Below are 50,941 nucleotides of genomic sequence, written 5' to 3' on the forward strand. Positions count from 1 at the left end.
AGTTCTTTTAGTTTTTGATTTCATAACACTCTCCAATTTTGGGGGTGGAAAGTGTCAACCTTATTTAGGACGGCACAGTAGATACAAAAAAGGCTTGGTTTTCACCAAGCCTTTTTCTGTTCAGTCATAGTAATACATCAAAGAATTACTTAGTACCGAAGATCTTATCACCAGCATCGCCTAGACCCGGAACGATGTAGCCTTTGTCATTAAGCTTCTCATCGATTGCCGCAGTGTATAGCTCAACATCTGGGTGTGCTTTTTCTAGCGCTTCAATACCTTCTGGTGCAGCAACAAGTACCAGCACTTTGATTTGGTTACAACCTTTCTCTTTTAGGAGATCGATCGTAGCAATCATAGAACCACCTGTTGCAAGCATTGGGTCAACAACAAGCGCAATACGCTCCTCGATGTTTGAAGCAAGCTTGTTGAAGTAAGGAACTGGCTCAAGCGTTTCTTCATCACGGTAAATACCCACAACACTGATACGTGCGCTTGGCATGTGCTCAAGAACTCCATCCATCATGCCTAGACCTGCACGTAGGATTGGCACTACGGTTACTTTTTTACCTTTAATCTGGTCTACTTCTACCGGACCGTTCCAACCATCAATGGTCACTTTTTCTGTTTCAAAGTCTGACGTTGCTTCGTAAGTAAGTAGGCTACCGACCTCAGTCGCTAACTCACGAAAACGTTTTGTGCTGATGTCACCTTCTCTCATTAGACCAATTTTATGTTTTACTAGAGGGTGCTTTACTTCAACAACTTTCATGTCCATCTCCGGCTATAGTTGGCAATATTTAAACAAACCTTCAGATTATACATGATTTTCACAGGGATATCAGGATAAATCACTAAAGAAAAAAACAGACGCAAACGTTTGCTATCTATGTTTAAGCACTGTTAGAATAGCGCCGTTTTCATATCCAACTTAATACCGAGGACTTCCCTGTGAGTGGTAACAACTCTTCTCTTAGCTATAAAGACGCTGGTGTAGATATTGATGCAGGCAACGCGCTTGTGGATCGTATTAAGGGTGCGGTAAAACGTACTCGTCGCCCTGAAGTTATGGGTGGTATCGGTGGTTTTGGCGCGCTATGCGAATTGCCAACTAAATACAAACAACCTGTACTGGTTTCTGGTACTGATGGCGTTGGCACAAAACTTCGCCTAGCACTGGATATGAACAAGCACGACACGATTGGCATCGACCTAGTGGCAATGTGTGTAAATGATCTTATCGTGCAAGGCGCAGAGCCACTGTTTTTCCTAGATTACTACGCAACAGGCAAACTAGACGTTGATACCGCAGCGGATGTTGTTTCAGGTATCGCAGAAGGGTGTGTTCAAGCAGGTTGTGCCCTAATTGGTGGCGAAACTGCGGAGATGCCTGGCATGTATGAAGGCGAAGACTACGACGTAGCTGGTTTCTGTGTTGGCGTAGTAGAAAAAGAAGACGTGATTGACGGCACGAAAGTCGCTGCTGGTGATGCACTTATCGCTGTTGGTTCAAGCGGCCCACACTCAAACGGTTACTCCCTTATCCGTAAGATCCTAGAAGTATCTGGTGCAGATAAGAGCGAAGAGCTAGCAGGCCGCACTATTGGTGAGCACCTACTAGAACCAACAAAAATTTACATCAAGTCAGCACTTAAGATGATTGAGAAACACGACATCCATGCGATTTCTCATATCACTGGTGGTGGTTTCTGGGAAAACATCCCACGCGTACTGCCTGAAGGCACGAAAGCAGTTATCGATGGTAACAGTTGGGAATGGCCAGTTATCTTCAAGTGGCTACAAGAGAAAGGCAACGTCGACACACACGAAATGTACCGCACATTCAACTGTGGTGTAGGTCTAATCGTCGCACTACCGAAAGACCAGGCAGATGCAGCAGTTGCTCTTCTTAAAGAAGAAGGCGAAAACGCGTGGGTGATTGGTCAAATCGCACAAGCAGACGCGAACGAAGAGCAAGTTGAAATCCAATAATTTGCAAATCGAGCTCAAAAGATAAGAAGAATGAGGACACTAGATGACTAGGTCCTCATTTTGCTATCTAGAACACTAAAAACCATTCTATTAGTAGGTAGTTTAGAAGCTACATAACTCCAACCTACAATACCAAGGCGCTCTCGACATCATGAAAAACCATACCCTAAAAAACATTGTGGTCCTCATCTCGGGTAACGGAAGTAACCTGCAAGCTATCTTGGAAGCTTGCGAAGACAGCATGCCAAACGCACGAGTGGCAGCCGTGTTCTCTAACAAAGCAGATGCTTTTGGTTTAGAACGTGCAAAAAAGTTTGATGTGGACGGTCACTTTGTCGACCCTAAAGCATTCAGCTCGCGTGAAAGCTTTGATGCAGAGCTAATGAGTCAAATAGATGAATACCAACCAGACGTGATTATTCTTGCTGGTTACATGCGCATTCTGAGCAGCGCATTTGTTTCTCATTACATGGGTAAGATGATCAATATCCACCCTTCTCTTCTACCAAAATATCCTGGGCTACACACACACCAGAGAGCAATTGATGCTGGCGATAAAGAACATGGTACGAGTGTGCACTTTGTAACGGAAGAGCTTGATGGTGGCCCTGTCATACTGCAAGCAAAAGTTCCTGTGTTCGAAGACGATGATGCTAGTGTACTTGCGGCACGTGTTCAGGCGCAGGAGCACCGAATCTACCCTATGGTGGCTAAGTGGCTGGTAGACGAGCGGTTGATCATGAAGGATGGTAAAGCCTATTTAGATGGCGCAGAGCTTGGCGTACATGGGTACGCCTCAGATGAGTAGCCCTGAATAATAAACTCCAGGCACAAAAGAGCAGCCTGAGGGCTGCTCTTGGTTGTTTTAATACTTATAAACTTGATTCAAGAAAACCATGGTGAGACTAGAAACCTAAAACCCAACATTCTAAAAAATCCCATAACCACTTGAGTAACATAACACTCGGAAAGTAGATTCTGAATCTGGTTCGTTCTTCACCGTTCAGACTGACGAGGTGTTTTATGAGAAATTTCTATCAGTTACGTCTTTACAGCAAGCCTTAGCGAGACTAGGACTCTACTACCAGCACTCTAGAAAGTAAGAATGCTCATCCGTATCCGCCCTCGGTTTAAAACGCATAAAAATAAAGCTCGCGATTAAGCGAGCTTTATTTTTATATTCAGAGTAAGAGACCATCACTCTAACGGTTCGGTTGGCGCTTGATTGCCCGGCTTAGCCGCCGAAAACGGCACATTTACCAGTTCAGAGGCATTATTTTTGACTAGTTCACCTAGGTGAAACAAGCCGTATTCGCCAGGTTTCATACGCTGCCAAGCTTCGTTGCCCGTCAAAGGTTGAGTTGCGATCACAGAAACGATGTCATGTGGCGTGGTTTCTTCTTGGAAGTTAATTTCCACATCTTCATCAAGCAAAGCAGCTTTTCCAAACGGTGCGCGTCTTGTGATCCAATACAAATGATTGGTGCAATACGTCATTACATACTCACCATCACTCAGAAGCATGTTAAATACACCCTTCTCTCTTAGCTCATCACAACATTTAGCAACATATAAAAATACCGACTCCATATCCTTTGGTGGCTCAGGATATCGATCTTCCATTTGCTTCAATAACCAGCAAAATGCCAGTTCACTATCTGTTTCACCGACAGGTCGATGTCGACCTGTATGCAAGTCTTGATAGCCAGAGAGCTGACCGTTATGCGCAAACGTCCAATACCTACCCCACAGCTCACGTGTAAAGGGATGAGTATTTTCTAAATTAACACCACCACGATTCGCCTGTCGGATATGACTAACGACCGCACGACTTTTGATGGGATAATTTTGTACCAACTCTGCTATTTTAGACTCACAACTTGGCTTGGGATCTTTGAAGGTTCGAAAGCCCTTCCCTTCGTAGAAGGTGATCCCCCATCCGTCACGGTGTGGGCCGGTTCGACCTCCACGCTGCATGAGCCCAGTAAAACTGAAACAAATATCCGTTGGAGCATTAGCGCTCATACCGAGCAATTCACACATGGTTTAAAAAAACTCCCTAACAACACAGCTCGAAACGGTGGCCGTAAACGATTATTCCATCTCTTTTTCGATCAACTGAATGATGATATGAATAATCTTAATATGAATTTCCTGAATGCGGTCTGCATAACCAAAGTGTGGCACGCGGATTTCAATATCTGCAAGGCCTGCCATTTTGCCGCCATCTTTACCTGTTAGCGCAATCGTCTTCATGCCTTTCGCTTGTGCTGCTTCAATCGCTTTCAGGATGTTACCTGAGTTACCTGAAGTCGACAGACCAAACAGTACGTCACCTTTTCGACCAACCGCTTCTACATAACGTGAAAACACGAAGTCATAACCAAAGTCATTACTCACACAAGAAAGGTGGCTTGGATCTGAAATAGCAATACCAGCATAGCCAGGACGATTTTCTCGGTAACGGCCTGTTAGCTCTTCGGCAAAGTGCATTGAATCACAGTGAGAACCACCGTTACCACATGACAATACTTTACCATCTTGCTTGAATGAGTCAGCAATCATTTTCGCCGCTGCTTCGATTTGCGCAATGTTATGGTCATCGCTTAAAAATTTGTTGAGCACTTCAGCAGCTTCGTTTAATTCACTTCTAATCAGATCATGGTACATAAGACGTTCTCTTTATTATTTCGGCTTCAGTCAGCTCTAGACTCACTGAGCAAATTGTTCTGATACCAATTTGGTATCGGACATTTCATAAACCTGAACTCGGGTTTGATTACTCTGAGTTTACCCACAAACGAGAATTAGTGTCGATAGTGAACCAACAGATTTAGATTAGTGATGGTAATAAACTTGTCAACTTGCTCATGAAACCATCACTCAAATCTCAACTTTAGAATTTTAACTCTACTTAGATCACTTTTTATCCAATCTTATGTTTTACATTTCCTTAATATTTTGATTACACTTAAACCAACTGGTTAGACCTCTTACCTAACATACAGACGTACAAAACTTATAAAGTCTGAAAAGGAAAATACATATGGACATCTTGCTCTCAATCATCACGATGGCGATCGTGCTAGGCATTACGCTCTACCACCGCATGTCTCTCGTGAAATCTATTAGCTTACTCACCGCAGCCATGCTGGCTCTTACAGTAGCTGGTACTGTCGGCGTTATTGGTTGGGCTATTTACGTTCTCGCCGCAGCTGTGCTCGCGGTTCCTGGCGTACGTCAGTCTTTAATTAGCCGCAAAGCGTTAGTGCTTTTCAAGAAAGTGCTGCCAGCTATGTCTCAAACCGAAAAAGAAGCGTTAGACGCAGGTACCGTCTGGTGGGAAGCCGAACTATTTAAAGGCAAACCAGAGTGGCAAAAGCTACACGCGATTCAAGCACCTAAGTTAAGTGCGGAAGAACAAGCCTTTTTAGACGGCCCTGTGAATGAAGTGTGCGCCATGGTGAGTGATTTCCAAGTGACCCATGAACTCGCGGACTTACCGCCAGAAGTTTGGCAATACCTGAAAGATCATAAGTTCTTCGCCATGATCATTAAGAAAAAGTACGGTGGTCTAGAATTCTCAGCATACGCGCAATCTTTGGTACTACAAAAATTAACGGGTGTTTCTGGCGTTCTATCGTCTACCGTTGGTGTTCCTAACTCTTTAGGCCCTGGTGAGTTACTGCAACACTACGGTACTGAAGATCAGAAAAATCATTACTTACCGCGCCTAGCTGAAGGTAAGGAAATCCCTTGTTTCGCCCTAACAAGTCCAGAAGCGGGTTCTGACGCTGGATCTATTCCAGATTACGGTGTGGTCTGTAAAGGCGAATGGGAAGGAAAAGAAGTACTGGGTATGCGCCTGACTTGGAACAAGCGCTACATCACCCTAGCGCCAGTCGCAACGGTACTAGGCTTAGCATTCAAACTTCGCGATCCTGAAGGTTTGCTAGGCGACAAAGAAGATCTTGGCATCACTTGTGCGCTTATCCCAACTGATGTCAAAGGTGTTGAGATTGGTAACCGACACTTCCCACTCAATGTGCCATTCCAAAATGGTCCAACGCGCGGTAAAGACATCTTTGTTCCTATCGATTTCATTATCGGTGGCGAAAAAATGGCGGGCCAAGGTTGGCGTATGCTGGTTGAGTGTCTGTCGGTTGGACGTGGTATCACGCTACCTTCAAACTCAACAGGTGGCATCAAAACTGCGGCAATGGCAACCGGTGCTTACTCACGTATTCGCCGTCAATTCAAACAGCCGATCGGCCATATGGAAGGAGTTGAAGAACCATTAGCACGCTTGGGTGGTAATGCTTACGTGATGGATGCAGCAAGCAACTTAACCGTTGCGGGTATCGACTTAGGTGAAAAGCCATCAGTAATCTCAGCTATCGTGAAGTATCACTGTACGCACCGCGGCCAGCAAAGCATCATCGATGCAATGGACATCGTAGGCGGTAAAGGTATCTGTATGGGACCTTCTAACTTCCTAGCTCGTGGTTACCAAGGTGCGCCAATCGCGGTAACGGTTGAGGGTGCTAACATTCTAACACGCTCAATGATCATCTTTGGCCAAGGCGCAATCCGTTGCCATCCGTACGTTCTTGAAGAAATGAACGCGGCGTATTCTGAAGCAAGTAATGCTGTCGAGAAATTTGATAAAGCGCTTGCTGGTCACGTGAGCTTTACAATGAGTAACCTAGTGCGCAGTATCTGGTTTGGTTTGAGCGACGGTCTGGGCTCTTCATCACCAACCAAAGATGCAACCAAGCGTTACTACCAACAATTGAACCGTTACAGTGCAAACCTTGCTCTGCTATCGGATATCTCAATGGCAGTGCTAGGTGGCTCTTTGAAGCGTAAAGAGCGTCTATCAGCACGTCTTGGTGACATTCTAAGCCAGCTATATTTGAGCTCTGCGACGTTGAAACGTTTTGAGCAAGATGGCCGTCCAGTCGAAGATTTACCATTAGTACACTGGGGTCTACAAGACAGTTTGAAACAAGCGGAAGTGGCAGTAGATGAATTCTTAGCAAACTTCCCGAACAAAGTAATTGGCCGTGCGCTACGCGTATTAATCATGCCATTTGGTCGCGTACGCAAAGCACCAAGCGATAAACTAGACAGTAAAGTGGCGCGCATTCTACAAACGCCAAGTGCAACGCGATCACGCATTGGTCGCGGTCAATACCTTGAACCAACCGAGCACAACGCAGCAGGTAAGATTGAACTTGCACTATCAGTCATTCTTCAAGCTGAGCCTGTGTTTGACAAAGTATGTAAAGCGCAGGGTAAGCGTCGCCCATTCTTACGTTTGGATATGATTGCTCAGGAAGGGCTAGAGCAAGGCTTTATCACGCAAGAAGAAGCCGATCTACTCAGAGAAGCGGAACAGCATCGTCTAGATACAATCAACGTTGACGATTTTGAGCCGGAACTGCTTGCCGCAAAGCCGCTATACCCTCAGATGGATAGTGTCGCGTAACTCTAGAATCTGAGACCACAAACGGGAGTATCAGCTCCCGTTTTTTATTGCTTCCAGAATCGCATTCATAACACCTCACACCACGAAGCCCCTGCGCAATCGCAATAAAAGCCACGCACTCCAATCTTTCCCCCGATTTCCAGTGATAACTAACTCACAGACGTTCCAACTAAGCGGTGTATACTTTAAGTAACTCACTCACATATATGGTAAATCCGTTGGCTAAAATATTACTCGCACAGTGGTTCCCAGGGCTTGTTCAGCTTAAGCATTATCAAAAAGAATGGTTTGTTAACGACTTCAGAGCCGCCTTGTCTGTTGTCGCGGTTGCACTGCCAGTTGCCATAGCTTATGCACAGTTAACTGGTGTATCCGCAATTGTCGGTCTGTATTCGTGTGTACTGCCAATGTTGGTTTACGCCATGATGGGCACATCTCGACAACTCATTGTCGGACCCGATGCAGCAACCTGTGCAGTGATTGCTGCTGTTGTGACACCACTTGCCGCAGGTGACCCCACAAAACATTGGCAGTTGGTTATGACCATGACAGCGATGACGGGGATTTGGTGTGTACTGGCAAGTCGTTTCAAGCTAGGGGTGTTTGCAGATTTCCTTTCTCGTCCGATTCTTTTGGGTCTACTCAACGGTGTTGCTCTCACAATTATCGTTGGTCAGTTTGCGAAAGTAGTCGGTTTGAAATACGAGCAACGTTATTTACTGGAACGTTTATGGGAAGCTCCACAACGATTAACCGATCTTCATTGGCCTACTGTAACTCTGAGTATCGTGACAGTTGTCGTTTATTTGCTCACCAAACGCTACCGACCAACTTGGCCTGCTGCCATGCTGGCGATCCTCGTAACTACTGCGTCAGTTTGGTTTTTCCATTTACAAAAGATGGGCGTATCGGTTGTCGGACTCACTCAAGGTGGCTTCCCTCAGTTTCAAACACCGGAGTTTGAGCTAGGTGAAGTCCGTGAACTAGTGGTCCCGGCGCTCAACCTTGCGATTGTCAGTTTTGTTAGCATGATGCTCACCGCCCGCAGTTTCGCTGCTAAAAACGGTTATGATATTGATGCTAATAAAGAGTTTCAGGCGTTGGGTTTTGCCAACATTGCCTCAGCGTTTTCGCAAGGTTTCGCGATAAGCGGCGCTGACTCACGCACAGCCGTCAATGATGCAAATGGCGGTAAATCTCAATTAGTTTCGATTGTCGCCGCAATCACCATTGCCATTATTGCGGTATTTATTTACGAGCCTTTGCAGTTCATCCCTATCGCTTCACTTGGTGTTGTATTGATCATTGCGTCCCTATCGCTGCTCGATCTTAAAGCAATTTGGAAATTAAAATCTCGTGACAAAGATGCATTTTATCTGGCCATCATTACTTTTATTTCTGTGTTGATCGTGGGTGTAATACCGGGGATCACTTTGGCGGTATTGCTAGGGCTGTTTCAATTTTTACGGATCGTCATGCGACCGAGTGATCAGCTACTTGGCTTGGATGAAAAAGGTACCATTCGGACCATCGACGACTCAGGAAAAGCTTCGCCTATTCCTGGAATGGTGATTTACCGCTTTAACTCACCGCTAACTTACTTCAATGCTCCTTACTTTAAACGTAGAGTGTTAGAGCAGGCAGAGCATCACAAAGACGCAAGTTGCGTTGTCATCGACGCCGTATCGAGCTTTACTCACTTGGATCTCAGTGTGATGGCAACACTGGCAGATATTAACAATACTTTGAAAAAGAGAGGTGTACGCTTAATCCTCGCAGGAAGGAAACGACGTCTTCGTCAATGGTGTGAGCTTACTGGTATCAGCACCAGTGAAGGAGGCATTTTACTGCGAGCTGATATGTACCTTGCCATTAAACTTAGTGGCTGTTACATCAGTGCTGTGGGTGAGGGACAAATTCCTACTGTTCAAAAAGAGCCTGATTTAGAGCAGCCACCCAAACCAATTCCAGAAGTGGCTTAAATACAAATTTAATATAGAAAACAGGAAATTAAACTCCTGTTTTCTAGTGCTTATCTTCACAGCTGAATACGTGTTACGCCTTTGGCTTAAACTTTTTTGTCATCCCTTGGCTTTTAGGAGCCACCAGCCTATAACCAAGCTTTTCGTAAAAGACCGGTTCATCAGCAATCATAGAAACGTAAGAGCCTTCAAGTGCAACAGATGAAAGATAACCGTCGATGTATTCCATGACTTTTCTACCTAAACCGTTGCCTTGATAATCAGAATCAACGGCAACGTCGACAATTTCGAAGTTACACGCCCCGTCACCAACAACCCGACCCATTGCAATGAGCTTTCCTTCATCCCGAACAGATACGCCATATAACGAATTGGGTAGACCAATTTCAGCAGCTTTCAACGATTTGGGTGATAGCCCGGCTTTGACACGCATATCACAGTATTCTTTCGGGCTTGGCACATGCTCTTCATATCTTATTGTCATTATGTACTACTCCTTTGTATCACCTTGGAGCTTACATAACTAAACTGTATAAATAAACAGTTAAACGTTGGAAAGATGTTCCCATTAAGCACACAAAGTATCAGGTCTAGAAAAGAAGCCACCGACAACTCTGACGCCATAATAGATATAAGTTGCTCTGAAGCTAGACATTCCTTTTTCTAAACATGTTTCTCTCAACAACGTATCCGCATGCTTTCGAGCACTTTGTGGCAACACCTCTTCCCTCATGAGTTGGTAAAGAGCATCATGCACTAAAGAAGCTTTCATAATGTTTTTTGTGTCTAACGCTGGCCCACTCGCTCCATCCCATGCATAGCCCTTTTTAATCGTTAACACGCCTTGTTTGGACAAACTAAGAAAAGGGCTGTCATACGCGTTACTCACTGAAATTTGAGTCTCAACCTTTTCTTCAGAATGGAGAGTGTATTTATACTTCTGACGCTTTTTGTATTTCATAACCTAACCGCCTAGCTAACTTCAGTAGGAGGAACGGAGATGACTCTCAAATTAGAGTTTCTCAGAGAGTTTTTTCAAATAGGACTTAGCAAGCTCATGGTTATCTCTGCTCAACCACTTAATACAATCAAAGAGTTCCCAGATCAGGCCTTGATCACCACTGGTATAAACTGGGAAATCTTCATGCTTTGGCGCAGGTTCATCAGTAACCATGCCCCCAATCACATCAGCTTTATCAAATAAAGTCTTAAATGGCTTAGAAAGTTTGAAGGGCTCACAGAGATCTAAACAATGAATCTCTGCACTGGTTAGGTCATTAAAAATGTATTTTTTGAAACACGCATTTTCGTTGTGCTCTCCCTCAAGGCGATAAAAAATATCTTTATTAGCTTCAAACTGGGTAAAGCAAGGCTCTGAGGCTTTATGGAAGTTGTTTTGAGTAAATACAACAACATCAGCGTCCGAAATACGGTCACCTTGTCCTGATGACAAGGAGCCAAGCAATACCGCGGCAACAACGTCTTTTTCAGAACAAAAGGCATCATAAGCTGACTCAACCAAGGCCTTTTGTCGTGGTAAATGTTCTAGTCCTAACTCTCCAATTGTCATAACTCACTCCGTCGATACGCACTAAAATCAAGTCGAAACGTAAACAGTATCATGCGAGCTTTATTATGATTAATCAACGTTAAATCATGGTGTTACTTTAAAATAAAATGATTAATGACCATGAGAAGCATCAAACTCTGTCTCAAACTTAAACTGAAAAAACGGAGCCGATTGGCTCCGTTTCTCGCTTTATGTGTTACTACTATTTCTTTGGTACTTCTAATTGCATCTCTGGCATGGCATCGCGCTTCGCTTTAATTTTGCGCCAGACTATCCATGCAATGATCACAATCAGCAGCATTATCAAATTACCCACCGCGATAATAATCATGCTGCGCTTACGCTCAGCCTCTCGCTCAGCGATAATTTGCTTTTCCATTTCAATACGGCGCTGTTCGGCTAATTCAGCTTCTTTTGCAATTCGAGCAGCTTCTAGATCAACTTCATCAACAACACTGAAGGTTTGCTCTGGGATAGGAAACACCAACGAGCGCTGAGTTGCAAAATCAGTGGCAAAGATCTCGCCGCGCCATGCGTACTTACCAAGCTCAGCATCGTTATTGAGGTTCAACGTAACTCTCATTCCATCTTTAGAGACCTGTCCTTGGCTGTAACTAATGAAACCATCGGGAGCGTCCTTTTTCACTGTGACTGCAATAGAGCCTGGTGCAATCATACCTTGCTCGCCACTCACCACTAATTGGTGTGGCTTATCGGGATTACGAGCCTGAATAAAAGTACGAGAGATTGGGTTCGGATAAACCAAGATGACTTGCTCTTGCGCTCGTAAGAATACGCCATTGCCAGACGTGATGCGCGCACGGTACTTACCAGGCTCAACGTCTATTGGGAGCTGAACCGTGAACACTCCATCCCCTGCTTTTTCATCCAAGCCTCGGCCGTCATCAGAAAACTCACCCACAACCATCGGCACTGGACGTGCTTCTTTGATCAGCTCATCTTCATTTTCGACAAACTTGGTAAATGTCACGCGCAGATTCACGCGATCAAGGAAGTCGCGCAGTACAAGAGGTTTGCCGTCGGAGGTCAGGCGAGCTGTAAACTTAAGCGCTTCCCCATTATATAATCGGTTTGGGAACAGGTCCGTACTGAGCTTTAGGTGAGAAATTAAGCGGATGTTATTTTTAGGCGTAACTTTCCCCACAGCCTGCCATGGACCTGGCATCGGGTTATCAACGGAAATAATATCGAGTGAGGCTTCTTGATACCAACGTACATTGTCGTAAGAGCCCCAAGCATAGTATTTTTTACCGTCAGGACGGACTAAAACAACTGGCTGAGAACTTTGCTCACGATAAACCAAAAACGTGATCTGCTCGATGGTTGGATCAACTCGAAAGCGATTGTCTAACAAAGACATTGTAGATTCACTCGCAGCACTCGAGAGACTACTCCATATCGCTAAAAACGCGACCAACAAAGCCCTCAACATAGCTTCTCCTATTGATGCCAAATACAGTCGTTCACCAACTCTAATCTTTTTTGGTGAGCTTCTAGTTCATCGGCACTTGCGCGCAAAACCTTTAGCGCTTTTCTTCCTTCAATACGACGAATGGTTTCTACCCCACCCTCTTGTTTATTCGCGTTAAATTCTAGACTCGTTTGACCACCCGTCATAAAGAGGTAAACGTCGGCTAGAATCTCCGCATCGAGCAAAGCTCCGTGGAGTGTACGGTGCGAGTTATCAATACCGTAACGTTCACATAAGATATCAAGGTTGTTTCGCTTACCAGGGAAGATTTTCTTCGCCATAGCAAGGGTATCGGTCACCTTGCAGTAGTCGTCCGTTTTGCCGATGTTAGGATCGAGCATGCCAAACTCGTAATCCATAAAGCCGGTATCGAAGGGCGCGTTGTGGGCAACAAGTTCTGCGCCTTTAATAAACTCAAGAAACTCTTGGTGCACGCTCGCGTATTCCGGTTTATCAACCAAGAATTCATCCGTAATACCGTGAACTTCAACCGCTTCTGGTTGGATTTCACGATCGGGTTTTAAATAAACGTGGAAGTGACGACCAGTCAGCTTACGGTTGATGATCTCCACGGCACCGATTTCAATAATGCGGTGTCCCATGTAGTGAGGACCACCCTCGCGGTTCATACCTGTGGTTTCGGTATCGAGAACGACAATGCGGTTATATTCAGAATTGCTGCTGGTATTCATAAGGTTATGTATGTCAGACTATGCTTTATTAAATGTTTCGGCTAATAGTACCAAAAAATATGACCAAACACGTTGAGATTTTCACTGACGGTTCTTGTTTAGGTAACCCAGGACCAGGTGGTTACGGCATAGTATTGCGTTACAAAGACGTAGAAAAGACACTTTCCAAAGGCTATACGTTAACTACCAACAACCGCATGGAAATGTTGGCGGCTGTCGTCGCGCTACAGACGTTAAAACAACCTTGTAAAGTCACTTTAACGACTGACAGCCAATATGTGCGCCAAGGTATTACTCAGTGGATCCATAACTGGAAGAAGCGTGGTTGGAAAACAGCGGATAAAAAACCCGTGAAGAATGCCGATTTATGGCAAGCTCTAGACAAAGAAACCGCACGCCATCAAGTTGAATGGCATTGGGTAAAAGGCCACGCGGGCCATCGTGAGAACGAAATGTGTGATGAGCTAGCCCGGACTGCTGCAGAAAACCCAACTGAGGAAGATACAGGTTACCAACCCTCTTAGCGAGATTCTTTCCTCATAGTGTTACCCTCTCGACTCATCACCCCAAGTGGTGTGAGCTTTTTCTTCAAGCGCCAATGCGGTTTGATAGGCTTGAGAGGGTATGTCCGTTTCCGCGCGACTATGTAATACAAACTCCCAGCGGGTGATGCCCAATCACCAAGACTATTTTCCAACCATGTCCACATCGTACGGTAACGTTTCATCGGAAACAGCGCATAACGATCACAATGAATCACTTGATAATTAAGTAACCCTAACCAATCTTTGATGCGGTTCGACGTAAACATTCGTCCACTCCAAGGCAAATTATGTTTACGCCATGGAAGCAAACTCGCTAATCCAGTCAAGCTTAATGGGTTGAATCCAGTAATAATTACATAGCCATCATCCATCATCACTCTATCGACTTCACGCAACAAACGGTGTGGATCGCTTGCATAGTCGAGCTGATGAGCGAGTATCACAACATCAAAGCTTTTTTCCAAAAAGGGTAATTCGTAACCATCTGCAATCACATTATGCAACGGGTTCTGGATATCTACGTTGACTTGGTGTTGAATGTTACAATTACAGCTGGTTAGCTCACAGCTCAACCCGCCCAGTTTGAGCATATGGTAGCCGAAGAGTTTCGGGCACCATTCATCAAGTCGGGTCTGGATTGACTCAAGCACCCACGGACCGTTGTTCATTGCTGACCAAGTCGACGGGTGTGGTATAGTTTTGTTGCTGAGTGCTGGTTTCATTAACCACCTGACTAAAATGGGTGACGGAGAACGAATCGTGTTAGAGATCAAAAGCATACCCGCATTTAATGATAATTACATCTGGCTGATACAAAATAGCGATAAGCGCTGCGCAGTCGTTGATCCGGGCGATGCGAAGCCAGTATTAGAATTTCTGCAGGCTAACGAATTAACTTTAGAAGCGATTTTAATTACGCACCACCACAACGATCACATTGGTGGCGTTCCAGACTTAGTGCGTGCATTTCCTGACGTCGCCGTTGTGGGCCCAAAATCAGAGCCAATTCCAACCCTAACGACACCAATGGAAGAAGGCGACAAGCTGGAGTTGTTTGGTGAGATTTTCTTAGTACTTGGGTTACCCGGCCATACTTTGGGCCATATCGGTTACGTTGGGGACGGAAAACTGTTTTGCGGTGATGTGCTCTTTTCTGCTGGCTGCGGTCGTATTTTTGAAGGTACGCCTGAGCAAATGTTTGAATCACTGAGCAAACTAACGTCTCTACCAGAAGAAACTCAAGTCTTCTGCGCGCATGAATACACCGCGAGTAACGTGGCGTTTGCTCTAGCGGTTGAACCTGACAATGAGCAACTTCGCCAATATCGCGACGATGTAAACCGACTGCGAGCACTCAACATTCCGACACTTCCAACAACAATACGCAAAGAAAAGTGGATTAATCCGTTCTTGCGAACCTCTAACCCTGACGTGGTTCAATCTGTTGCTAGTCGCATTAAAAATAGCGATCCATGCTCGGTTTTTACTGCTTTACGCGAGTGGAAGAACGAATTTTAACCATTTTCTGCTTGTAAGTTTGCAAGACCCCAGTATTATCAGGGACTGATTTTTCGAGAAGCGCCACTGGCGCTTCTCTTACGTTTGGGGTTGATATAAATCTATTTGAATTTCTCCCCATTGCATAATTAGAAGCTCTTTGCCTCTATAAATTAGTTAGTGTTTAAAAGATGTCTATTATCTTGCGACTGCCACGCACATTACGTTGCGCGACAGGCAGGTGAAGATAAACAGGCCCTAAATAGGCTGAATCCATGCGTTTGAAGTATACTTGGGCGTTGGCGTTGTTATTATCTGGCTGTCAATTGACTCAGTCAGATTCAACGTCTTCTACACCAGAAACCAATAAATCTGAGCAGACTGCAAAGCAAAATGCAGTAAAAGCTCAACCGGGCAATAAATCGTCACTAGCAAAAAAATCCGCTAACGACGCGCCTAAAGTTCTCTCCCCCCAAGAACAAGAAGATGTGTGGCAACGTATCGCCATGCAGCTGGACATGGATATCCCAAACCACAAGAAAGTGGACTACTACCGTACGTGGTATTTAAAGCACCCAAATCACCTTTACACGGTATCTAAGCGTGCGACTCCTTTTCTATACATGATCACAAAACGTATCGAAGAGCGCGGACTCCCAATGGAGCTAGCTTTACTTCCTGTAGTGGAAAGTTCATTCGATGCCTTTGCCTACTCACATGGTAGCGCGGCTGGGTTGTGGCAATTTGTCCCTGGCACCGGAAAAATGATGGGACTAGAGCAAAACTACTGGTATGACGGTCGCAGAGATGTGGCAGCAGCAACGGATGCAGCGCTGGACTACCTAGTACAACTAAACGAGCGTTTTGATGGTAACTGGGAACATGCAATCGCCGCTTATAACAGCGGTGGAGGCCGAGTTTCTAGCGCAATTCGTAAGAATAAAAAGCTCGGTAAACCTATCGATTTCTTCTCATTAGACTTACCAAAAGAGACCAGCAGTTACGTTCCTAAGCTATTGGCCTTGGCTGACGTTATCGCAAACCAAGACAAGTACGGACTTAATATTCCTGCAATTCCAAACAAGCCTGTTCTAACGCTTGTTGATCCAGAAGAGCAGTTAGATCTGGCTATTGCCGCAGATTATGCCGGCATTAGCGTAAAAGAGTTGCAGAGTTACAACCCAGCATACAACCAGTGGTCGACAGCGCCTGAGGGGCCGCACCAACTTTTGATTCCCGTAGAGAAAAAAGAGACTTTTCTCACCAAGGTGGAGAAAAATCGCGGTAAAGGGATGAAGGTCGCTCGCTACAAGGTGAAATCTGGTGACTCTTTAAGCGTGCTAGCTAATAAATACGGCACAACCACGAAAGTCATTCGACGTGCCAACGGCCTATCGAATAACAACATTCGTATTGGTCAATACCTATTGATTCCGACATCAACAAAAGACGATGCAAAATATGCATTAACGGCACAAAACCGATTAAACAAGACTCAATCTCGTGCTCGTGGTCAACTCAAGCTCACCCATGTCGTTCAGTCTGGAGAAAGTTTGTGGTCAATCGCACGTAACAATAAAGTGTCGTATAAATCGTTAGCTAAATGGAATGGTATGGGCCCTAAAGATCCATTGCGTGTGGGTCAAAAGCTAGTGATTTGGAAGGACTCAGACAAAGGTTCTGTGATCCGTACCGTTTTCTACAACGTTCGCTCTGGCGACACCATTAGCGGCATTGCAAGCAAGTTCAAAGTAAAAACGAACGACATCGTGAAATGGAACTCGCTACACAAGAAAAAATACTTACAACCAGGTCAAAAGCTTAAGTTGTACGTTGACGTAACGAAGGTAAGTGTATGAACCCATCAAGCAATCCACTTGTGATGCTGTTGGACATTTTTCGTTCTCCAACATCTTGTTTTCTCGCGCTTTATCAACGCGGTGGATGGGGATGGCAACCGTTCATCTTCCTGATGCTTAGTCCGTTTTTATTCTGGGGTGCTTACTTTTCGAATGTCGATTTCACGTGGCTCAGTGACCAACTTGCTGCGCAATTTCAGCAAATCGACCCGAAGCAGATTGAGCTATTAGAACCAAACACGCTAATGGCAAGCGCGATCATCAATGATGTATTCAACCGCTTTGCCACCTTAATATTGCTCGCGCTTTGGTTCTTTCTTGCAACAAAGGCAAGCAAACAACAATACGGTTACTGGAAATGGTTTGCCGCATCGTGTGCTATCTTATTCCCAGCAGTATTGGGCGATGTAGCAAGCTACGCGAGCTTGCTACTCAAGCATGGTCAGGTAATGACTTACGCTGCCGATTTAAATAGCCTCAATGGTCTATTAAAGCTGCCTCTTACTAACGAATGGTCTCATTTCGCTAGCTCGTTACCTTTGCTTCTGCCTTGGTACATTGTGCTCGGCTACGGCGTTGTACTGACGTGGACGGAGTTTGAACGTGGCCAAGCTTTGGTGATTGCAAGCCTGCCATGGGTATTCTTCTACGTTATTTGGGCACTTTATATTGTGGTAACCTAAGCTAGTTATTTAACGTAAATGACAATAACAATGGGTTATGATCGGAAGCGTCGCTCTGCGGTGCTTTTGCGTACTTAAGCGTCAGACCTCGGTAAAACACATGGTCCAGTGGTAACCCTGTTATAAATTGGACTCGATGATCCGGCAAGAACGTCACCTCTTGTAAGTCCGCAGCCTTTAAGGCCTGCCTCATCGCATTAACGCGAGATTCACTCCAGCTATTGAAGTCTCCAGCAAATAGAATTGGCCCCACATGATGCTTTAAAAGCATTTCAAGCGCCGTTAACTGAGATACATACTCTTTTGTGCCCACGGTGAAGTTAATTGCATGTACATTCACCACTGCGAGTTTCTCGCCATTACTCAAGTGATACTGGCTATATAATGCAGACTTAGGTAAGCGAAGCCACGGCTCTTTAGAGGTGTAAGCGCAGGCTTTTTCTGGTTGCCCTTGAGCAATACTAATTACACCGGCACCGCTACCCAGCGCCTTAAAAGCACTCACTTGATTACTAACCCAGCGACCATCCACCAACCACTGTTTAAATGATGGTGTCATGCTGGCTTCTTGCAATAACAGCAGCTGCTTATCAGCAGAAAACTCATCGAGTGCACGTTGCCAGTTAGCCCGGTTCTGTTTGTAGATATTCCAGACAAGCACATTGATTTTGCCGTCATGATCGAGAGCTTTTGAATCGCTAAATTCGATGCACCTAATATCTTGTGTCAGCTCGGTACCTGTTTGAGTAATAATTTGCGGCTGATCTGGTACGGTGAAAATAACCTGGAAGCCAACCAATACCGTCATTACGAGAAAAGCTAACGCCAGAAAAAAACGCTTAAACATACGACAAACCTGAATGTAGGCACCCGAAATCTAGAACAACCAATCTCGGGTTAAATGATTTCACTAATAAGCAAACAACAAAAAAGGAGCCACTTGGCTCCCTTTTAGCATAATAAATACGAAACAGGTGACAAGAAACCTTAGATCGCGTCTTCGTCTTCTTCACCAGTACGAATACGAACCACACGCTCAATATCAGTGACGAATATTTTACCATCACCAATCTTACCAGTTTGCGCGGTTTCAATGATTGTCTCTACGCATTTATCAGCCACATCTTCCGTTACAACGATTTCGAGCTTCACTTTAGGTAGAAAGTCCACCATATACTCTGCACCACGGTAAAGCTCTGTGTGACCTTTTTGACGACCAAAACCTTTCACTTCAGAGACAGTCATCCCTGTAATGCCAACTTCAGCTAGCGCTTCTCGAACATCATCCAGTTTAAATGGCTTGATAATCGCTTCAATTTTTTTCATGTTCATCCCTTAAGCTTCAATCGATTGCGCTTATTATCGTTTAGCGTTTCGCAACATTCAATGTTTGTCTCTGATCCACCAGCGAAAATCCAGGCTGAGCAAATTAACATAGCGAATATCGTGAGTTGATAAAACCCAATGAGGACTGCTCAATGCCCAATCGTCCAGGCTTTTTCAGACTCGCGTTTACTTCAAACTTGCGTAGTAAGCCGCTAGGTTAGCGATATCTTCATCAGACAACAATGAAGCTTGAGCTTGCATCACAGCAGCAAGCCCACCTGTTCGCTCTTTGTTTTTATAAGCTTTAATTGAACTGATAATATATTGCTCATTTTGCCCTTTCAGATTTGGGTAACCCGGAATGACAGCAATACCATCAGCGCCATGACACGCCGCGCATACTCCCGACTTTGCTTGACCTGCTGCAGCATCTCCCGCAGCTAGAGCCTGCCCACTGAACATGGTTAACGCCACCATTGCACCCATGATTGTTTTCTTCATTGCTTCACCTAATCAATTATTATTTAAGGATTTTTATATTTTATAATCGACATTGTGGCATGAATTTTCATTACCTGCGCCAAATAAGTTCACAATCTTGACCATTAAACGCCTGATCAACGAACAGATCTGCCACAGCAACGACTCGGTCTTGGTACATTAAAATCGGAATTTGACGACGCAGCCAGCTTGGCACATTGTATTCTTGGAATAACTTCTTCAGTTTTCGACTATGATTACGCATGGTTGGATGCGCTGATAAGCCTTCCGGATTGAAGGTCACGCGAAGCAATTCTGGCTGACTCGGTAGCGCAATCGTTGCGTTACTAGAACTCGTCGTTAAGGTCAGCTCCCCGAGTCCCTCAGGCAGCGACAAAGTCGCATCAACTTGAATCGTACTTTGCCACTTAGTGACATCAGCCGTTTCCTTTACCCAATAGAGACGATTTCGAAAACGGCGCACTTCACCTTGTTTAAGTTGTAGTTTGGGGTTGGCATCTTGCTGAGCTAATGCCACTTCATTCCAGATAAGATTGAGTTTTACCTGAGTCGGCATACTAGTATTAAGCTTAGCTAGCCACATACGAATCAAGCGCGCACGCGCTAATCCACTGTGCTTAGCCAGTTCTTCAATACTCAAACTTAGATCCGTTTGTAAAGCGCGTTCAAACACCGTGCTCAATAGTTCATCCAATAGTGCTTCTTGTTGAGCACATAAACTTGCACTGCGCTGAACCGCTTGATGGATACTCGGCCAGCGACCAGACAATTCAGGAATAACACAATGACGAAGAAAGTTACGATCATAACGGGTATCTTGATTGCTTTCGTCTTCCACCCACTCCAAGCCTAATTTAGTAGCGGCTTCTTCGATGGTCTTCCGCTTGATAGTAAGCAATGGTCGAACTAGAGATCCGCAAGAAAACGGCATACTCTCCGCCATCGAAGATAACCCTTTTGGCCCGCTACCGCGCTTAAGAGCAAGGAGAAAAGTCTCTATTTGATCGTCGGCATGTTGACCAGTCAACAGTATATCGCCTTCTTGAATGTACTTAGTTAAGGCTTGGTAGCGAGCTTCACGAGCAAGAAGTTCAATACTTTCACCATTGCTGATGTCTAAGCTCACTCGCTCGATCGAGCACGATATCCCCACTTGTTGTGCCCAAAGTAAGCATTTATCGGCCCAATTATCGGCATTCGAGCTTAAACCATGGTGCACATACACAGCGTGACACTCTACAGAGTGCGCTTGTTGGTAGCGACTGAGTAATTCGAGTAAAAGACGTGAATCCACTCCTCCGCTAAACGCCAAGACAACCTTAGTGCCTAATTGATAGTAGCGGCCGAGAACTTGAGCAAAATGCAGGTAAAGCGATTCCATAAGCGATCCGATAGGTACAAAAAAGGGCTGGACTCTCATCCAACCCTTTCTATTTTAACTGTTATCACTTGAGATATCAGCTAACGCTTAATAGCAATCACCGAAATTAACAGTAACCGTAGCTCATTAGACGCTGGTAACGACGCTCACGTAGCGTCTCTTCATCCAATTGTTCTAGATCTTCTAGCTGACGAAGTAGTGTCGCTTTCATATTCGCTGCCATTTGAACATGATCGCGATGAGCGCCGCCTAGTGGCTCTTCAATGATTTCGTCGATCAGTTCAAGCTCTTTAAGACGCGGAGCAGTTAGACCCATTGCCTCTGCCGCTTGTGGCGCTTTGTCTGAATCACGCCATAAGATTGAAGCACAACCCTCAGGAGAAATTACTGAGTACGTAGAGTACTGAAGCATGTTCACATAGTCGCCTACACCGATTGCTAGTGCACCACCAGAACCGCCTTCACCAACAACGTTACAGATTACTGGCACTTTAAGACCAGACATCACTTTTAGGTTTTTCGCGATAGCTTCAGATTGACCACGCTCTTCTGCGCCCACACCTGGATACGCGCCAGCCGTGTCGATAAATGTGATGATCGGCATGTTGAAACGCTCTGCCATTTCCATCAAACGTAGCGCTTTACGGTAACCTTCTGGTTTTGGCATACCAAAGTTACGTTTCACTTTCTCTTTGGTTTCACGACCTTTTTGGTGACCAATGATCATCACAGGGCGGCCTTCAAGGCGAGCCATGCCACCCACAATCGCTTTGTCGTCTGCAAACGCGCGGTCACCCGCTAATTCATCAAACTCCTCAAAAGCGTGTTGGATGTAATCCAGCGTGTAAGGACGTAGTGGGTGACGAGCCAGTTGAGCTGTTTCCCATGCGCCTAGGTCGCTGAAGGTTTTTTTCTTCAGCTCTAAGCTTTTCTTCTCAAGCTGTTCGATTTCTTTATCCAGGTCAATCGCAGAATCACCACCGTGACGAGAGACATCACGTAATGCTTCAATTTTCGCTTCTAGTTCTGCAATTGGCTTTTCAAATTCAAGAAAGTTTAGGCTCATCTATGAATCCTTGTTTACTCAGCGTCTAACATATTGCGCTGAATTTTTAGTTAAATTCGAGTTCTACCTGGCTTTTGCCAAGTAACTGTTTTAAATCGTCGAGTAATGTATCACTTGGCGTTACTCGCCACTCGGTGCCCAATGTTAACCGCGCTCTGGCGTCGGCACGCTGGTAGTATACATTGACGGGTACGGTTCCGGCTTTGTGCGGTTCTAAAATACGGCTGAACTGCTCAAAAAACTGATCGTTGATCTGATTTGCATCTATCGATACCGACAAACCACGAGCGTATTTCTCGCGCGCACTGCCGAGATCCATAACTTCACGCGCCGACATTTTAAGGCCACCGTTGAAGTCATCAAAGCTGACCTGTCCAGAAACGACCAAAATTCTGTCTTTTTCGAGAAGTTCAGCGTATCGATCCAACGCATCTGAGAACAACATCACTTCCATGCGACCACTTCGGTCATCCAGTGTCATAATACCAATTCGTGTACCACGCTTGGTCGTCATTACACGAGCGGCAATAACCAGGCCGGCTACCGTGACAGATTGATCGCGGCGAGTGGGCGTTGCGTCTTTTAGTCGACAACTGGTGTATTTGTTTAGTTCCTTTACGTAGGCGTTAATTGGGTGCCCTGTCAAATATAGACCTAGGGTATCACGCTCGCCCTCTAACCACACTTTTTCTGGCCAAGGCGGAACCTGCGTATACTTATGCTCTACTTCTTCAGGTGCATCCGTTAGCACACCAAACATATCCGTTTGACCAAACGCCTCAGCTTGGTGATGTTGACTTGCTGCTTTTACCGCATCATTGAGTGACGCCATCATCGCCGCACGGTGTGGGCCTAGTCGATCCAACGCGCCCGCGTAAATCAGCTTCTCTATCACTCGTTTATTGACGCGTTTTAGATCAACTCGAGCACAGAAATCAAATAGGTCTTTAAAGTGACCACCTTTATTTCTCGCCTCAAGAATAGCATCGATAGGACCTTCACCTACCCCTTTTATCGCACCAATACCGTAAACAATTGCGCCATTTTCATCAACATTAAAGCGATATAGGCCAGAGTTGATGTCTGGTGGCAGCACGGTAAGCTTCATACGGAAACACTCATCGACCAAGCCAACGACTTTTTCCGTGTTATCCATATCGGCTGTCATTACCGCAGCCATAAATTCGGCAGGATAATGTGTTTTCAGCCAAAGAGTTTGATAAGAAACCAATGCATAAGCAGCAGAGTGCGATTTGTTAAAACCATAACCGGCGAACTTTTCTACCAAGTCGAAGATTTTCATCGCCAACTCGCCATCGATACCGTTCTTTATCGCACCTTCTTCAAAGATAGCACGTTGTTTTGCCATCTCTTCTGGCTTTTTCTTACCCATTGCACGACGAAGCATGTCCGCACCACCTAGCGTATAACCCGCTAAGATCTGCGCAATCTGCATTACCTGCTCTTGGTACAGGATGATGCCGTAGGTTGGATCAAGCGTCTCTTTTAGCGACTCGTGTTGCCACTTTTCATCTGGATAAGAGATCGCTTCTCGACCATGTTTACGGTCGATAAAGTTATCTACCATGCCCGATTGCAAAGGACCCGGACGGAAGAGTGCTACCAATGCGATGATGTCTTCGAAACAGTCTGGCTGAAGTCGTTTGATCAGCTCTTTCATGCCTCGAGATTCAAGCTGGAATACTGCTGTCGTTTCAGAGTTTTGCAACAAACGGAAAGAGGCAGGGTCTTCTAACGGTATGGATTCAATTTGAACCGGTTCTTTCCCTTCTCGCTCTAGGCGTGGGTTAATCAGCCCTAACGCCCAGTCAATAATGGTTAAGGTACGTAAACCCAAGAAGTCAAACTTAACTAGGCCAGCGGTCTCAACATCGTTTTTATCAAATTGAGTAACCGGAAAGTGACCTTCAGCGTCTGCATAAATTGGCGCAAAATCGGTAATTGTTGTAGGTGAAATTACAACGCCACCAGCGTGTTTACCGGCGTTTCGCGTACAGCCTTCCAAAATATGACACATGTCGATGAGTTCTTTAACTTCCTCATCGGCCTCATACAATTCAGGTAGTGCAGGTTCAGCTTTAAACGCTTTATCTAGTGTCATGCCTGGATCGGGCGGGATCAGCTTTGAAATACGATCAACAAAACCAAATGGGTGGCCCAATACGCGGCCAACGTCACGGATTACCGCTTTTGCCGCCATGGTACCAAACGTGATGATCTGAGACACCGCGTCACGACCGTACATTTCCGCAACGTGGTCAATAACCTGGTCACGTTTATCCATACAGAAATCGACGTCGAAATCGGGCATCGAAACACGTTCTGGGTTCAAGAAACGTTCGAACAGCAAGTCGTATTCTAGTGGATCCAGATCGGTGATTTTTAGTGCGTAAGCCACCAAAGAACCAGCACCGGAACCACGTCCAGGACCGACAGGAATTCCATTATCTTTTGACCACTGGATGAACTCCATTACGATCAAGAAGTAACCAGGAAATCCCATTTGGTTGATAACATCTAGCTCTATCTGAAGACGTTCATCATATTCAGGGCGGCGACGTTTTCTCTCTTCCTCATCTGGAAATAGGAACTCTAAACGCTCTTCCAACCCCTCTCGGGATTTCATGACTAGGAACTCAGTCTCTTTCATCCCTTCGGTTGGGAAAGCTGGTAGGAAGTACTCCCCTAAGCGCACAGTCACGTTACAACGCTTCGCTATCTCGACACTGTTTTCTAACGCTTCAGGAATATCAGCAAACAGCTCGCACATTTCTTCTTCTGTACGAAGATATTGCTGCGGACTGTAGTTTTTTGGCCTACGCGGATCTTCTAATGTGTAACCATCGTGAATCGCTACGCGTATTTCATGAGCATCAAATAGGTCTGGACTCAGGAATACAACTTCATTGGTCGCCACTACTGGCAAGTCTTGCTGCTCTGCCAATTCAACCGCAAAGTGAAGATAAGTTTCTTCATCTGGACGACCGGTACGAAGTAGCTCAAGATAAAAGCGATCTGGAAAATGCTGTTTATAGAAATCAACACACCCTTGCACTATTTGACGGTTGCCTTTCAAAAGGCCGCGACCAATTTCTCCGCTTTTACCGCCGGATAATACAATCAGGCCTTCAGACATTTCAGCCAACCAGGCTTTGTCAATCACTGGGTGGTGTTGAACATGTCCACGTAAGTACGCTTTTGATATCAATAACGTCAGGTTCTTATAACCTACATTATCCGCCGCAAGCAAAGTCACTTGTGTCAGCTCTTCACCAAACTCGTCCGACTGCATTTTAAAGTCAGCACCAATGATCGGTTTAACACCACTGCCATGCGCCGTACCGTAAAACTTCACCAAACCACATAGGTTGGTAAAGTCGGTCAACGCCATTGCGGGCATACCGAGCTCAGCAACTTTCTTTACGATTGGCGGAACTTTGTTGAGGCCATCCACCATCGAGAAGTCACTATGAACACGCAGGTGGATGAATTTGGGATCTGACATTAACAGGTACCGTGTAACTCTATTTTGTTGGGGATTCTAACCTAAAGAGGTTGGGTTTATAACACCAATTAGATCGTTTGATTATTCTATGCTTAACGCTTTTTTTACTGGCTTGAAACTCTTGCGGTGTTCACTGATCACTCCGTGTTGCTCAATCGCTTCAAAGTGCGCTTTAGTTGGGTAACCTTTGTGCTTCGCGAAGCCAAATTGTGGATGAAGTTTATCCAACTCTTCCATCTCTTGGTCACGCACGACTTTGGCAATAATGGAAGCCGCACTGATTTCGGCAACATGTAGATCGCCTTTTACTACAGCTTGAGCATCCATTGGCAGCTCCGGACAACGGTTACCATCAATCAACACCAAATCAGGTTGAACCTGTAACCCCGCCACTGCACGCTGCATCGCAACCATAGTCGCCTGTAAAATATTCAGTTGATCAATTTCTTCAGGAGAACAACGCCCGACCGCCCACGCCAATGCTTTTTCTTTGATTTCAGGAAGCAACGCCATGCGTTTCTTTTCGGTCAATTTTTTCGAATCGTTCAACCCTTCAATAGGATTGTGAGGATCAAGGATAACCGCAGCGGTGACGACGTCTCCCACCAAAGGGCCACGTCCTACCTCGTCGACTCCGGCCACAAGCTGGTAACCTTGCGGATATTCAAACGGAGGGAGTTCAACTTTGGTTTTGGTCGCTTTTGGTTTAACAGCCATGATAAATCTCTATTTTTCAATCAGTTTTAGAACCGCGTTTGCGGCTTGTTGATCCGCATCTTTACGGATCCAATGATGCATTTCCGTAAACTTATCTAACATCGGTTTATTGTCGCTTTCCAATAAGCGAGAAACCTCAGTAAACAAATTGTCTGGTGTGCACTCATCTTGTAGATATTCTTTGACGAGCTCATCATCCGCCAAGATATTCGGCAATGACACATACTTCGTTTTCAATAGACGTTTAGCTAAGAAAGCAGTAAATGCATTCACACGATAACCCACCACCATTGGACGCTTGAGAAGCATACACTCCAACGCTACGGTACCGGAGGCCAACATCACGGAATCGGATGCGGTGATGACGTTGCGTGCGGTGTCATCAACTAACTTGAAGTCCAACTCTGGCGCTAGCTCTTTCCATGCTTGTTCAAACTGCTCACGGCGTTTTTGATTAACAAGCGCGACAACAAACCCCAGTTCTGGAAATTTTTTATGGAGTAACTTGCAGGTTTCAATAAATGGCTCTGAGAGCATTTTTAACTCGCTACCACGACTGCCTGGCAGGACAGCAAGCCACTTTTTATCTTGTTCTAAACCAAGCAACTCACGTGCAGGCGCTTGTTCTGATTCTAGTGGGATGGCATCAGCCAAGGTATGACCAATGAACTCGCAAGGTACATTAAATTTGTCGTAGAACGCTTTCTCAAACGGAAGAAATGCTAGCACCAAGTTCGTTGCCGCTTCTATTTTAAAGATGCGCTTCTGACGCCAAGCCCAAACAGACGGACTCACGTAATGAACGGTTTTAATGCCCGCTTGCTTGAGGTCAAGCTCCAGGCGTAAGTTGAAGTCAGGAGCATCGATCCCGATGAAAACATCAGGCGGATTCTGAGTAAAATACTGAACGAGCTCAGCTTTCACTTTAAGAAGTCTCGGTAAGCGGCCTAAAACCTCGACTAATCCCATCACCGCAAGCTCTTCCATATCAAACAGAGACTCGCAACCTTGGGCTATCATTTTCGGACCACCAATGCCTACGAACTCTGCGTCTGGATATTGTTGCTTTACTGCTTTGATAAAGCCTTCACCTAGCGTATCGCCAGACAATTCTCCGGCAATGATGCCAATACGTAATGGTCTTTCCATATCTACTTCGCTATTTTTCCTGTGCGCTATGGATAACGGTTTGCCTTATCCATAAAACACAAAAAGATCGTAACCTCAAATTTGGTCACGATCTTTTTATTTATTGGTTCATTCGCCAATTAACGAATAATGCCACGTTCCGTCGTTTCCAGAATATCTGAGAAACGCTTCACAGCCGGCCACTCTTGAGCCATTTCAGCCAGAATAGGCTTCACTTCTTCTAGCGTCTTACCTGAACGGTAGATTTCTTTATACGCTTTTTGTAGCGCACGAATCTCTGGTTTCTCAAAGCCATTACGCTTCAAGCCAACAAGGTTCAAGCCGAATGGAGTAGCGTGGTTACCTTGCGCGAGTACATAAGCTGGGACATCTTGCACCACAGCTGAACAGCCGCCAATGTATGCGTAAGCGCCCACTGTACAAAACGGATGAATCGCAGACAGTGCCATCACACCGGCATAGTCATCAACAGTAACGTGACCACCAAGAATCGAGTTATTACCGATATGAGTGTGGTTACCAATAACAACATCATGCGCAACGTGTGCATTCACACACAATAAGTTGTCATCACCAATGATCGTGGTTGCTTTGTCTTGCACTGTGCCGCGGTGAACTTGGACCGCTTCACGAATGACGTTACGGTCACCGATAACCACAGTTGTGTCTTCACCACCGTATTTTTTGTCTTGGTTTTCTTCACCAATGACAGCATGTGGGAAAATACGGTTATCTTTGCCAATAGTTGTGTGACCTTTGATCACAACGTGAGACATCACTTCTGTGCCTTCACCAATTTCAACCGTAGAGGTGATGTACGTAAAAGGACCTACTGTTACGTTAGCACCAATTTTGGCGCCCTCTTCTACCACCGCTGCCGGGTGGATTTTAGCGGTTTCATGAATCATATTAAAACTCTCGACGAGCACACTTCAGTTCTGCAGAACATACCACTTCGCCGTCAACTTTTGCTACACCGCTAAATGCAGCAATGCCGCGACGTTCTTTCAGAAATTCTACCTCAATAACCAATTGGTCGCCCGGAACCACTGGTTTACGGAATTTCGCGCCGTCTACGCTTGCAAAGTAGTACAGTTCATTTTCTGTTGGTGCACCAAATGATTTAAATGCAAGTAAGCCTGTTGCCTGAGCCATTGCTTCTAAAATCAAAACACCTGGGAATACTGGTAGTTGAGGAAAGTGACCTGTGAACTGAGGTTCGTTAACCGACACGTTTTTAATCGCGTGAAGGTACTTCTCTTCTTGGAAGTCTATCACTCGGTCGATCAATAAGAATGGGTAGCGATGAGGTAGTAGCTCTTGAATTTCAGAGATGTTCATCGTTTTCTTTTCAGTAGTCAAAGTCGTCTTCCTATATCAATTTTTTGCCGCCAAGATGGCAAACGTGGCAACAGGTCGTAAAGCCGAATCGCTTTGCAATATACTAGCAAAATACGCACCATCTTGGAGTTAAATCTACTTAGAGCGCGTCATTATAGAAGAAAAAGACCCGCATTTCGCGAGTCTTCGTACAGAATATGGAACTAGAGCCTGTTAGCTTTCACGTTAAATACAGAGCGAAAGATAACTTGTTCTAAATTTCTTCTTTCTGTTCCAGCTGTTTTTCAACCGCTTTCAGGCGCTTATTCATCTCATCAATACGGTGAACTCGAGTTGCAGTTTTACGCCACTCTCTGTTCGTTTGTAGTGGAATACCTGATGAGTAAAGGCCTTTTTCTTCGATACTGCGCATTACCATGCCCATACCTGTAATCGCCACACCATCTGCGATAGTGATATGGCCATTCAGAACAGACGCGCCGCCAATCTGGCAGTACTTACCAATTTTTGTACTGCCCGCGACAATAGTACCACCAGGCATCACGGTACCATATCCGATCTGCACGTTGTGCGCGATTTGAAGTTGGTTATCCAGAATGACATTGTCTTCAATGATAGTATCTTCGAGTGCACCGCGGTCAATCGTAGTACAAGCACCAATCTCAACGCGGTTACCGATACGCACTGAACCAAGCTGAGGGATTTTGATCCACTCGCCTTTGTCATTCGCATAACCGAAGCCATCAGAGCCAATGACGGTACCCGATTGAACAAGACAGTCATCACCTAATGACACTTCATGGTAGATAGTGACATTAGCCCAAAGCTTGGTGTTATTCCCTAGCTTGGCGTTCTTACCGATAAAACAACCAGCGCCAACGCTTACGTTATCGCCGAGTTCTACGCCCGTTTCAATCACAGCGTTAGCGCCGATTGTAACGTTCTCACCCATCTTAACGTCAGCGGCAATCACAGCACTTGGTGCAATATCGTCTGCCGGTTTTGGTGTGGTATCCATCGCTTGAACCACACGAGCAAATGCGACATAAGGGTCTGAAACCACTAGCGCATTTCCAACGCATTGATCTTTATGCTCAGCCTTTACCATAACAACGGTAGCTTGGCACTCAGAAAGGTGTTTTGCGTATTTTGGGTTAGACAAGAAGGTTACGTCACCTTCTTGTGCTTTATCCATTGGGGCAACACGGCTTACAACGAGAGACTCGTCACCAAACAGCTCACCCCCGGTAATTGTCGCCAATTCGGCTAATGTCAATGTCTTCATAACTTCTTATTTTAGAGCTTTAATTACGTCTTCAGAGATATTGTATTCTGGCTTGCCGTACTGCAAAGCAGAGATATCAATCACAAGATCGTAACCATTTTTGTCTGCGACTTTCTTAACTGCATCTTGAATCGTTTTGAAAAGCTTCGCTTTTTCTTCAGCTTCACGACGCGCACTTGCTTTTTCAAGTGCTTGTGCTTTCACTTTGTACTCGCTGTCTAGCTTCGCGATATCGATACGTAGCTTTTCAACTTCGTCTTGACCCAAAAGCTCGCCGTCACGTTGTAGCTTCTCAATCTTTGTTTTAGCTTGTGCTTGGATTGACTTCAGTTCATCAGCTTTGCTTTTGAAGTCTTTCTGCATTTTTTGTAGTACAACTTCACGTTGAGGAAGAGCTTGAAAGACTTGAGCTGTATTTACGTAAGCAATTTTCTGTGCAGCTTCTGCCGCATTTGCAAACATTGAAGAGCTCAGTACAAGAAGGCCAATCCCAGCCGCTTTGATCATTTTATTCAAAATATTTTCCTCTTTAGAAAGTTCTACCGATAGTGAATGTGAAGAACTCTTCATCATCGCCATCAAATTTCTTAATTGGTTTCGCTAGTGAGAAGACTAGTGGCCCCATTGGAGACATCCACTGCAACGCCGCACCGTAAGAAGAGCGGTAGTTGGTTGGATCTGAGTAATCGTAGTAGTAACGGTCACCATATTCCGCACCTGAATCGCGGTAGTCAAACTCCGTATCCCAAACACTTGCCATATCAAAGAAGATACTGGTACGAATTTGGTTTTGTACTTCTTCTGATGCAAATGGTGTTGGGACAATCAACTCAACACTTGCTAGCGCTACGGCGTTACCACCAACAGAGTCATCTGTTGCTGTATCTGCGCCATTGTTTGAACCAGATGTATCACGGTAAACCGCTTTAGGACCAACAGAGTTTGAGCCAAAGCCACGAAGCGATGTAAAGCCACCTGCGTAGTAGTTTTCGTAGAATGGGAACAAGTTATCGTTGCCATCCGTTTGACCGTAACCATTACCGTAACCTAAGCGGCCACGGAACAAGAGGGTAAACTCGTGCTTTTTAGTCAATGGCACATACTGACGAACATCGTACTGCATTTTGAAGTATTGAACGTCAGAGCCAGGTACGGTCATTTTATAGAATGCACGCTGATGGTTACCTGCCGTAGGGAAGTAGCCACGGTTTAAGTTATTACGTGTCCAAGAGATATTGAAGTCGAAATCGTTTGTGTTCAACGCTCCACTAGAATCAATGTTGTCTGCTTGTGCTCGTAAGAACTGCTCTACCTGTAAGTAAGGCGATAAGTTACCGATCTTGTTGTGCGTATAACCGACACCGAATTCAAAACGGTTCAACTCATCGAATGGGAAACCCCACGTTAAGCTCGCGCCATAGCTTTCGTTGGTATAGTCAACGATATTGGCTTCTTTCGCTTCAAATTCGTTATAGAAAACCTTACCACCTAAGCTTACACCGTCTAAGTTCCAGTACGGATCACGGTAATCTAGACTGATGTTTTTCTGGTAGTCATTCATCATCGCGTTGATACCAACACGGTTACCACTACCAATGAAGTTATCTTGTTGCAGGCCAACCTGGAAGCTCACACCCGATTCTGTGCCGTAGCCAACACCGAAGTTAACGCTACCAGAGTTCGCTTCTTTGACAGAGTAAACTAGGTCAACTTGATCATCACTACCAGGAACTCGAACCGTCTGTACTTCAACATTTTCAAAGTAGCCCAAACGATTTAGACGAGTTTTACCCGTTTCAATCGATTTCGAGTTCAACCAACTGCCTTCCATCTGACGCATTTCACGACGAAGGACTTCATCTTTGGTTGAGTTATTACCCGTGAAGCGAATGTCACGAACATAAATTCGGTTACCCGGATCTACGTTAACGACCAAAGAAACTTCTTGATTCTCGTCGTCAAACTCAGGAATGGTATTCACTTGAGGATAAGCATAACCGGACTCACCAAGCACACGCTTAATCCCTTCTTCCATTGAAGTAACCAACGAGCCGTTGTATGTCTCATTGTCTTCAAATGGCACAAGTCTTTCGAACGTCGCTTCCTCGCCAATCAAATCACCACGGAACTTCACGTCCTTAACGGTGTAAACCTCGCCCTCTTCTAGACCAAGAGTAATGTATACCCCTTTCTTGTCAGGAGAGATTGCAACTTGTGTCGAATCAACGTTAAATTTTAAGTAACCACGATCCAGGTAGAATGATTTGAGTGCTTCAATATCACCTGCAAGAACTTGCTTTTGATACTTTTCATCAGAAAGGAAATTCCACCACGGCACATCAACATTTAAGTTAAAGCGCGAAAGCAGTTCTTCATCACTGAACACTTCATTACCGATAAAGTTGATTTGCTGAATTTTTGCCGACACACCTTCAGTAAAGACAAACTTAAGATCAGAACGATTACGTGGTAGTGGAGTCACCACCGCTTTTACTGTTGCGTTGTATTTACCTACGCTGTAGTAAAAGTCTTCTAAGCCTTTTTCAATGTTGCTTAGCGTGGTGCGGTCAAGCGCTTCACCTTCACGAACGCCAGACGCGTTCAGGTTTTCTTGTAGCTGCTCGTCCTTGATTGCTTTGTTACCTGAAAAAGAGATGCTTGCAATGGTAGGACGTTCTTTGACTTGAACCATCAGAACACCACCGTCACGCAACACTTTCACATCTTCAAAGTTACCAGATGCATACAGGGCGCGGATAATTTCTGCAACATCGCCTTGGCCAATGGTATCACCGACACGTACAGGCATTTTCAACAATGCAGCACCCAGTGCTACACGCTGCAATCCATCGATTTCAATATCTTGAACTACGAAGTTCTCTGCTCCATTTGCAGATACACTGGTCGCCAGTAAACTTGCAAATAGAATTCGCTTAATCGCCATACTTGTTCTAATTATTCCTTGCTACTGCTTTTGTCTCTGAACTATCACAGACGAGTAAAATCATTAAATAGCGCTAACGCCATGAGCGAGAAGATGATCGCACCACCAATTCTAAAGCCCATTTCCTGCACTTTCTCAGGAACAGGACGTCGAATGACTGCTTCAATTGCAAAAAACAACAAATGACCGCCATCCAACATTGGTAAAGGAACGAGATTAATAATACCTAGGTTAACACTAATTAGAGCGAGAAAACCTAAAAAGTAGACCAAACCATAATCTGCTGTCGCGCCTGCGCCTTTGGCTATTGATATTGGTCCACTCAGATTATTCAGACCAACGTCTCCAACAATCAGCTTCTTAAGCATGCTGATTGTCAAACCAATGACTTGGCCAGTTTTGTCTACTGCTTTACCTATTGACTCGAATACACCAAACTGAAGATCGAAGCGATAACTTTCTGGCCATTCTGCGACTTTAGGTGCAATACCTGCAAAACCAACGACTTCTTTGTTAGCTAGCTCACGGCTACCGGGCGTCAGCGTCAATGTTTGCTCATAACCCTGACGTAACACCGTCAATTCAAGCGGTGTATCAGGATTAGAACGAACCGCTTCAACCACTTGCTTCCATTCGGTTACGCGTTGTTGACCAATTGCGACAACCTCATCACCTGGAAGCACACCAGCTTTTTCCGCCGCTCCACCTTGCGAGACCTGCTCGATAACTCGATACACCTCCGGTGTATACGGAGTAAAACCTAACGACTGCATCGCTGACTGAGTTTCTGGGTCGAACTTCCACTCACGTAAATCGAGCGTTTTCGTTACTTCTGAACCAACTTCATTCGCTGACGTTAGTGTTACCGTCATCAAATCATCGCCAATATGAGAAATCAATCCCATATTTACTGATTCCCAATCCGGAGTTTTGATACCAGATATCGATTTAAGTTCCATTCCAGATTCAATTCCAGCTTCCGCAACAATCGAATTGGGCGTAACTTCACCAATTACAGGCTTAACAGCCGGGATACCAATTAGAAATACCAGCCAATAGGCAAAAATTGCGAAAAGAAAATTAAAGATGGGGCCAGCCGCAACAATAGAGGTTCGCTTCCATAACGGCTTCTTATCAAACGCTAGGTGCTTCTCATGTTCTGGCACCTCATCGACACGGCTAGCAACCATTTTCACATAGCCGCCGAGAGGGATCATTGAGATGCTGTACTCCGTTCCGTCTTTGCCTACTTTACTCCAAATAGACTTGCCGAAACCGATTGAAAACTTTTCAACTTTAACGCCGCAACGGCGAGCAACCCAAAAATGCCCAAATTCGTGCACGGCAACAAGAATGCCCAGTGCGACGATAAAAGAAATGAGATTCCACAATATACCAGTCATCAGCTACGCTCGCGTATGGTTTCTAGGGCAATAGTTCGTGCCATTCTATCTAGCTCGAGCAAGCTTTCCAAGCTATTCGCATTCTCAGCTTTGCAGCTTGCGTTGATTTTATTCAACACAGACTCATTGATGCGAGCAATATCGGTAAAACCTAGTCTGTTATTTAAAAATGCATCAACAGCGACTTCATTAGCTGCGTTCAATGCTGTTGTTGCGTGTTGACCTTCATAACAGGCATCAATTGCGAGTTTTAAACATGGGTAACGAGCAAAATCAGGCTGCAAAAACGTCAGCTCACCAACTTTCGTGAAGTCTAGCGGCTTAACCCCAGCTTCCACTCTTGACGGGTATGACATGGTGAGCGCAATTGGCGTCGCCATATCCGCTTCTCCCATTTGTGCCAAGACCGAACCATCACGATACTGAACCATAGAATGAATTACCGATTGAGGGTGAATAACCACCTTCAGTTGTTCGCGAGCAGCATTAAATAGCCACTTAGCTTCGATATACTCAAGGCCTTTATTCATCATCGTGGCAGAGTCAACAGAAATTTTTGGCCCCATCGACCAGTTTGGATGAGCAATCGCCTGAGCGGGTGTCACCTGCTCCAGTTCTGCGATGTCAGTGTAACGGAAAGGACCACCAGATCCAGTCAACAAAATATGAGAAATGCCATGTTCTTGTAAATTGCAACGACCTAGATTGGTTTGTACTTGCTGTGGTAAACATTGGAAAATGGCGTTGTGTTCACTGTCGACGGGAAGTAGCTCTGCGCCAAATTCTTCTACAGCATCAATAAATAGCTGGCCTGACATTACAAGTGCTTCTTTATTTGCCAACAAGACTCGCTTACCTGCTTTCACGGCAGCCATGGTTGGCAATAAGCCAGCGGCTCCTACAATAGCAGCCATTACACTGTCGACCTCGTCCAGCGAAGCTATATGACATAGCGCATCAGTACCACCTAGCACTTCGGTACCTGGCGAAACCAAGTGTAGCTCAGCTTGAAGTTGAGACGCCGCAGCTTTATCTGCCATGACCGCATATTTAGGTTGCCACTGACAACATAGACCGATCATCTTTTCAACGTTAGTGCTTGCCGCTAAGGCAACGACAGAAAACAGATCTGGGTTTTGTTCGACCACTTTAAGCGTGCTTGCACCAATTGATCCAGTAGCACCAAGAATCGTTAACTTTTGCATGTTGTAAGACCGTTAGAAAGCTCAGGAGCGACGACGCCGCTCCTGATAAATTAGAATACGTAGTAAAGAAGAGCAAAAACTGGGAATGCTGCGGTTAGGCTGTCGATACGATCTAGCACACCACCGTGCCCTGGGATAATGTTACTGCTGTCTTTAATGCCTGAGACACGTTTGAACATACTTTCAACCAGATCACCAAGCACTGAAATAACGACAGTAACCAGCGTAATCAGCACCATATGGACAGGGCTAGTGAACTGGATGTCGAACCAATCAGCAAATGCCCACGCTACGATTAATGCCGTGATAATGCCACCAATTAGCCCTTCAATAGTTTTATTGGGGCTTACATGAGGAGCCATCTTACGTTTGCCTAAGCTTTTGCCTGCAAAGTAGGCGCCGCTATCTGCAGCCCATACCAAGAAACAAACGTACAACACAAGCTTTGCGCCGTGGTATGGATCTACAGTGATGTCATACGCTCTGAGAATAATCACACTCCAAAGGAATGGGATTAATGTCAGAAAACCAAATACATGACGTAAAACAAAATTACTTTGCCAAGATTTCGTCGTTTTGGGGTAAGTAATCGCCATTAAGCTAGCAATAATCCACCAAACAAAACCAATACCCAAGACGACATAATGAGGTGTCGTTAAGTGATTGAGGCTATATGCATCAGGCGAGATGTATAGAAAACTAAGTCCGGTAATAATGATTGCCGGCACAAGGGCAGCAATGCGAGAGTTGCTTCCTGTAAACTGAGTCCACTCCCAAAAACCTAATAGCGTTATTGCAGTTAAAGCGGCAATAAAGCCCATTAGCGGTAATTTAAAAATGCCTAAAATAACCAGGGGAGCTAAAATTAGTGCTGTTATTATTCTCTGTTTCAAACTAACTAGTCCTTATTGAGCTGCCATCAATGCCTTTATTTGTTCACCTGTACAGCCAAAACGACGTTCTCGGTTGATAAACCAAGTCACAGCTTCTACCAAACTGTCTTCATCGAATTCTGGCCAGTACTCTGGTGTAAAGTACATTTCTGCATAAGCCATTTGCCACAACATAAAGTTGCTGATGCGGCACTCTCCACTGGTGCGAATTAAAAGATCCACTTCCGGTAGGTCTGCCATGGTCAAATGCTCAGTGATTAGCTGCTCATTGATATCCTCTACACGAATTTCACCGTTACGTGCTTTTAGCGCTAACGTTTTAGCAGCTTCTGTGATGTCCCATTTACCGCCATAGTTGGCTGCAATGTTGATCACCATACCCGTGTTATCTGCCGTTAGGTTTTCTGCTTCTACAATTTTCTTTTGTAGACGCTCACTAAATCGACTGGTATCACCGATCACGCGCAACCGTAAGTTATTTTTGTGTAGTTTTTTTACTTCACTAGACAGGACCGTGATAAACAGTTCCATCAAAAGACCCACTTCTTCCTCCGGACGACGCCAGTTTTCACTACTAAAAGCAAACAGCGTCATGGCTCTAATGCCTAGTTTTGAAGCAGCAGCCACGGTCTTACGAACGGCACTAACGCCTTTTTTATGACCAAATACGCGAGGTTTTCCTTTGGACTTAGCCCAACGGCCATTACCGTCCATAATGATGGCAATATGCTTAGGAAGGGAATCAGAGAAGGCTTGAGAATTTTGCATAGGGAGTTAATTGAGTTCCATCAGTTGGATAGACTAACATAAAAAAACGCTGAGCTGTGAGCACAGCGTTTTCCAACAGTGATGTGTGTGGGAGTATTAAACTTCCATCAACTCTTTTTCTTTTGCAGCAAGAACTTCATCGATCTTCTTAACTGCAACGTCAGTTAGCTTTTGAATTTCGTCTTGTGCTTTACGATCTTCATCTTCAGAGATTTCTTTATCTTTTAGAAGCGCTTTAAGATCGTTGTTTGCGTCACGACGGATGTTACGAACAGCAACACGACCACCTTCAGCTTCACCACGAACGATCTTAACTAGGTCTTTACGACGTTCTTCCGTTAACGGTGGAAGTGGAACGCGGATGATAGTGCCAGCTGACATAGGGTTTAGACCAAGGTCAGACGTCATGATCGCTTTTTCTACTTTCGGCGTCAGCTCTTTATCAAAAACCGTGATTGCAAGTGTACGTGCATCTTCAGCAATAACGTTTGCTACTTGGTTTAGAGGTGTTGCTGCACCGTAGTATTCTACAGAAATACCAGATAGTAGGCTTGGGTGTGCACGACCTGTACGAATTTTAGAAAGGTTGTTCTTAAGCGCTTCAACGCTTTTATCCATGCGCTCTTGCGCGTCTTTTTTGATTTCGTTAATCACAGTTTCACCTTAAAAATGTCATCTTTCCTGAAGAAAGCCTAAAACGGTTGAGCAAAGCAAGCACCACCCTAACGCTTTGGAGTGGCACCTTAAGCCAAGCTTATTCGTTGATGAGCGTGCCTTCTGCTTCGCCCATTACCACGCGACGTAGTGCGCCTGGCTTGTTCATATTAAATACGCGGATTGGCATTTTGTGGTCACGAGCTAGCGTAAACGCCGCCAAGTCCATAACTTTCAGCTCTTTATCCAGAACTTCTGCATAAGATAGCTTATCATACAGCTCTGCGTCTGGGTTTGCTACAGGGTCAGCAGTAAATACACCATCAACTTTCGTCGCTTTTAGTACAACATCCGCTTCAATTTCGATACCACGTAAACAAGCAGCAGAATCCGTTGTAAAGAACGGGTTACCAGTACCAGCAGAGAAGATGACAACTCGGCCTTGGCGAAGCTCACGGATCGCATCAGCCCAATTATAGTCGTCACATACGCCTTTTAGAGGGATTGCAGACATAACGCGCGCATTTACGTATGCACGGTGAAGAGCATCACGCATCGCTAGGCCATTCATTACTGTAGCAAGCATACCCATGTGGTCACCAACTACGCGGTTCATACCAGCTTCAGCTAGGCCTGCACCACGGAACAAGTTACCGCCACCGATAACTACACCAACCTGAACACCCAGTTCAACCAGTTCTTTAACTTCTTGTGCCATACGATCAAGGACCGCAGGATCAATACCAAAACCGTCTTCACCTTGAAGAGCTTCACCACTCAGTTTTAATAGAATACGTTGATACGCTGGTTTAGGGTTCGTAGTCATGGAGTTTACCTTCCAAAGAGAGTTGTTGATTAACAGTCATGAATAGACACAACTTCAGTTATGGCTATTCATCACGGCTAATCGTTCACTGCTCATAAAAAGACCGCAGCCTTGGCTACGGTCTAATCTTTATACAGTCTCTAAGGATTAACCTTTTTGAGCTGCTGCAACTTCTTCAGCGAAGCTCATTTCTTCTTTCTTCTCGATACCTTCACCTACTTCTAGGCGAACGAACGTAGAAACTGAAGCGCCTTTTTCTTTCAGCATTTCGCCTACAGTTTTCTTAGGCTCCATGATGAAAGCTTGACCTGTTAGAGAGATCTCGCCAGTGAATTTCTTCATGCGGCCAACAACCATCTTCTCAGCGATTTCAGCAGGCTTGCCTTCGTTCATTGCGATTTCAACTTGAACAGCTTTCTCTTTTTCTACTACGTCAGCTGGTACGTCTTCTGGGTTAACGAACTCAGGCTTAGAAGCAGCAACGTGCATTGCAACGTGCTTAAGAGTTTCTGCGTCGCCTTCACCAGCAACAACAACACCGATTTTCTCACCGTGACGGTAAGAAGCGATTGCAGTGCCTTGAACGTATTCTACGCGACGGATAGTGATGTTTTCACCGATTTTAGCTACTAGAGCTACACGTGCGTCTTCGAATTGTGCTTGTAGTTCTTCAACAGAAGCTTTTGAAGCTAGAGCTGCAGCTGCAACTTCTTCTGCGAATGCAGTGAAGTTACCGTCTTTAGCAACGAAGTCAGTTTGGCAGTTAACTTCAAGAAGAACAGCAACGCCGTTTTCTTCTTTGATGATGATTGCGCCTTCAGCTGCAACGTTACCAGCTTTCTTAGCTGCTTTCGCTGCGCCAGATTTACGCATGTTTTCAATTGCTAGTTCGATGTCAGCGTTTGCTTCTACAAGCGCTTTCTTACATTCCATCATGCCAGCGCCAGTACGCTCGCGAAGTTCTTTAACTAGAGCAGCAGTTACAGTTGCCATTCTGTCTTCCTCGTTTGATTCGAAATAAGGTAAAAAACAGGGGCCTAACATTGTCGGCCCCCATTGCTAACTATAACTTAGTTTATGCTACACAAAGGTTTCACATAGACCAAGTGTGACACAGAGCCGCTATTATTCAGCTTCTACGAAACCGTCTTTTTCAGCAACTGCAGCTACGTCTTTGTTACGACCTTCAGATACTGCTGAAGCAGCAGCGTTCAGGTATAGCTGTACAGCGCGGATCGCGTCGTCGTTACCTGGGATTACGTAGTCAACGCCGTCTGGGTTAGAGTTAGTATCTACCACAGCGTATACTGGAATACCTAGGTTGTTAGCTTCTTTAATTGCAATGTGTTCGTGATCAGCGTCGATTACGAATAGAGCGTCTGGTAGGCCTCCCATGTCTTTGATACCACCAAGAGATTTCTCTAGCTTCTCCATTTCGCGAGTACGCATTAGAGCTTCTTTCTTAGTTAGTTTGTCAAAAGTACCGTCTTGAGATTGAGTCTCTAGTTCTTTTAGACGCTTGATAGACTGACGAACTGTTTTGTAGTTTGTAAGCATACCGCCTAACCAGCGGTTGTTTACGTAAAACTGGTTGCTTGCGATTGCAGCTTCTTTAACAGCTTCAGATGCAGCGCGCTTAGTACCTACGAATAGAACCTTACCTTTCTTCTCGCCAACTTTAGCTAGTTCAGCTAGAGCGTCGTTGAACATTGGTACAGTTTTTTCTAGGTTGATGATATGAACTTTGTTACGAGCGCCAAAGATGAATGGCTTCATTTTTGGGTTCCAGTAACGAGTCTGGTGACCGAAGTGAACACCAGCTTTTAGCATATCGCGCATTGATACAGTTGCCATTTTAAAATCCTCTATGGGGTTAGGCCTCCACATTCCCCATAACTCCGACCAAGCTTCTGCTCAGCACCCCGGAATATGTGACGGAATGTGTGTGATTTAAAGATAAAAGGTTATTCGGATGAAGCTTGCTTCGCCGCTTAACTTTGCTAAACGAAGAGAACAGTCCTCTATTCCGGCGCGCTTTATACCATATTTTAGCTCACTGTGGCTAGTAAAAATTATTTCTTCACCGAGCCACTTTCTCCTATTTATAAGCAAAACTTTAAACATATGATCGAATTAAGAATGATGCATATTCCTATCTAACTTGGGTTAACGCCCCGATGTCTGATAGAATGCGGCCATTCGCACGTTTACGTGCTTAGGAATAAGTAGAGAAAGCCAATGTCAATCAAGATTAAAACTGCTGAAGAAATAGAACGCATGCGCATTGCGGGCAAGCTAGCCGCAGAGATTCTAGAAATGATCGAACCACACATCAAAGTTGGTGTGACGACAGAAGAGTTAAACAAAATCTGTCATGAGTACGCTCTAGAAAAAGGCGCATACTCTGCTCCGCTTGATTACCATGGTTTCCCTAAGTCGATCTGTACTTCAATCAACCATATCGTATGCCACGGTATTCCAGCGGAAAAAGACGAAATCGGTAGCAACGGCCAAATGAAGCCGGCGGTACTAAAAGATGGTGACATCTTAAACGTTGATATTACCGTAATCGTTCCAAATGATGAGAATGCCGATCTGAGCGTGCGTCCTCAGGGTTACCATGGTGACACTTCTAAGATGTTCCTAGTCGGTGATGTTTCGCCTGCAAACAAACGTCTGTGCATGGTAGCTCAAGAAGCACTGTACGTTGGTATGCGTACCGTTAAGCCAGGTTCAACAGTTGGCGACATCGGTACAGCTATCGAGAAGTACATCAAAGAGAACAACAAGAACAATCCTCGCAACAAGTTTTCTATTGTGAAAGACTTCTGTGGTCACGGTATCGGCGATGAGTTCCATGAAGAACCACAAGTGGTTCATTACAAGAACAAAGACCGCCGCGTATTAAAAGAAGGCATGTGCTTTACTATTGAGCCGATGATTAACGCAGGTAAATTTGGTTGCTCTGTTGATGCACAAGATGACTGGACTGTTTACACGGGCGACGGCAAGAACTCTGCGCAATGGGAACATACCATTGTAGTAACAAAAGAAGGTTGTGAAGTACTGACGCTTCGTAGCGACGATACGATTCCTCGCCTAATGAAAAACGCGTAAAGCTGACAACCACTCGTTGTTTACTATATCCCTGCTTCGGCGGGGATATTTTTTATCTGCCGCAAATTTGTTAGATTGTTATTAGATTAGCTTGCACGGATGGCAAATATGACACTTCAGTCCCCTCTTACCTTTTCCGATGAACAAATCAATATCGGTGAACTCAAACAAGAATTAGAGAAGTTTAGCTCTAATCAAAACCAAGAGTTTCTCAATCATCATCCGGTAACAAGCTTGGTTTTAGCCAGAGCTGAATATATGGATCTGCTTCTCAATCGTTTGTGGCAACATTTTGGTTTCAAGGATATTTACAACATTTCCCTAGTTGCCGTTGGTGGCTACGGACGAGGCGAGCTGCATCCGCTCTCCGATATCGATATTTTGATTCTGTCGAACAATAAACTGCCAACCGCGTTAGAAGCAAAAATCAGCGAATTCATTACGCTGTTGTGGGATTTAAAACTCGAGGTCGGACACGCTGTTCGCACCGTTACTGAATGTGCTGAAATTGGTAAAGCCGATCTAACGGTCGCGACAAACCTGCAAGAAGCGCGATTGCTGTGTGGAAGCGAGGACACCTTTCAGGCACTGAAGAAAGTCGTGTTATCAGACTCCTTCTGGCCAAGTGAGACGTTTTACCGCGCTAAAATTCAAGAGCAGCGCGAACGCCATGCACGTTACCACGACACGACCTACAACTTAGAACCGGACATTAAATCAACCCCTGGCGGGCTGCGCGATATTCATACATTAAGCTGGGTCGCTCGACGTCACTTTGGTGCGACTTCATTGTTAGAAATGAGCCGATACGGATTTTTAACTGACGCAGAATACCGAGAATTGGTTGAATGTCAGGACTTCCTTTGGCGAGTACGTTTCGCTCTGCACATGGAGCTTCGCCGCTATGACAACCGCTTGACCTTTGCCCATCAAGCACAAGTTGCGGAAAATCTAGGCTACGTCGGAGAAGGCAATCGAGGCGTAGAAATGATGATGAAAGAGTTCTACCGCACGCTTCGTCGTGTGGCAGAGCTCAATAAAATGCTACTCAAACTCTTTGACCAAGCGATCATTAATGGTGGGGCGACAGAAAGTGCCGAGATTCTCGATACGGACTTTCAACGTCGCGGTTCTTTAATTGAAGCGCGGAAACCCGCATTGTTCCAAGCTCGCCCAGAAACTATTCTGGATATGTTCTTACATATTGCTAACGACTCAACTATTGAAGGGGTGAGCCCACCAACGCTGCGTCAACTGCGCACCGCTCGCCGTCGGCTCAACAAGTTTTTGCACACCATTCCTGCTGCGCGTGAAAAGTTCATGGCGTTATGTCGTCACCCTAATGCTCTGCACAAAGCATTCAGTCTCATGCACCGATTAGGGGTTATGGCGGCCTATTTACCGCAATGGAGTCAGATTGTTGGTCAAATGCAGTTTGACTTATTCCATGCCTACACAGTTGATGAACACAGTATTCGCTTACTTAAACACATCAACACTTTTAGTGACCCAGAAAATCATGCGAAGCACCCAATTTGCTGTGACGTCTACCCTCGAATGCAAAAGAAAGAGCTGCTGATTATTGCCGCTATTTTCCACGATATCGGGAAAGGTCGTGGCGGCGATCACTCAATTATCGGTGAAGGAGAAGCATACGACTTCTGCATTGAGCATGGCTTATCGAAGCCCGAAGCCAAACTTGTCGCTTGGTTGGTAAGACATCATCTATTAATGTCTGTCACCGCACAGCGCCGAGACATTTATGATCCCGATGTCATTACCGAGTTTGCCAAAAAAGTCAGAGACGAAGAATCTCTCGATTATCTTGTATGCCTGACAGTTGCAGATATTTGTGCAACCAACCCAGAACTTTGGAATGCTTGGAAACGAACTTTACTTGCAGAGCTGTATTACTCCACACAACGTGCTTTACGCAGAGGGCTAGAGAACCCTGTCGATGTGCGTGAGCGAATTCGCCACAATCAACAAATGGCCTCCGCAATGCTGCGCAAAGAGGGGTTTGCCGCGCGCGAAATTGAAGTATTGTGGCAACGCTTCAAAGCTGACTACTTCCTTCGTCATACCCATACGCAAATCGCGTGGCACTGCGAACACTTACTTCGCATGGAAGATCCGACTAAGCCTTTGGTGTTGATCAGTAAAAAAGCCACTCGTGGCGGCACTGAGGTGTTTGTATATACGAAAGACCAGCCTGCTTTATTTGCGACGGTCGTGGCGGAGTTAGATAGGCGTAATTTTAATGTACACGACGCGCAAATCATGACCAGCAAAGATGGGCACGTGATTGATACCTTTATGGTACTCGATCAACATGGCGAAGCGATCGATGAATCTCGTCACGCGGCGGTGATTAAACACCTCACCCATGTACTGGAGGCGGGCCGACCAACCAAGATTAAAACGCGCCGTACTCCGAACAAACTTCAGCACTTTAATGTGAAAACCAAAGTCGACTTCTTACCAACCAAAGGTAAAAAACACACTTTAATGGAGTTTGTCGCGCTAGACACACCAGGGCTGTTGGCCAAAGTAGGCCGTACGTTTGCTGATTTAAATATCAACCTTCATGGTGCAAAAATCACCACCATTGGTGAGCGAGCAGAAGACTTGTTTATTTTAACCAGTGATGCAGGGGGAAGATTAAGTGAAGAACAGCAAGATGAGCTAAGAGAGAGATTGATCGAAAAGTTATCTGATGAGGTCGCTGCTTAGATCAAACCTGCCAATCTTTTCGGTTCTGGGCGAGAGCGATCTTGCCCACAAGTTAAGCATTTTGGCTAAATATCAGCTATCTAGCTCATACATAGGCTGCTACAGTTATATCAATATCAATTCGATGTAATAGAGGTAACCTATGTATCCCCACCTCACTGGTTTGGGTATTCACGACCCTAAGCAGATTGAACGTTATTCCCTACGCCAAGAAGCACACAAAGACGTACTCAAGATCTATTTCCACAAGCAAAAAGGCGAACTGTTCGCTAAAAGCGTTAAATTCAAATACCCGCGCCAAATCAAAAATGTTCTTGTGGACAGTGGCAGTCACAAATATAAAGAAGTAACGGAAATCAACCGTAACCTCACATTAGTCATTGATGAACTGAATAAAATCACTAAGCCAACGAAACAACCTGAGGTTGATGTAAAAGAGAAAATTCTTTCAGACCTTCGTCATTTAGAAAAAGTCGTTTCGAGCAAGATCGCAGAGATCGAAGCGGATCTTGAAAAACTAAAGTAAAACGTTAAGTCTTAAATATTAAAAAGGGTTAGCATTGATGCTAACCCTTTTTATTTGTACTCAATCATTATCTAGATCTAACTGCGCCGATTATCGGTTCATCCCACTCAAATCGAGTAAACAATTGCTGCCAAGTTTCATCAAGATTGGCCGTCATGACAATCTCTTGATCGGTAAATGGATGGACAAACCGTAACTCTGAAGCATGCAGTAGCAAACGATGAGATTCAAACTCTGTGCGATACAGCTTGTTGTGCTTTCCATCCCCGTGCGTTGTATCACCCACGATCGGATGGCGTAGATGTGCCATATGACGACGAAGTTGGTGCTTACGCCCCGTTTTAGGTTTCATCTCAACTAAGCAATAACGCGTTGTAGGAAATTTACCCGTCGAATAGGGAACCTCCACTTTAGCCAACGGCTTATATTCCGTCACCGCTTCTTGCGCTTCTTTTTCTTGTGAAGCGAACTTATCCGCAATCTTGTCTAACTCGACTTTGAGCGCGTAATCCAAAACGCCCTCTTCCTCAATCCAACCGCGTACTATTGCGTGGTATGTCTTTTCCATTTTATGTTCAGCAAACATCGGCATGACTTGTGATGCGACTTCACTCGACAACGCAAACACGAGCACACCAGATGTTGGACGATCCAGACGATGCAATGGGAACACATGCTGACCAATTTGGTCGCGCAAAGTTTGCATGACAAATTGAGTTTCGTGTTTATCTAACCAACTGCGATGCACTAACATGCCTGCAGGCTTATTGACCGCTACAAAATATTCATCCTGATAAACGATCTCCAGCTCAACTGGTTCTGAAGATCGCGTTAGTTCTTGTTCTAGCATTCGTTTACTTACACAGTTCGTCAATGGTTCGGATTGTAACAAGCAGCTCGGCGAACTGCGGTTCCTGCTTCCACGCTTCTGAAAAATAGGGCTCGAGAGAAAACCCTCTTGGCAATGGTTGGTTATTTTTCACTAGTGAGTGCATTCTGGCTATAAAGATCCACTGCAACCACTCATGAGGGTGCAATGTATCAATCGCAAATGGCTCTGTACTTTGTAAGGCTTGCTCTGAAGGCATAGTATATTGCCATAAGTTATGCTCTCTAAGCTGCGCTTCAAGTTGGTGAAGTAAGTCGACCAATTGAGTATTTGTTACCATTAATTCTATCTCGAACCTTGAATTAGCCGAGAATGATACCATTTCTTGTGAAAAGAACGTTAGGACGTCGTATTTAATGGAAAACATTCAAACCCTCACTCAACTGTTGAACAACAGCCACTGTGATTATCAAATCTTCGATCTTGGTCGCCGTATCAAAACCATCGCTAAGAAAGAGTTTACCGATGTAGAAAAAGGTCAAGCACCTTACCCATTTCCAATGCAACGTAAAGCACACCTTGCCATCGCGTACTGGAATGAACAAAAGCAACCTTGGATTTGGTTTCTAAAGTTTGAATTGGACGAGCGCGGTTTGTTAAAGCAAGCGGATATCGGCAATTTCATTAAATACGTAGTGGAGGCTATGGGAACACGCCTCAATGATGATATCACTGAAGAGCAACAGCAAAAGCTGTCTAACAACCCATACACTTTCAAACCTTCCGAAGATAAAATGGCCGTGTTTCATAGCCAGGTCCGCGCAAACCTCAATCTTCCTACCAGCCAATATTACGAGCATACCCAGCATTACTTCTCTGGAGGTTTAGGCTGGGATAATTGGCAAACTGTAGGTCTGCAAGGTATCACAGACATAGCCGCTCGCCTGGACAAAGAGCAAAACGGAGTAATGATACGCAAAGCGTTGAACCACCTACCAAATGAGCCACTTTATGCCCTATTAGGTGCGCTTGAGCATGTAGAGCTACAAGAGCGTTTAGCAGAACGTATCGCAGAAAAGGCACAGCAAGAAATCGCAAGTAGCGAACCTGATCTCTTCCTACTTTCAGCACTTATCCGAGCCCTTGCTGGTGCACCAACAGAAGTCGCCTCTCCAGTATTAGATGCGATATTGCATAGCCCTCGTTTAAGCCATCAGGAGGTATTGATTGGTGTGGCGGGCCGCGCTTGGCACTTACTCGCCAATGAAAAGGTAGCGGAACAGTTTTTGCTGCGTTTAGCTCAAACCGGTAATCAATCCCTATTTAATCAGTTATTTGCCGATTTAGTGATGCTGCCAGAGTTAAGAATGGTGTTATTGCCTTTGCTGCATTCAAACCCATCAGAGGAACTAGCAAATGCGCTAGTAAGCTTACAACAAGCAACAAAAAGCTAAGAAAGGTTCAGGAATGATTGGTGATCTTTTAGCAATTTTAGGGCTCTGCTTTTTCTGTTACCTGTTTTGGCAACAGCGTCGCCAAGCCGAACTCGCAAAAGCGGCCATCACGCGTAAATGTGAGCAATTGGATCTCCAATTAATCAGCATCGCCTTTGGTGCCCATAAACTAAAAACGCCAGACGGAGTCTGGCGTTGGCATACGGTGTATCAATTTGAGTTTTCATCTCTTGGTGACGATTGCTACCAAGGAGAGTTAACCATGGTCGGTTTCAGGCCGCAGAACTTTCACCTACCACCGCATCGCTTGTAAATTCCATTTCAAAGTAAGGACCATATACATCCTTACTTTCTTTTGTTTTAACAAATCCCAGCTTTTTCAGTACCGCCATAGAAGCTTGATGATTGCTATTCACGTTAGCTTTCACCTTATTCAAGCCCAACTCACGGCACGCTTTGGGGAAAAATGCTTTTAGTGCTTCTGTTGCTAACCCTTTACCCCAATATGATTTATCAAAAATAAACCCTAATTCAGGTTCGGAATCGAGATTAGCAATGAACACGTGCCCCATATAGTCACGACTGGTGCTCTCTAGCACTGCCATACTATAAATGTTCTCATCATCCAGTATTTTCTCAAACATCTGTTTGGCAGACGCAACTGTATACGGACCATTCAATTCAGCACGGTTTTTCGCACAGCAATTCAGCATGACGAATTCTAGTTGCAACGACTCATTGTAGGGTAGAAGAAGCATTCTTCTGGTTACTATGGCCACATCTGTTCCTTGATTACAACAAACTTAATCTATCCGCAGATCACAAACTCGATGAGCTGAACATGCTCAATGATTGCGGGCATAACACCTTGTAGAGAAGCCGAAAGTTAAACCAACTGGTTGGAAAGGATATTGATCTGAGTTGTTTTTTATTAAGTGTTATTAGGAATTTATATATTTTGTGATATTGATATCCCCAAATAACATCGAGATGCTTAATTCAATGAGAACACTGGATATCGTTTTTATATAAGAAAGACCCCGACACATAAGTATCGGGGTCATGGTCTTACTCGCAGCAGTCCGGCTACTAAAAGTGCTCCATGCATCATCCATAATAGTGGCTGATTCCGTCAGCTTATTCCTTACGTCGCCGTCCTAGCGGTGTCCTTATCATCCTGACTGCTAACATTCCTCGTTAGCACACGTCACTTGTTCCTTGAGCGGTGTCCCTTGCATCTTCCTGATGCTGTCCATAACCTCAATCCTAGAGGGTCCATTGTCTATCCTTAGTCATCAACATCCTATTGATGATCGTATCCTTACAATGTCCTACGCTCCATGCTTGATTAATCATCCTGACCAACCAAATCGTCTTCCTGACGATAACCAAATCCTTGGTGCTTTCCTGTTCCATGTCTGCTTCCTGCTGACAACTCTCAATTTACGCCTTTTCCAAAAATAGACAATCTATCCAAGATAAATATTTGGCTCTCACATTGGTTAACAAGTTGTTAAATCATTATTTATCATAAACTTAAGCTCTTTATCTTCTCTTTTCCCGCTTACGAAATCGTTTTCTCTCACAACCTATGTAAGAGATCTCTCACACTACACTCTCCAAAATGCCATTCGCCAAATTAGCGCACTCAACGTATGATGATAGATATATCGTTGTTAAGGATTAAAAATGTTAACTCAAGACGTTACTAAAGAATTAGAAGCGGTAATGGAACAACTGCAACAACAAGGAAAAGAACCAACCGTAGCGTTAGTGAAAGCACGCTTGAAAACGCCCGTCCCAATGCCTGCATTAATCACCGCAATAAAAAGTTGGAAAAGTGCTCAGCGTGTTCCCAAGGTTGAAGTCGCAGCACAAACGCACACCGATAATGATCGTCTTGCAGCGCTAGAAAGCACGGTGAAAAAATTAGTGGCTCGTATTGAAGAGCTAGAAGCCAAGCTAAATGAGAAATCATCATGAAGTTATGGGTAGATGCAGACGCGTGTCCAAAAGTTATTCGCGAAACCATTGTGCGTGCCGCCGAGCGTACGGGGATTGAATGTACGTTTGTCGCTAACCACGTTGTCCCTGTGCCGAAAAGAGACAACATCCATTCGCTACAAGTCCCTGCGGGATTTGACATCGCAGACAACGAAATCGTCAAGCGTGTAGAAGCCAACGATTTGGTGATTACGTCAGATATTCCGCTTGCAGATGAGGTTATCTCTAAAGGCGCTCAAGCCCTCAGTTCTCGTGGCGAGCTCTATACAAAAGACACCATCAAAGCTCGCCTAAATATCCGCGACTTTATGGAAACCATGCGTTCAAGCGGAATTCAGACAGGTGGGCCCGCCGCGCTTTCTCAAACCGATCGACGCGAATTTGCAAACCATTTGGATCGTATTTTGGCGAAATTTAAGAAGTAACCCTCACTCTATTCAAATTGAGCCAGCAAATAAAAGCCTGGCTCATTCCTGAAAATTCATTCTCAGCATTGCACCCAAAGCGTGCTCTTACTCCCATTTGTTTTGTTCTGTTTATTTTTCATCTCGCTCACCATAGCTTCAATATGCAACGTGGTTTATTTTGAACGACGTTTTTAATAAGTGTATAGAGAATAATGGGCTTTAACATCGTTTCCAGTGGAAGCTACCTGCCAACGAATCAATGGTCTGATCGAGAGATGGATCACTTCCTAAAATTAGCGCCAGGGACCTGCCGAAATAAATTCGACGTTGAATATCGTCATGTAGCCAATACAAAAGAGACCGCTATTTACATGGCGGTGCAGGCAATAGAGCAGTGTTTAGGAAACACACATACCTTAAGCTCCGTTGATCTCCTTATCTACGCTAGCGGTACACACCACCAGTCTCTACCCTACGACGCTTCAGCGGTTCTCGCCGCGTTAGACGCTCCAACATGGCTAGAAAGCTTTGATTTGAACAGCACCTGTTTATCCTTTCTCTCTGCGCTTGATCTTGCTCAGAGTCTATTCTTAGCAAAACGGTACCGTCGGATTCTTATTGTCACCAGCGAACTCGCCACTGGCATCACACTGAATCGAAATTTTACGCTCAAACCAGAAGTTGCAACCTTATTCGCGGACGGTGCCGCCGCATTTTTGCTCGAAGAACACAACGATGATGGATTGCTCACCAGTCACTTTGAAACGCATCATACCGGGTATTCATTTTGTCAAATTAAGGGCGGAGGTAGTCATATCAATCCGCATACCTCCGAGCATCAAGCCTATTTAAAAAGTTGCCAGTTTGAGATGGAGGGCAAAGCACTCTTTAAACATGTGCGTAAAGCCTTACCAGCGTTTCTAAAAAAAGGGTTTGACGCCTCTCCGGTAACACTCGGCGATATTGATTATTTTCTTCCTCATCAAGCCAGCGCGCATGGATTAAAAAAGGCTATGTTCCCTTTAATTGTTGCTGAAGACTTAACATCCTGTTTTCATTAAGTTCTTCAGTAACTTCCATGTA

At 44.9% G+C, this 50,941-nt stretch carries 48 protein-coding genes and 1 pseudogene; 16 read left to right on the forward strand and 33 right to left on the reverse strand.

Annotated features, from left to right (window positions below; all coding sequences use genetic code 11):
• Nucleotides 1-145: 145 nt before the first annotated feature.
• Complete coding sequence (upp, locus tag R8O11_RS20030; RefSeq protein WP_005380401.1) at nt 146-772, reverse strand: uracil phosphoribosyltransferase; 627 nt, start codon at nt 770-772, stop codon at nt 146-148.
• 179 nt (nt 773-951) lie between these two features.
• On the opposite strand from upp, the gene purM reads away from it, so the two are divergent.
• Nucleotides 952-1,992: a phosphoribosylformylglycinamidine cyclo-ligase gene (purM, locus tag R8O11_RS20035; protein ID WP_005389861.1), complete on the forward strand. Its 1,041-nt coding sequence runs from the start codon at nt 952-954 to the stop codon at nt 1,990-1,992.
• Nucleotides 1,993-2,143: 151 nt separating this feature from the next.
• Nucleotides 2,144-2,800, forward strand: coding sequence for a phosphoribosylglycinamide formyltransferase (purN, locus tag R8O11_RS20040; RefSeq protein WP_005394347.1), 657 nt, complete (start codon nt 2,144-2,146; stop codon nt 2,798-2,800).
• Between the two features lie 389 nt (nt 2,801-3,189).
• Here purN and R8O11_RS20045 read toward each other — a convergent pair whose 3' ends face one another.
• Entirely contained in the window at nt 3,190-4,035 is an 846-nt protein-coding gene (locus tag R8O11_RS20045) for a class II glutamine amidotransferase (RefSeq protein WP_318194390.1), read from the reverse strand.
• Nucleotides 4,036-4,086: 51 nt separating this feature from the next.
• Complete coding sequence (lpcA, locus tag R8O11_RS20050) at nt 4,087-4,662, reverse strand: D-sedoheptulose 7-phosphate isomerase (protein WP_005380392.1); 576 nt, start codon at nt 4,660-4,662, stop codon at nt 4,087-4,089.
• Between the two features lie 376 nt (nt 4,663-5,038).
• On the opposite strand from lpcA, the gene fadE reads away from it, so the two are divergent.
• Together fadE and R8O11_RS20060 are read left to right on the forward strand one after the other, a co-directional pair.
• The gene (gene fadE / locus R8O11_RS20055) at nt 5,039-7,483 is read left to right on the forward strand and encodes an acyl-CoA dehydrogenase FadE (protein ID WP_005385392.1); all 2,445 of its coding nucleotides are present in this window, start codon (nt 5,039-5,041) and stop codon (nt 7,481-7,483) included.
• Nucleotides 7,484-7,689: 206 nt separating this feature from the next.
• Entirely contained in the window at nt 7,690-9,465 is a 1,776-nt protein-coding gene (locus tag R8O11_RS20060) for a SulP family inorganic anion transporter (protein ID WP_136976118.1), read from the forward strand.
• Nucleotides 9,466-9,538: 73 nt separating this feature from the next.
• Here R8O11_RS20060 and R8O11_RS20065 read toward each other — a convergent pair whose 3' ends face one another.
• The 5 genes from R8O11_RS20065 to dnaQ form a co-directional block, all read right to left on the reverse strand.
• Entirely contained in the window at nt 9,539-9,949 is a 411-nt protein-coding gene (locus R8O11_RS20065; protein ID WP_017633770.1) for a GNAT family N-acetyltransferase, read from the reverse strand.
• 84 nt (nt 9,950-10,033) lie between these two features.
• Nucleotides 10,034-10,426, reverse strand: coding sequence for a DUF1353 domain-containing protein (locus R8O11_RS20070; protein WP_203346022.1), 393 nt, complete (start codon nt 10,424-10,426; stop codon nt 10,034-10,036).
• A 51-nt stretch (nt 10,427-10,477) separates the two neighbouring features.
• Nucleotides 10,478-11,035, reverse strand: a complete 558-nt coding sequence (locus R8O11_RS20075) for a nucleotidyltransferase domain-containing protein (protein WP_053304069.1) — start codon at nt 11,033-11,035, stop codon at nt 10,478-10,480.
• 202 nt (nt 11,036-11,237) lie between these two features.
• Nucleotides 11,238-12,488: a TIGR03503 family protein gene (locus R8O11_RS20080; protein WP_025768253.1), complete on the reverse strand. Its 1,251-nt coding sequence runs from the start codon at nt 12,486-12,488 to the stop codon at nt 11,238-11,240.
• Between the two features lie 8 nt (nt 12,489-12,496).
• Complete coding sequence (gene dnaQ, locus R8O11_RS20085; RefSeq protein ID WP_005380385.1) at nt 12,497-13,219, reverse strand: DNA polymerase III subunit epsilon; 723 nt, start codon at nt 13,217-13,219, stop codon at nt 12,497-12,499.
• Between the two features lie 59 nt (nt 13,220-13,278).
• Between dnaQ and rnhA the strand changes: the two genes are divergently transcribed.
• Complete coding sequence (gene rnhA, locus R8O11_RS20090; protein WP_005380384.1) at nt 13,279-13,743, forward strand: ribonuclease HI; 465 nt, start codon at nt 13,279-13,281, stop codon at nt 13,741-13,743.
• Here the strand turns inward: rnhA and R8O11_RS20095 are convergent.
• Nucleotides 13,740-14,486, reverse strand: coding sequence for a class I SAM-dependent methyltransferase (locus R8O11_RS20095; protein WP_318194391.1), 747 nt, complete (start codon nt 14,484-14,486; stop codon nt 13,740-13,742). The genes rnhA and R8O11_RS20095 overlap by 4 nt on opposite strands.
• A gap of 37 nt (nt 14,487-14,523) precedes the next feature.
• Between R8O11_RS20095 and gloB the strand changes: the two genes are divergently transcribed.
• The 3 genes from gloB (at nt 14,524) to R8O11_RS20110 (ending at nt 17,803) form a co-directional block, all read left to right on the forward strand.
• Nucleotides 14,524-15,282 (forward strand): hydroxyacylglutathione hydrolase, encoded by a 759-nt coding sequence (gene gloB / locus R8O11_RS20100; RefSeq protein WP_017636045.1) that lies wholly within the window; start codon nt 14,524-14,526, stop codon nt 15,280-15,282.
• A 254-nt stretch (nt 15,283-15,536) separates the two neighbouring features.
• The gene (locus tag R8O11_RS20105; RefSeq protein WP_017820746.1) at nt 15,537-17,120 is read left to right on the forward strand and encodes a LysM peptidoglycan-binding domain-containing protein; all 1,584 of its coding nucleotides are present in this window, start codon (nt 15,537-15,539) and stop codon (nt 17,118-17,120) included.
• Nucleotides 17,117-17,803 carry a YIP1 family protein gene (locus R8O11_RS20110; protein WP_033905504.1) on the forward strand — a complete coding sequence of 229 codons (687 nt, stop codon included), beginning with the start codon at nt 17,117-17,119 and terminating at the stop codon, nt 17,801-17,803. Before R8O11_RS20105 ends, R8O11_RS20110 begins: the two co-directional genes overlap by 4 nt.
• A gap of 1 nt (nt 17,804) precedes the next feature.
• Here R8O11_RS20110 and R8O11_RS20115 read toward each other — a convergent pair whose 3' ends face one another.
• From R8O11_RS20115 to rpsB, 21 genes are all read right to left on the reverse strand, one after another.
• The gene (locus R8O11_RS20115) at nt 17,805-18,650 is read right to left on the reverse strand and encodes an endonuclease/exonuclease/phosphatase family protein (RefSeq protein WP_171344489.1); all 846 of its coding nucleotides are present in this window, start codon (nt 18,648-18,650) and stop codon (nt 17,805-17,807) included.
• 140 nt (nt 18,651-18,790) lie between these two features.
• Entirely contained in the window at nt 18,791-19,129 is a 339-nt protein-coding gene (gene glnB / locus R8O11_RS20120) for a nitrogen regulatory protein P-II (RefSeq protein ID WP_005380372.1), read from the reverse strand.
• A gap of 186 nt (nt 19,130-19,315) precedes the next feature.
• Nucleotides 19,316-19,630: a c-type cytochrome gene (locus R8O11_RS20125; RefSeq protein ID WP_017636043.1), complete on the reverse strand. Its 315-nt coding sequence runs from the start codon at nt 19,628-19,630 to the stop codon at nt 19,316-19,318.
• 70 nt (nt 19,631-19,700) lie between these two features.
• Nucleotides 19,701-21,011 carry a tRNA lysidine(34) synthetase TilS gene (gene tilS, locus R8O11_RS20130; protein WP_318194392.1) on the reverse strand — a complete coding sequence of 437 codons (1,311 nt, stop codon included), beginning with the start codon at nt 21,009-21,011 and terminating at the stop codon, nt 19,701-19,703.
• A gap of 106 nt (nt 21,012-21,117) precedes the next feature.
• The gene (gene accA, locus R8O11_RS20135) at nt 21,118-22,077 is read right to left on the reverse strand and encodes an acetyl-CoA carboxylase carboxyl transferase subunit alpha (RefSeq protein WP_005380365.1); all 960 of its coding nucleotides are present in this window, start codon (nt 22,075-22,077) and stop codon (nt 21,118-21,120) included.
• Nucleotides 22,078-22,123: 46 nt separating this feature from the next.
• Complete coding sequence (dnaE, locus tag R8O11_RS20140) at nt 22,124-25,603, reverse strand: DNA polymerase III subunit alpha (RefSeq protein WP_005385364.1); 3,480 nt, start codon at nt 25,601-25,603, stop codon at nt 22,124-22,126.
• Between the two features lie 81 nt (nt 25,604-25,684).
• On the reverse strand, nt 25,685-26,320 hold the full coding sequence (gene rnhB, locus R8O11_RS20145; RefSeq protein WP_318084302.1) for a ribonuclease HII: 636 nt from the start codon (nt 26,318-26,320) through the stop codon (nt 25,685-25,687).
• A gap of 9 nt (nt 26,321-26,329) precedes the next feature.
• Complete coding sequence (gene lpxB / locus R8O11_RS20150; protein WP_318084303.1) at nt 26,330-27,469, reverse strand: lipid-A-disaccharide synthase; 1,140 nt, start codon at nt 27,467-27,469, stop codon at nt 26,330-26,332.
• Between the two features lie 119 nt (nt 27,470-27,588).
• Nucleotides 27,589-28,377 (reverse strand): acyl-ACP--UDP-N-acetylglucosamine O-acyltransferase, encoded by a 789-nt coding sequence (gene lpxA / locus R8O11_RS20155; protein WP_005380357.1) that lies wholly within the window; start codon nt 28,375-28,377, stop codon nt 27,589-27,591.
• 1 nt (nt 28,378) lies between these two features.
• Entirely contained in the window at nt 28,379-28,831 is a 453-nt protein-coding gene (fabZ, locus tag R8O11_RS20160; RefSeq protein ID WP_005380349.1) for a 3-hydroxyacyl-ACP dehydratase FabZ, read from the reverse strand.
• 232 nt (nt 28,832-29,063) lie between these two features.
• Nucleotides 29,064-30,095, reverse strand: coding sequence for a UDP-3-O-(3-hydroxymyristoyl)glucosamine N-acyltransferase (gene lpxD, locus R8O11_RS20165; protein ID WP_005380347.1), 1,032 nt, complete (start codon nt 30,093-30,095; stop codon nt 29,064-29,066).
• Nucleotides 30,096-30,101: 6 nt separating this feature from the next.
• Nucleotides 30,102-30,611, reverse strand: coding sequence for an OmpH family outer membrane protein (locus R8O11_RS20170; RefSeq protein WP_005391804.1), 510 nt, complete (start codon nt 30,609-30,611; stop codon nt 30,102-30,104).
• Between the two features lie 13 nt (nt 30,612-30,624).
• Nucleotides 30,625-33,039 carry an outer membrane protein assembly factor BamA gene (gene bamA / locus R8O11_RS20175; RefSeq protein WP_005391802.1) on the reverse strand — a complete coding sequence of 805 codons (2,415 nt, stop codon included), beginning with the start codon at nt 33,037-33,039 and terminating at the stop codon, nt 30,625-30,627.
• A 44-nt stretch (nt 33,040-33,083) separates the two neighbouring features.
• On the reverse strand, nt 33,084-34,442 hold the full coding sequence (gene rseP / locus R8O11_RS20180) for a sigma E protease regulator RseP (protein ID WP_318194393.1): 1,359 nt from the start codon (nt 34,440-34,442) through the stop codon (nt 33,084-33,086).
• Nucleotides 34,442-35,647, reverse strand: a complete 1,206-nt coding sequence (gene ispC, locus R8O11_RS20185) for a 1-deoxy-D-xylulose-5-phosphate reductoisomerase (RefSeq protein WP_017636039.1) — start codon at nt 35,645-35,647, stop codon at nt 34,442-34,444. The genes rseP and ispC overlap by 1 nt, the downstream gene beginning before the upstream one ends.
• Nucleotides 35,648-35,697: 50 nt before the next feature.
• Nucleotides 35,698-36,540: a phosphatidate cytidylyltransferase gene (locus R8O11_RS20190; protein WP_005385351.1), complete on the reverse strand. Its 843-nt coding sequence runs from the start codon at nt 36,538-36,540 to the stop codon at nt 35,698-35,700.
• A 12-nt stretch (nt 36,541-36,552) separates the two neighbouring features.
• Nucleotides 36,553-37,308 (reverse strand): isoprenyl transferase, encoded by a 756-nt coding sequence (locus R8O11_RS20195; RefSeq protein WP_005380331.1) that lies wholly within the window; start codon nt 37,306-37,308, stop codon nt 36,553-36,555.
• Nucleotides 37,309-37,404: 96 nt separating this feature from the next.
• The gene (gene frr, locus R8O11_RS20200) at nt 37,405-37,962 is read right to left on the reverse strand and encodes a ribosome recycling factor (protein WP_005380330.1); all 558 of its coding nucleotides are present in this window, start codon (nt 37,960-37,962) and stop codon (nt 37,405-37,407) included.
• 100 nt (nt 37,963-38,062) lie between these two features.
• Complete coding sequence (pyrH, locus tag R8O11_RS20205) at nt 38,063-38,788, reverse strand: UMP kinase (RefSeq protein ID WP_005380329.1); 726 nt, start codon at nt 38,786-38,788, stop codon at nt 38,063-38,065.
• 147 nt (nt 38,789-38,935) lie between these two features.
• Complete coding sequence (tsf, locus tag R8O11_RS20210) at nt 38,936-39,781, reverse strand: translation elongation factor Ts (protein WP_005380328.1); 846 nt, start codon at nt 39,779-39,781, stop codon at nt 38,936-38,938.
• 132 nt (nt 39,782-39,913) lie between these two features.
• On the reverse strand, nt 39,914-40,642 hold the full coding sequence (rpsB, locus tag R8O11_RS20215) for a 30S ribosomal protein S2 (protein ID WP_005380327.1): 729 nt from the start codon (nt 40,640-40,642) through the stop codon (nt 39,914-39,916).
• 384 nt (nt 40,643-41,026) lie between these two features.
• Here rpsB and map point away from each other — a divergent pair, with 384 nt between their 5' ends.
• The 3 genes from map (at nt 41,027) to R8O11_RS20230 (ending at nt 45,164) form a co-directional block, all read left to right on the forward strand.
• On the forward strand, nt 41,027-41,905 hold the full coding sequence (gene map, locus R8O11_RS20220; protein ID WP_005380326.1) for a type I methionyl aminopeptidase: 879 nt from the start codon (nt 41,027-41,029) through the stop codon (nt 41,903-41,905).
• Between the two features lie 108 nt (nt 41,906-42,013).
• Nucleotides 42,014-44,638 (forward strand): bifunctional uridylyltransferase/uridylyl-removing protein GlnD, encoded by a 2,625-nt coding sequence (gene glnD, locus R8O11_RS20225; protein WP_017636037.1) that lies wholly within the window; start codon nt 42,014-42,016, stop codon nt 44,636-44,638.
• A 142-nt stretch (nt 44,639-44,780) separates the two neighbouring features.
• Entirely contained in the window at nt 44,781-45,164 is a 384-nt protein-coding gene (locus R8O11_RS20230) for a DUF3461 family protein (protein WP_005380322.1), read from the forward strand.
• A gap of 67 nt (nt 45,165-45,231) precedes the next feature.
• Here the strand turns inward: R8O11_RS20230 and truC are convergent, their stop codons facing one another.
• Together truC and R8O11_RS20240 are read right to left on the reverse strand one after the other, a co-directional pair.
• Nucleotides 45,232-46,014 carry a tRNA pseudouridine(65) synthase TruC gene (truC, locus tag R8O11_RS20235; protein ID WP_213898536.1) on the reverse strand — a complete coding sequence of 261 codons (783 nt, stop codon included), beginning with the start codon at nt 46,012-46,014 and terminating at the stop codon, nt 45,232-45,234.
• A gap of 4 nt (nt 46,015-46,018) precedes the next feature.
• Nucleotides 46,019-46,333: a YqcC family protein gene (locus R8O11_RS20240; RefSeq protein ID WP_005380318.1), complete on the reverse strand. Its 315-nt coding sequence runs from the start codon at nt 46,331-46,333 to the stop codon at nt 46,019-46,021.
• A gap of 76 nt (nt 46,334-46,409) precedes the next feature.
• Here R8O11_RS20240 and R8O11_RS20245 point away from each other — a divergent pair, with 76 nt between their 5' ends.
• The gene (locus R8O11_RS20245; RefSeq protein ID WP_085569849.1) at nt 46,410-47,447 is read left to right on the forward strand and encodes a DUF3549 family protein; all 1,038 of its coding nucleotides are present in this window, start codon (nt 46,410-46,412) and stop codon (nt 47,445-47,447) included.
• A 13-nt stretch (nt 47,448-47,460) separates the two neighbouring features.
• On the forward strand, nt 47,461-47,760 hold the full coding sequence (locus R8O11_RS20250; protein WP_005380315.1) for a DUF3301 domain-containing protein: 300 nt from the start codon (nt 47,461-47,463) through the stop codon (nt 47,758-47,760).
• Here R8O11_RS20250 and R8O11_RS20255 read toward each other — a convergent pair.
• The gene (locus R8O11_RS20255; RefSeq protein ID WP_025768243.1) at nt 47,720-48,205 is read right to left on the reverse strand and encodes a GNAT family N-acetyltransferase; all 486 of its coding nucleotides are present in this window, start codon (nt 48,203-48,205) and stop codon (nt 47,720-47,722) included. The genes R8O11_RS20250 and R8O11_RS20255 overlap by 41 nt on opposite strands.
• Before the next feature lie 931 nt (nt 48,206-49,136).
• Here R8O11_RS20255 and R8O11_RS20260 point away from each other — a divergent pair.
• From R8O11_RS20260 to R8O11_RS20270, 3 genes and pseudogenes are all read left to right on the forward strand, one after another.
• A complete protein-coding gene (locus tag R8O11_RS20260) occupies nt 49,137-49,430 on the forward strand; it encodes a hypothetical protein (RefSeq protein ID WP_238762486.1) in 294 nt (97 codons plus the stop codon).
• Nucleotides 49,427-49,876 (forward strand): YaiI/YqxD family protein, encoded by a 450-nt coding sequence (locus R8O11_RS20265; RefSeq protein ID WP_005380310.1) that lies wholly within the window; start codon nt 49,427-49,429, stop codon nt 49,874-49,876. The genes R8O11_RS20260 and R8O11_RS20265 overlap by 4 nt, the downstream gene beginning before the upstream one ends.
• A gap of 353 nt (nt 49,877-50,229) precedes the next feature.
• A pseudogene (locus R8O11_RS20270) lies at nt 50,230-50,613 on the forward strand (ketoacyl-ACP synthase III); the annotation flags it as partial.
• Nucleotides 50,614-50,941: the final 328 nt, after the last annotated feature.

This window comes from Vibrio sp. 1288 (assembly GCF_033344475.1).

Coding starts and splice junctions, on each gene's coding strand:
- R8O11_RS20045 (WP_318194390.1), bottom strand. CDS start 4,035: ATGTGTGAATTGCTCGGTATGAGCGCTAATGCTCCAACGGATATTTGT.
- lpxA (WP_005380357.1), bottom strand. CDS start 28,377: ATGATTCATGAAACCGCTAAAATCCACCCGGCAGCGGTGGTAGAAGAG.
- pyrH (WP_005380329.1), bottom strand. CDS start 38,788: ATGACTACGAACCCTAAACCAGCGTATCAACGTATTCTATTAAAACTG.
- truC (WP_213898536.1), bottom strand. CDS start 46,014: ATGCTAGAACAAGAACTAACGCGATCTTCAGAACCAGTTGAGCTGGAG.
- purN (WP_005394347.1), top strand. CDS start 2,144: ATGAAAAACCATACCCTAAAAAACATTGTGGTCCTCATCTCGGGTAAC.
- tilS (WP_318194392.1), bottom strand. CDS start 21,011: ATGGAATCGCTTTACCTGCATTTTGCTCAAGTTCTCGGCCGCTACTAT.
- lpcA (WP_005380392.1), bottom strand. CDS start 4,662: ATGTACCATGATCTGATTAGAAGTGAATTAAACGAAGCTGCTGAAGTG.
- bamA (WP_005391802.1), bottom strand. CDS start 33,039: ATGGCGATTAAGCGAATTCTATTTGCAAGTTTACTGGCGACCAGTGTA.
- R8O11_RS20070 (WP_203346022.1), bottom strand. CDS start 10,426: ATGAAATACAAAAAGCGTCAGAAGTATAAATACACTCTCCATTCTGAA.
- R8O11_RS20110 (WP_033905504.1), top strand. CDS start 17,117: ATGAACCCATCAAGCAATCCACTTGTGATGCTGTTGGACATTTTTCGT.
- rnhB (WP_318084302.1), bottom strand. CDS start 26,320: ATGGCTGTTAAACCAAAAGCGACCAAAACCAAAGTTGAACTCCCTCCG.
- map (WP_005380326.1), top strand. CDS start 41,027: ATGTCAATCAAGATTAAAACTGCTGAAGAAATAGAACGCATGCGCATT.
- fadE (WP_005385392.1), top strand. CDS start 5,039: ATGGACATCTTGCTCTCAATCATCACGATGGCGATCGTGCTAGGCATT.
- R8O11_RS20230 (WP_005380322.1), top strand. CDS start 44,781: ATGTATCCCCACCTCACTGGTTTGGGTATTCACGACCCTAAGCAGATT.
- upp (WP_005380401.1), bottom strand. CDS start 772: ATGAAAGTTGTTGAAGTAAAGCACCCTCTAGTAAAACATAAAATTGGT.
- R8O11_RS20075 (WP_053304069.1), bottom strand. CDS start 11,035: ATGACAATTGGAGAGTTAGGACTAGAACATTTACCACGACAAAAGGCC.
- R8O11_RS20080 (WP_025768253.1), bottom strand. CDS start 12,488: ATGTTGAGGGCTTTGTTGGTCGCGTTTTTAGCGATATGGAGTAGTCTC.
- dnaE (WP_005385364.1), bottom strand. CDS start 25,603: ATGTCAGATCCCAAATTCATCCACCTGCGTGTTCATAGTGACTTCTCG.
- lpxD (WP_005380347.1), bottom strand. CDS start 30,095: ATGAAGACATTGACATTAGCCGAATTGGCGACAATTACCGGGGGTGAG.
- rseP (WP_318194393.1), bottom strand. CDS start 34,442: ATGACTGGTATATTGTGGAATCTCATTTCTTTTATCGTCGCACTGGGC.
- accA (WP_005380365.1), bottom strand. CDS start 22,077: ATGAGCCTAAACTTTCTTGAATTTGAAAAGCCAATTGCAGAACTAGAA.
- R8O11_RS20115 (WP_171344489.1), bottom strand. CDS start 18,650: ATGTTTAAGCGTTTTTTTCTGGCGTTAGCTTTTCTCGTAATGACGGTA.
- R8O11_RS20095 (WP_318194391.1), bottom strand. CDS start 14,486: ATGAAACCAGCACTCAGCAACAAAACTATACCACACCCGTCGACTTGG.
- R8O11_RS20240 (WP_005380318.1), bottom strand. CDS start 46,333: ATGGTAACAAATACTCAATTGGTCGACTTACTTCACCAACTTGAAGCG.
- R8O11_RS20105 (WP_017820746.1), top strand. CDS start 15,537: ATGCGTTTGAAGTATACTTGGGCGTTGGCGTTGTTATTATCTGGCTGT.
- R8O11_RS20195 (WP_005380331.1), bottom strand. CDS start 37,308: ATGCAAAATTCTCAAGCCTTCTCTGATTCCCTTCCTAAGCATATTGCC.
- rpsB (WP_005380327.1), bottom strand. CDS start 40,642: ATGGCAACTGTATCAATGCGCGATATGCTAAAAGCTGGTGTTCACTTC.
- R8O11_RS20065 (WP_017633770.1), bottom strand. CDS start 9,949: ATGACAATAAGATATGAAGAGCATGTGCCAAGCCCGAAAGAATACTGT.
- ispC (WP_017636039.1), bottom strand. CDS start 35,647: ATGCAAAAGTTAACGATTCTTGGTGCTACTGGATCAATTGGTGCAAGC.
- dnaQ (WP_005380385.1), bottom strand. CDS start 13,219: ATGAATACCAGCAGCAATTCTGAATATAACCGCATTGTCGTTCTCGAT.
- glnD (WP_017636037.1), top strand. CDS start 42,014: ATGACACTTCAGTCCCCTCTTACCTTTTCCGATGAACAAATCAATATC.
- R8O11_RS20260 (WP_238762486.1), top strand. CDS start 49,137: ATGTTAACTCAAGACGTTACTAAAGAATTAGAAGCGGTAATGGAACAA.
- tsf (WP_005380328.1), bottom strand. CDS start 39,781: ATGGCAACTGTAACTGCTGCTCTAGTTAAAGAACTTCGCGAGCGTACT.
- lpxB (WP_318084303.1), bottom strand. CDS start 27,469: ATGGAAAGACCATTACGTATTGGCATCATTGCCGGAGAATTGTCTGGC.
- R8O11_RS20125 (WP_017636043.1), bottom strand. CDS start 19,630: ATGAAGAAAACAATCATGGGTGCAATGGTGGCGTTAACCATGTTCAGT.
- R8O11_RS20255 (WP_025768243.1), bottom strand. CDS start 48,205: ATGCTTCTTCTACCCTACAATGAGTCGTTGCAACTAGAATTCGTCATG.
- R8O11_RS20265 (WP_005380310.1), top strand. CDS start 49,427: ATGAAGTTATGGGTAGATGCAGACGCGTGTCCAAAAGTTATTCGCGAA.
- R8O11_RS20060 (WP_136976118.1), top strand. CDS start 7,690: ATGGTAAATCCGTTGGCTAAAATATTACTCGCACAGTGGTTCCCAGGG.
- glnB (WP_005380372.1), bottom strand. CDS start 19,129: ATGAAAAAAATTGAAGCGATTATCAAGCCATTTAAACTGGATGATGTT.
- R8O11_RS20250 (WP_005380315.1), top strand. CDS start 47,461: ATGATTGGTGATCTTTTAGCAATTTTAGGGCTCTGCTTTTTCTGTTAC.
- R8O11_RS20245 (WP_085569849.1), top strand. CDS start 46,410: ATGGAAAACATTCAAACCCTCACTCAACTGTTGAACAACAGCCACTGT.
- rnhA (WP_005380384.1), top strand. CDS start 13,279: ATGACCAAACACGTTGAGATTTTCACTGACGGTTCTTGTTTAGGTAAC.